This window comes from Ensifer sp. Root278 (genome assembly GCF_001429285.1).
Taxonomy (GTDB): domain Bacteria; phylum Pseudomonadota; class Alphaproteobacteria; order Rhizobiales; family Rhizobiaceae; genus Ensifer.
Window position 1 is genome coordinate 342,749 of record NZ_LMJJ01000043.1, and the last position, 57,489, is coordinate 400,237.

Sequence of the window (57,489 nt, forward strand, 5' to 3'; positions counted from 1 at the left end):
GAATACGCCTTAGGGCTAGGTTTGGAGGACGAGAGCCCGGCTCAGGGGCGGCGTCAGCCCTTGCGGAGCCTGGCTTTCGCTGCCGATGTCGTTGTTTTGGTTGCTCAAATGATAGTTTTGGATTTCCCGTAGTGAAAATCCGTTACTTGCGACGCACTAAACCTTCGCCTAATCTGCGCCTGGAGGAGAACAACATGAACAACGATACGATCGTCAAAGTCTGCGCGGCGACGCAGCGGGTGCCCGGTGTGGGTGATCTGGCGCTATCTCTGATGGAGGGGGTCGGCCGTTCGGATTTCCAGGATCGTCTGGCGCAGTCGCTCAAGCGACACATCGCAATCGATGCCGGTCTGATGCTCCTGTATCGGCGAAACGCAGCGCCGAAGATCCTGTTCAACGACTGGCGTACGGACAGGGGCCTGTCCGATATTCGAGCCTACCTGCAGGGCCCGTATCGGCTCGACCCGTTCTACCGGCTGGCGCTCGACAACGGCGACGATGGTCTTTATCGCCTGAGGCAGATCGATCCGTCCTTCGACCGGTCGCAATATTACCGCGACTACTACCGCCACTCGGGCCTGCACGACGAATTCAACGTCTTCATCGGAATCGATGCCGACACGAAGATCGCGATCTCGCTGGCGCGACGCCACTCCCACGCGGCCTTCAGCGGAGAAGACCAGGATTTCCTGCAGAGCGCGGCGCCGCTGCTCAGCATGGCCGTGCTCCGGCATTATCGCGACCTCAGGCCCGAGAGCCTCGGCGATGACGGCTCGCCGCTCCAGAGCGCATTGGCGCAGGCAATCCGGAACTTTGGCCGCAGCCTGCTCACCGATCGCGAATGCCAGGTCGCGCAGATGATCCTGCGCGGATATTCGGTCAAGGGGGCCGCTGAAAAGCTCGGCATCTCACCGGCGACCGTCAAGCTGCACCGCCGCAACCTCTATGCCAAGCTCGACATCAGCTCGCAAACCGCGCTGTTCTCGCTATTCATCGATGCGGTATCGTCGGCGAGCAATGCCTTCGAAGATCCGCTGGCGACCTATCTCGCGCCGGGTGGCGCGCTTCTGCCACACTGATCCAAGGCGTTGAAACGGCGCAATTCCAGGAGAGACGTTTCCTGGAATTGCCCTTTCTGGTCAGGCTGTGGTGGCTCGCTGTTCCGAGCGTCGCGAGACCAGTTGTGCGGCCACCAGTCCCAAAACCACGATGCCGAGAATGATCGTCGAGATCGCATTGATTTCCGGCGTCACGCCGAACTTGATTTGCGAATAGATCTTCATCGGCAGGGTCGATGCGCCCGGGCCGGTCGTGAAGCTTGAGATGACCAGATCATCCAGCGACAGGGTGAAGGACAGTAGCCAGGCGGAGACGATTGCCGGGACCATGTTCGGTAAGGCAACGCTGACGAATGCTTTGGCCGGCGGGCAGCCGAGATCGCGGGCCGCTTCTTCCAGCGACGGGTCGAGCTCGACCAGCCGCGATTGCAGCACGACGGTCGCAAAGCAGAGCGTGAAGGTCGTGTGCGCCAGCGTGATGGTGAGCGGCCCGCGATCAATCCCGAGCGTTACGAACATCAAGAGCATCGAGACGGCCATCACCACTTCCGGCATGACCATGGGCGCAAGCAGCATGCCGTTGAACAGTGCCCGGCCGCGGAAACGACGCAGCCGCACCATCACAACGGCCGCGAGCGTCCCGAGAATGGTTGCTGCCGTTGCCGAGACCGCAGCGACCAGGAAGCTGACTTTCGCACCTTCAATGATCGAGGGGTTGTTGAGAACGGTTGCATACCATTGAGTCGAGAAGCCGCCCCAGACCGTCACGAGCTTCGAGCCGTTGAAGCTGTAGATGACGAGAACGACGATCGGCAGATAGAGGAAGGCGAGGCCGAACAGGATCGAGAGCCGATTGAACCAGCTTGGTTTTGTCATGGCCAGCTCCTCAGGTTCGTTCGCGCGACTGGCGCGATTGGAAATAGACGATCGGCACGACCAGCAACGCGAGGAGCACGATCGTCACGGCGGCGGCCATCGGCCAGTCGCGATTGTTGAAGAATTCGAGCCAGATGGCGCGGCCGATCATCTGGGTATCGGCGCCACCTAAGAGATCCGGGATGACGAACTCGCCGACGACGGGGATGAAGACCAGCGCGCAGCCGGCCAAGACACCGGGCAGGCTCAAGGGGAAGGTGACCCGCCAGAAGGCCGAGATGCGGGAGCAGCCGAGATCGCGCGCCGCCTCGATCAGGGTGCGGTCCGCGCTGCTCAAAGTTGAGTAGATCGGAAGCACCATGAAGGGCAGGTAGGTGTAGATGATGCCGATATAGATCGCCGTCTCGGTGTTGAGGATGCGCAGCGGTTCGCTGATCAGGCCGACCTTCAAAAGCAACGCGTTCAGGAGACCGTCGTTCCTGAGGATGCTCATCCAGGAATAGACTCGGATCAGCATCGAGCTCCAGAACGGAACGATCACCAGGAAGACCAGGAGAGAGCGGGAGGATGGCGAACAGGACGCAATGCCATAGGCGAGCGGATAGGCGATGAAGAGCATGGCGGCGGTCGAAATCGCCGCAACCTTGAGGCTCGTCAGATAGGCCAGAAGATAGGTGTCGTCGGTGAGAACATAGAGGAAGTTCTCGAAGTTGAGGCGGAGGTTCAGGATCGAGCCGTCCCATGCCGTCAGCGGCTCGAAGGGCGGCATGCCGAGCCGCACGGTCGAGAGGCTGATGCCCGCAACCAGCGCGAAGGGTGCCAGGAAGAGCACCAGAAGCCAGGCATAGGGGATGGCGATCAGAAGACGCTTGCCCCAGTTCGTCTTTGTGGAAGGTGTCGCTGCCGTGAGCATGGGAACCTCCTATTCGGCCAAGAGCCGGCTTGCCTGCGGCGACCAGCTCGCAAACACCCGATCGCCGACGCCGAGATCGCTCTCGGCTCCGAGATTGACCCGGCGTGCGTCGAGCGTCGCACCAGACTTCAGCCGGACGCGGTAGTGCCGCTCGACACCGGTATAGGTGAGCTGTTCAACCGTGCCTTCGAGACCACTGCCCGAAGTCGCGAGTTCCACCCGCTCGGGGCGGACCGAGACCCAGAACGGCGCATCGAGCGCGACGCGGTCGGTAAAGGCCGCATGCAGTCGGCCGCCGGCTTCGTCGCTGTCGATCTGCAGCTCGCTGCCACTGCGATCCGCTCGGCTACCGGCAAACACGTTCGTTTCGCCAAGGAACTTGGCGACATAGCGGGACTGCGGCGTTTCGTAGACTTCCGAAGGCGAGCCGACCTGCAGCACCTGCCCCTGCTTCATGATGGCGATGCGGGTGGAGACCGTCATCGCCTCGTGCTGATCGTGGGTGACGATGATGAAGGTGAGGCCGAGCTCCCGTTGCAGGCGAACGAGTTCGAGTTGCGTTTCGGTGCGCAGGTTTTTGTCGAGCGCCCCGAGCGGCTCGTCGAGCAGCAGAACCTTCGGCCGTTTGACCAGCGCACGGGCGAGCGCCACGCGCTGACGCTGGCCGCCGGAAAGCTGCGCCGGCTTGCGGTCGAGCAGCGCCGTCAGCTGCAGCTTCTCCGCCACCTCGTCGATACGCTTCCTGATCTCGCTCTTGGCAAGACCATCCTGCTGCAATCCGAAGGCGATGTTTTTGCCGACCGTCAGATGCGGGAACAGCGCATAGGACTGGAACATCATGTTGGTCGGGCGTTTATGCGCCGGCACGTCGGTGACATCGGCCCCTTCCAGTTTGATGGCGCCGGATGTCGGCGTCTCGAAGCCGGCGATCATCCGGAGCAGCGTCGACTTTCCGCAGCCCGAGGGGCCAAGAAGCGAGAAGAACTCGCCCTTCTCGATGCCCAGGCTGATGTTGTTGACGGCCGTGACGACGCCATAGGACTTCGCCAGGTTCTCGATCGAAATATAGGATTGCACGGGGTCTGGTCCTGCTGTTGACGGTGCGCGCTATTGGCCGGCCCTGAAAGCCGACCAGACGCGGGTGCGCTCGCGCGTCTGGCGCGGTGGCAGCGACTTGTCGACGAAGAGCTTGGAGCGGACTTCGGCAGGAGGATAGATGTTCGGGTTGTCGCGGATCCCGGCATCGACCTCGGCGGTCGCCGCGGCATTGGCGTTAGCGTAGAAGACGTGGTTGCTGATCGCAGCAACCGTCTTCGGCTCGAGGATATAGTCGATGAAGGAGAGCGCCTGCTCCGGATCCGGCGCATCGGCCGGGATCGCCATCGTGTCGAAAGAGATGATCGTTCCTTCCTTCGGGATCGAATAGTCGACCTTGACGCCGGTCTCGGCTTCCTCGGCGCGGGCCGCGGCAATGCCGGCGTCGCCGCTCCACATCAGCGCCAGGCAGAGCTGGCCCGACGCCATGTCGGCCACAAGCTGGCCGCTCTGCATATGGCGAATGAATGGACGCAGCTTCAGCAGCAGCTCCTTCGCCTTGTCGAGGTCGTCCTGTTTGGTGGAGTATGGGTCGAGGCCGAGATAGTTGAGCGCGATCGGGATCACTTCGTTCGGCGCATCGACGATGCCGATGCCGCAATCCTGGAATTTCTGGGCGACCTCGGGTTTGAAGAACATGTCGAGGCTGTTCGTCGGCGCATCGGGAAGGCGCTCGCCGACGAGCTTGGCGTTGTAGGCGACGCCCGTCGTCAGCCACATGTAAGGAACCAGATACTTGTTCTCCGGGTCATGCTCGGCGACGAGCTTCAGCAGGTCCTTGTCGAGATTGCCGTAGTTCTTGAGCGCCGTGACGTCGATCGGCTTCAGCGCGCCGGATTGAATGAGGCGTTCACCGACCGTGGCGCTTGGAAAGGCGACGTCGAAGCCGCTGCCGCCGGCGAGCAGCCGGGTTTCGAGCACTTCGAGCGAATCGTAGAAGTCGACCCGCGTTTCGACACCGGTGCGGGCCTGGAAGTTCGAGACCGTGTCTTCGGCGAAGTAGTCGGAGAAGTTGTAGATGAACAGCTTGTCCTGCGCCTGGGCGGTCGTTGAGACCGCGATAGCGGCGAGCGATGCCGCAAACATGGAGCGCAGTGCGGTGCGGGTCAAGTTTTGCATGGTTCCTCCCAAGGACATCGTATTTTTGTTTTCACCAAAGTGATTGGCGGGTCCTAAGAGGGCAACACTCCCTTTGGCTAGGTGCGGGAGGCGGGGCACCGTCGTACATGGCAGTCGACGCCTGGATTTGCTCTGTCAGACATGTTGGTTTGATCGCGATCGAAGTAACATTCGATCAATCCCGCATTTCTCGGCCAGCAGCGCCTGATAGGTTCCGGCGACATCAAAAGGGAGAGCTTCCATGGAAGAGAAATTCAACCAGCCGCTCGGCGGCAACGACATGCCCCGCTTCGGCGGTCCGGGTACGATGATGCGCCTGCCGGCGGCAGCGTCGGCCGCGGGCCTCGACGCCTGTTTCGTCGGCATTCCCATGGATATCGGCGCATCCAACCGTTCCGGAACGCGCTACGGGCCGCGGCAGATCCGCGCTGAATCCGTGATGATCCGCCCCTACAACATGGCGACCGGTGCAGCGCCGTTTGAAAGCCTGCAGGTGGCGGACATCGGCGACATCGCCATCAACACCTTCAACCTGCCGGCCAACATGGAGATCATCACCCGCAACATCGGCGAGATCCTCAAGCACGACTGCATTCCGCTGACGCTCGGCGGCGATCACACGATCAGCTATCCGATCCTGAAGGCGATTGCCGAGAAGCACGGTCCGGTCGCTCTCATCCATGTCGACGCGCACGCGGATATCAACGACACGATGTTCGGCGAAAAGATCGCGCATGGCACGCCGTTCCGGCGCGCTTTCGAGGATGGCTGCCTCAATCCCAATCTCGTGTTCCAGATCGGTCTGCGCGGCACCGGCTATGCGTCCGATGACTTCGACTGGTCGCGCGACAAGGGCTTCACCGTCGTGCCGGCCGAGGAATGCTGGCACAAGTCGCTCGTGCCGCTGATCGAAGGCATTCGCGCCAAGATCGGCAACCACAAGACCTACCTGACCTTCGATATCGACAGCCTCGACCCGGCCTATGCGCCGGGCACCGGCACGCCCGAGATCGGCGGCCTGACGGTCATTCAGGCGATCGAAATCATCCGCGGCTGTCGCGGTCTCAATCTCGTCGGCGCCGATCTCGTCGAGGTCAGCCCGCCTTTCGATACGACCGGCACCACGGCGATCACCGCGGCGAATCTGCTTTACGAAATGCTCTGCGTGCTGCCGGGCGTGAAGTACAAGCGGTAGGCCGCCGAAGAGATCGGAAATCAATTATCAGGAGGCCGCGGGCGGCCTCCTTCCCGATCCATGTTTGCGAAAGTATCTAGCTCTTTGCCGGCCGCAGGCGGCTCCAGATCGGCGCGACGACGTTGCCCATGACGACGATGGTTGCGGCGCCGACGGCGATGGCAAGCAGGGCCTGGAGCGCCGAGGTCGTGAACCAGCCGACGACCGCCGGGGCGACCGTCAGCGTGTGGGCAACGCTTTCGGAGACATCGTGGATGAAGTGTTCCGGCCCGGCCTGGCCCAGTTGCGCCATGCCATGCACGAGGATGCTGCCGCCGACCCAGAGCATGGCCGCAGTGCCGATCGCAGCAAGAACTTTCAGGAATGCGGGCATGCCGAGAACGAGGCCGCGGCCGAAAACGCGTACGGCGGACAGCGGGTTCTTCGCCAGCGCGACGCCGGCATCGTCGGCTTTGACGATGAGCGCGACGACCCCATAGACGGCGAGCGTAATCAGGATGCCGACGCCGGCGAGTACAGCGCCCTGCATGTAGATGTCGGCATCGGCGACGGTCGACAGGGTCAGCGCCATGATCTCGGCCGAGAGAATGAAGTCGGTACGGATGGCGCCGGCAACCCTCTCGTTTTCAAGCGCCAGCGGATCGCTCTTTTCCCCGAGAACCGCTTCCTCGTGCGCGTGGGCCGCATGCGGAAAGATTGCGCCGTAAAGCTTCTCGGCCCCCTCGTAGCAGAGATAGATGCCGCCGAGCATCAGCAGCGGCGTGATCGCCCAGGGCGCGAAATAGCCGAGCAGCAGTGCGCCGGGCAAAAGGAAGAGCAACTTGTTCTTCAGTGAACCAAGGGCGATCCGCGCAATGATCGGCAGTTCCCGTTCAGGCGTCAGCCCCACCACGTAGCGCGGCGTCACCGCAGCGTCGTCGATCACGACGCCGGCTGCCTTGGCGCTGGCCTTCGCGGTCTGGGCCGCGACGTCGTCCAGCGAAGCGGCCGCCATCTTGGCAATGGCCGCGATGTCGTCGAGGAGGGCGATGAGACCTGTGGCCATAAGTTGCTAACCCCTTGAGAAGAATCCGAGAAACGCGGCTCCAGAAGCGCCAGTAACCACCATAGCGTGTCGAGTCAACGACAGCCGGGTGACATTGGGAGGCGTTCGGCCGCGCGCGGCGAGCTCAATGTTGGTTATCAAATCGTGAACGTGCGAGCGTATTCTTTCATTGACGAGTGTCTCATTTCGATTTACGACTGACGAAATACAAAATTCGTCAGTCGTAAATCGAAAGGCAAGCGATGCAGGTGAGCAGCGATAACGTCGTGGATCAGACGCGTCAGGACAACATCACGCGGATCCTCGACGCAGCGGAGCGGTTGTTCCGGCATTTCGGCTACAGCAAGACCAATGTCGCCGACATTGCCAAGGAACTCGGCATGTCGCCGGCGAACATCTACCGCTTCTTCGCCTCGAAGACGGAGATCCATCAGGCGATCTGCGGCCGCATGCTGGCGGCCAGCTACCAGATGGCCCAGGAGATCTGCGCCTTGCCATTGAGTGCGAGCGAGCGGCTGCGGCGTTACGTCCACGCGCAGCATCAGATGACCGTTGAGCTCATGCTCGACGATACGAAGGTGCATGAAATGGTGGTCGTTGCCATCGAACGCGAGTGGCACGTCATCGACAAGCATATCGACAGGCTCGACGCGCTTCTCGCCGACGTAATTCGCGAAGGCATCGCCGCCGGCGAGTTCCCGGAACAGGACGCCGATGCGGCGTCGCGCTGTTTCGGTGCGGCGACCGTCACGCTCTGTCATCCGCAAATGGTTGCGCAGTGTCTCAGCAAGACAAACCGCGCGGCACCGGAAGAGCTGGTCGAATTCGCGATCAAGGGACTGAAGGTTTAGCCGGACTGCTTCCGGCGCCAATGCGGCGTCGGCCTATTTTTCAGGAGTGCGACTATGTTTATGCCGATTGAATTTCGCCGCCGTATTTCATTCATTGCCACCGTTGCGCTGATTTCGACCCTCTCGGCGGCGCTTGCCGGCTGCTCGGAAGAAAAGTCCGAAACCGCTGAAGTCGTGCGCCCGGTCAAGGTCGTCGAGATCGCCCAGGCCGACAATGTACGCCAGCTCAGCTATTCCGGCGCCGTGCGGGCACGGACCGAGATGAATCTCGGCTTCCGCGTCAGTGGCAAGATCGTCGAGCGCGTCGTCAATGTCGGTGACCGCGTCAAGGTTGGCGATCTTCTCGCCCGCATCGACCCGACCGACTACGAGCTCGCGGTGCGCAGCGCGTCCGCCAATCTGGATGCGGCCGAGCGTCAGGTCGAAACAGTCGAGCTGGTGCGCGACCGCGCCAAGCAGCTGCTTGCCAGGAAATTCGCCTCGCAGGCCCAGTTCGACCAGGCGGTGCTGAGTTACAACCAGGCTGTCGCCACGCGCGATGCAGCGAAGTCGGCACTGTCACAGGCGAAAAACCAGGTGGTCTATACCAGCCTCGTCGCCGATCGGCCGGGCATCGTGACCTCGATCAACGCCGATGTCGGCCAGGTCGTCGGTTCTGGCACGCCGGTCGCCACCGTTGCCGTCGAAGGCGAAAAGGAAGTCCAGGTCGCAGTACCCGAAACGGAAATCAGCAATTTCAAGGCTGGCTTGCCGGTGAAGGTCGGGATCTGGTCCGATGCGGGCCTGTCGCTCGATGGCACGGTGCGCGAGGTTGCCGGCAGCGCCGACCAGCAATCGCGCACCTTCTCGGTGCGTGTCAGTCTGCCAAACGACCAACGCGTCCTGCTCGGCATGACCGCGACCATCGAAGCTTCTGCCGGCAATGGCGTGTCGTTCGTCTCGGTACCCTTGAGCGCGCTGGCTGAGAAGGATGGCTATCCGATCGTCTGGGTCGTCGACCGCGGTACGGAAACCGTCCGCAGCCGCCCGGTCACGCTTGCAGACTTCACCACCAATGGTGTGCGGGTCACCGAAGGCCTCAAAGTCGGCGATCTCGTTGTTGCCGCCGGAACGCAGTTCATGACGGACGATCTCAAGGTGACGATCTCCAACGATACGACGCACCAGGCTGCTGCCGCAGCCGAAACCGTCGTGCGCTGACGTCACCAAGATAGCGGAACCGAGCCGATGATGACCTCCTCTTCCGAAGAAAAGCGGCCTTTCAACCTTTCGCGCTGGGCGATCGCGCATCCGAGCATGGCGCGGTTCCTGTTCGGCCTCATCATTCTCGCCGGTGCCTTCGGCCTGATGCGCATGGGGCAGAAGGAGGATCCGGACTTCACCTTCCGCGTCATGGTGGTGCAAGCCTTCTGGCCAGGCGCCTCGATCGAGGAAATGCAGGACCAGGTCGTCAACAAGATCGAGCGCAAGTTGCAGGAAACGCCGCACCTCGATTTCGTGCGCTCCTATACCCGCGCCGGCAGTGCGATCATCACGCTGCAGGTTGAAGGCGATACCAATGCCGAGCAAGTGGCGGACGCATTCTACCAGGTGCGCAAGAAGGTCGGCGACATCTCCAACGAACTGCCCGAAAGCTTGCTCGGCCCCTATTTCAACGATGAGTTCGGCGACACCTTCATCACGCTCAATTCACTAAGCGGCGAGGGCTACAGCTATCCGGAGCTGAAGAAATTCGCGATCCAGGCGCGCGATATGCTGCTGACGACGCCGGGCGTCGAGAAGGCTGTGATCATCGGCGACCAGCCGGAGAAGATCTATATCGACGTTTCCTCCAAGGTGCTCGCCGAACGCGGCCTGACGCTCAACGACCTACGCAGCACGATTGCCGGTCAGAACAATATCGACCCGGCCGGTTCCGTCGATACCGGTTCCCTCTCGGTGCGCATCTCGGTCGAAGGCAGCCTCGACAAGGTCGAGGACCTGAAGAACCTCAGGCTTCGCGCCGGCGGCCAGGTCACGCGCCTTGGCGAAATCGCCACGGTAAGCTCCGGGCTCGAGGATCCCTATTCGCGCAAATTCCGCTTCAACGGCCAGGACAGCGTCCAGATCGGCGTCGTCATGGCCAAGGGCTTCAAGGTGACGGATGTCGGCAAGGCGGTCGAAGAGACCTATCAGCGCTTCGAGACGTCGCTGCCCTATGGGGTCAGTGTCGACCAGGTCTCCAACCAGCCTGAGGTCGTCAAGGAAGCAGTCGGCGAGTTCATGAAGGCGCTCGGCGAAGCGCTGGCGATCGTGCTCATCGTATCGTTCCTGTCGATCGGCTGGCGCTCGGGCCTGGTGATCGCGATCACCATCCCGCTGGTGCTCGCCGCGACCTTCGCCATCATGTACGAGCTTGGCATCGATCTGCAGCGCATCTCGCTCGGCGCCCTCATCATTGCGCTCGGCCTCCTGGTCGACGACGCCATGATCGTCGTCGAGATGATGGAAAGAAAACTGGAGGAGGGACTGGTCAAGGTCGAAGCCGCGAGCTTCGCCTATACCTCCACCGCCTTCCCGATGCTGACCGGCACGCTGATCACCACCGCCGGCTTCATTCCTGTTGGCTTTGCCGCCTCGACCGCCGGCGAATATGTACGTTCGCTGTTTTATGTGGTCGGCATCGCGCTGGTCGTCTCCTGGTTCGTTGCGGTCTATTTCACGCCCTGGCTCGGCAACATGCTCTTGAAGCAGCGCAGCCACGCCGGAAACCATCACGACGTCTTCGACACGCGCTTCTATCGTCATCTGCGTTCGACGGTTGCCTGGGCGGTGCGCCATCGCATCATCGTGCTTTCGACCACGCTCGCCATCTTCTTCGTCAGCCTCTGGGCCTTCCAGTTCATTCCGAAGAACTTCTTCCCGCAGTCGTCGCGGCCGGAAATCCTGGTCGATCTGTGGCTGCCCGAGGGCACGAGCATTAAGGAGGTCGAAAAGCAGGCCAAGGCGCTTGAAGCCCGGATGATGGATGATGAGGACAAGCGCTTCATCGCCACCTATATCGGCGAGGGAGCCCCGCGCTTCTTCCTGCCGCTCGACCAGCAACTGCGTAATCCGAACTTCGCCCAGCTTCTTGTCATGGCCAAGGACGAACCGGCGCGCGAGCGGCTGATTGCCAAGATGCGTGCGATCCTTGCCGCCGACTTCCCGTCGATCCGTTCCAAGGTCGACCGCCTGTTCCTGGGGCCGCCGACCGGCTGGCCGGTACAGATGCGCGTCATGGGTCCGGACCGCGAAGAGGTCAGGCGCATTGCCGACCGGGTAACGGCGAAGTTCCACGAGAACCCACTTCTGGGCGCCGTTCACGACGATTGGCTGGAGCCGGTAGCGGGCATGAAGCTGGTCATCGACCAGGATCGCGCCCGCGCGCTTGGCGTCACATCCCAGCGCATCCGCCAGATGCTGCAGGCGAGCGTCACCGGTGCGCCGCTCGACAACTTCCGCGACGGCGAGGAGACGGTGGCGATCGTCGCCCGCGAGCCGGCCGAAAGCCGCAAACTGCTGAGCTCTGTCGACTCGATCTACATCCCGACCGACTTTGGCGGCTTCGTTCCGCTCTCGCAAGTCGCCAAGGTCGTGCCGGTGCTCGAGCAGGGCATCGAATGGCGCCGCGACCGCCTGCCGACGATCACCGTGCGAGGAACCTTGCCGGACGGCGTGCAGCCGAACGACGTGGCGATGAAGATGTTCGGTGAGATGCAGCCGCTGCGCGACAGCCTGCCCGCTGGCTATTCGATCGCCATTCAGGGCGGGGCCGAAGATTCAGCCGAAAGCCAGGCCTCGATCGCCGCCAAGGCGCCGATCATGCTCGGGGTCATCGTCGTGCTGTTGATGATCCAGCTCCAGCATTTCGGCAAGGCGATGCTGGTTCTCGCCACCGGGCCGCTCGGCATCATCGGTGCGGCGGCGGCACTGCTCATCAGCGGTGCCCCTTTCGGCTTCGTCGCGATCCTCGGCGTCATCGCGCTGCTCGGCATCATCATGCGCAACTCGATCATCCTGGTCGACCAGATCGACCAGGATATCGCCGCCGGCATGGACCGCGCCGAGGCGATCATCGGATCGGCCGTGCGACGCTTCCGCCCGATCACGCTGACGGCGCTGACGGCGGTGCTGGCGCTGATCCCGATCTCCCGCGGGGTCTTCTGGGGACCGCTCGCCTACGCCATGATGGGCGGTATCCTCGTCGCGACGGTGCTGACCATTCTGGTATTGCCCGCTGGCTACGCGCTCTTCTTCGGCCGGGAGCCAAAGAAGAGCACCGCGGAACCGGAGAAGGCGGACGAGGTCAATGCGGATGCCGAACTTGATGAGCCGCTCGCTTATCCGCCGGCCGTGGCGGCGGAATAACGCCACGGCCCTTTCAAAGCCAATTCGGGCTAGAACTGTCTGGGGTCAGGCCGTGACATACATGGCCTGGCCCTGAGCCAGATATTGGAACAGCTCATAGCTCATCCAGATGTAGCCGCGACGTCCGTTCCACTCGCAGCCCCAGTTCTGTCCGAAGCTGTTTTGGATGAGGATCGCCTGCTGCTCGTCGTCGTAGCCGATAATCAGCATGCAATGGCCGACATTCGGGACCTTGTTGAGGGGGCCGGTCATCGGGCCGGGGCCTTCGTATTTCATGAAGCCTTCGTTGAGCGACGTGCCGTAACAAAGCGCACCGCCGGCGGCGATGACCGCCTTGATCGCGTCGAGATCGCTGGTTTCGACGATGGCCCAGTCGGGAATCTGGAAGCTGCCATCGGTGGCGGCGTTGGGATCGTAGCTCGACCAGAGCTCGGGGCAGTTCGCATAATAGGGGGCGGTCTGCCAGTTCGGCGTTCCGCTCTGCTTGAGCAGATTGAGGTAGGATGCAAGCCGCGATCCCGCACAGCCCTTTTGCCCGTAGCTCTTCATGACTTCGATATAAATATGGGCTGGGCTTGCCTGCAGCGCCGTGCTCGATGGGGACTGGCTCGCCGCTGCGGCCGCCGTGTAGGTGGCGAGCCCATAGGTCGAAGCCCATGCGGCGCAGCTCCCGGGACTGCCGACATGGCGTGGCGTCCCCTGCGCCTTCGGGGGCGGGAGGTATTGCGGGTCGACGGTCGCCGCGGTCGGCAGCGCCGCGGGCACCTGAGGCCGGATGAGTGGGCCATCCTCTCGGATGGTGGGATCATAGCCGAGATCGAGAATTGCTTCATGCACCGACATGTAGGCCTCCTGTCAGCAGCTCCAGCTGCGTAGGTTGAAGGAATGATGTCACTGGGCAGGTTCCGGCAGTCCGCCGGTATTTCGAGGCGTGCTCAGGCTAAACCACGCTCCGGCCAAGGATCGCAGTTTGCCATGTTTCGAATTGATACACGCAGGGGTAGAGTATATCATGATCGTGCACGTTAGGTATCCTGAGTTTTAACGGGGTAACTCCGGAAGTTCTCCAGTTTCGCGGGCAGCAGATGATCTCGGCGGCGAGGGCGTCGGTCATCATGTGCTGCGAACCGGTCTGGGTGCTGCTTTTCACGCTGGCATTTCTCGGGACGCCGTTGAGCCTTTCGCAGATCCTGGGCTACGCCGTGATTCTCTTTGCGATGCTGAGCCAGGTTGTTCTGCGATCAAAATCGGGCGGCTGAACCGATCCCCGAGGCTCGATTTCCGCAATTGGTATTGCAATGAGAAATACCACTCACCCTCTTTTCCCGAAACTTTAGGCGGGGCGAATTAGCCCGATTGACAGCGCCTCTTTGGCAGACTTATCGTTAAGTCAAATTACTTGACTTAATAGATCGATCAACGAAACCTGAGGGGGAATTCGTCATGACGGCAGTCGAGGAAATGCGGCTTTTGGGTAACGCTCCGGAGGCCGGGAGGAAGAGGGTGACAGCGGCGCGATGGCGTCTTGGACCGGTCGCCGCAGCGCTGATGATGGTCGCGGCCGCCGAGGCCCGGGCCGAAGCGGTGCTCACCATGCACATCGAGGAACAAACGAGCTGGGTGCAGAACTTCAACCCGTTCGACCTCGGCGGCCGGCGGCAGAGCACCATGGATTTCGTCTACGAACCGCTGGTGATCTTCAACGACTATGACAGCGGCAAGCCGGTCTGGCGGCTGGCAACAGGTTACAAGTTCGCCGACGATCTGAAGTCGATCACCTATACCCTGCGTGACGGTGTGAAATGGTCGGACGGCAAGCCGCTGACCTCGGCCGACATGAAGTTTACCCTCGAGATGATGTTGAAGAACCCGGCCGTCGATACCGTTGGCGTCGGCGAGACCGTCGCCTCGGTGGAGGCGCCATCACCGACCGAAGTGAAGATCAATCTCAAGGGCGTCGACACGCATTTCCCGGAATCGCTCGCCGACTTTCCCGTGGTGCCCGAGCACATCTGGAAAGACGTGAAGGATCCGCTGGCCTTCAAGAACGAAACGCCTGTCGGCTCCGGCCCGATGACCGAGATCCGCCGCTTCACGCCGCAGGTCTACGAACAATGCCGCAACCCCAACTACTGGGACGCCGCGTCGCTCAAGGTCGATTGCCTGAAGTTGCCGCAGATCTCCGGCAACGACCAGATGCTGGCGCTTTTGCCGGAAGGCTCGATCGACTGGTTTGGATCGTTCCTGCCGCAGATCGACAAGACCTATGTCGGCCTTGACGCCGAACACAACGGCTACTGGCAGCCGCCGGCGGAAACCGTTGCCTTCCAGATGAACTTCAAGTCGTCGAACCCCGGCAATGCCGAGGCCTTCAACGACATGACCTTCCGGCGCGCCTTCAGCCTGGCGATGGACCGCACCGCGATGGTCGATATTGCCGGCTTTGGCTATCCCGTCGTCAACACCCTTGCGAGCGGCCTGCCGCCGCGCTTCGACAGTTGGCGCAACAAGGCAGCCGAGGGCGCGCAGGACGAGTGGCTGGCCTATGACATCGACAAGGCCAACAAGCTGCTCGACGATGCCGGTTACAAGAAGGACGGCGAAGGCTTCCGCACCACGCCGAGCGGCAAGCCGATCGCTTTCCCAATCATCGTTCCGAACGGTTGGACCGACTGGATCGACGCGGTGCAGATCGCGACCGAAGGCCTGCGCAAGATCGGCGTCAATGCGTCGGTTGCCACGCCCGAATACGAGCAGTGGCAGAAGCAGATCCTCGACGGCAGCTTCGAAGCGGTGATGAATTCGCGCGCCGACGGACCGACGCCCTTCCGCGGCTACTTCCAGTCGCTGTCGACCGGCTTCGGCGGGCGCATCACCAGCGCGCCGTCGCGTTACTCCAACCCTGAACTCGACAAGGTCTTCGACGAGTACCGCCGCGCCGCGACGGACGAAGAGCGCAAGAAGCTGTTTGACCAGGTGCAGGTGATCGTTGCCGACAACCTGCCTGTCGTTCCCGTCTTCAACGGCCCGACCTGGTACCAATTCTCGACCAAGCGCTTTACCGGCTGGGTCACCAAGGACGAACCTGTCATGAACCCCGAGGATCACGATAACAACCGGATGCGGCTGGTGCACCTGCTCCGCCTCAAGCCCGTGCAATAAGCGACAACAGGCCCCAACGATGCGACTTTCCCGTCGACGGCTTGCCGTCTATTGCGTGGCGTTCCTATTCGCGATCGTCATGAATTTCGCGGTTCCCCGGCTGATGCCGGGGAGCCCCGTCGACAGCATGATCGCCCAGCTCGGACCGCGGGCGACGCCCGCGGCCATCGAGGCGATCAAGGCGCGCTTCGGCGCGATCGAGCACCCGATCTGGCGGCAGTTCGTCGACTACGTCGTCGGGTTGGCCCATTTCGATCTCGGTGTTTCGGTCAAGTATTACCCGCAGACCGTCGTCGAGGTTCTCGGCCGCTCGGCCGGCTGGACCGCGTTCCTGGTCGTCACGGCGATTGCCTTTTCGCTCTCAATCGGCGTGCTCTTAGGCGCCATTGCCGCCTGGCGTCGTGGTGGCCGTTTCGACAGCTTCGTCTCGCCGTTCTCGGTCGTGCTAATCGCCGTGCCGCCTGTCATCATCGCGCTCGCGACGTTGTTCACCTTTGGCGTCACGCTCCGGCTGCTGCCGGTTGGCTACGCCTATGACCCGAGCCTTGATCCGGGGCTGGATTTCACCTTTTTCGGCAGCGTCTTCCTGCATGCGATCATGCCGGTGCTGACGCTCTCGCCCTATCTCATCGGCGAGTTCCAGACGACGATGCGCTCCAGCATGATCTCGGTGCTTGGCGAAGACTACGTCACCATGGGACGCGCCAAGGGCCTGTCCGAAGCGGCCGTGATGTTCGGCTATGCGGCGCGCAATGCCATGCTGCCGGTTTTGACCAACCTGGCGCTGATGCTGGGGGCGGTCTTCGGCGGTTCGATCGTCACCGAGATCGTCTTCAACTATCCCGGCCTCGGCCTGACGCTTTATACCGCGAGCGTCGCCCGCGATTATCCGGTCATCCAGGGACAGTTGCTCTTGATGACGATCGCCACGCTCGGGGCCAATCTCCTGGTCGATATCATCTATGGCGTGGTCGATCCGCGCATAAGGGAGGGCAGGGCATGAATGCGGGCGTCTCCTTGTTCTGGCGGCAGAAGAAAGCCGTTGCCGGACTTGTCATCATTCTCACGCTTTGCCTGATGGCGCTGTTTGCGCCGGTGCTGGCGCCCGGCGACCCGAGCGAACGCGTCGGCCGCTCGCACCAGCCGCCGACGGTCGAGCACTATTTCGGCACGACGAAGATGGGGCGCGACGTCTTTTCGCAATTTGTCTGGGGCGCTCGGCCGTCGCTTGCCGTCGGCTTTGCCACCGGCCTTGCCATTACCGCGCTCGGCACCATCGTCGGCCTCGTTGCTGGCTATTTCGGCGGGCGCACCGACGCGACGCTCGACCTCGCGACCAATGCCGTGCTGGTCATCCCCAACATCCCGTTGCTGATCCTGCTGGCGTCCTTTGCCGGCACGGTCGGGCCGCTTGCGATCATGGCGATCATCGCGCTCACCTCCTGGCCCTGGGGCGCGCGCATGACCCGGTCGCAGACCATGGCGCTTCGGCAGCGCGAATTCGTAGTGGCGGCGCGTATGGTCGGCGAGCCGCATTGGCGAGTGATCTTCGTGGAAATCCTGCCCAATCTGGTGCCGCTGATCGGCATCAACGTTGTCGGCAGCATCATCTACGCGATCGTCGCCCAGACGACGCTCGAATATCTCGGCTTCGGCGATCCGCTGCGGGTGACCTGGGGCACCATGCTCTACAACGCCCAGAATTCCTCGGCGATCATCGTCGGCGCCTGGTGGGACATCGCCGTACCGGCCGCAGGCATTGCCCTTGTCGGTCTCGGTCTTGCGCTCATCAACTTCACCTTCGACGAGATCGCCAATCCGCAACTTCGCTCCGGTCCGGCCTTGAGCCGCTGGCTGCGTCTCACGCGGATGCGCCGCCGCGAACTGGAGGCTGCCCGATGAGCGACGCACTGCTTGAAATCCGTAACCTCAATGTCGATTACCTGCTCGATGACGGTGCTTTCCGCGCCGTCAATGAGGTCTCTTTCGAGGTCAGGCGCGGCGAGCTCTTCGGCCTTGCCGGCGAGTCCGGCTGCGGCAAGAGCACGATCGCCTACGCGATCACCCGGTTGTCGAAAGCCCCGGCCTGGGTCGCCGGCGGCGAAATCCTGCTCGATGGGCAAGACCTTCTCAAGATGCCGGAATCCGCCTTGCAGAATGTCCGCTGGCGGCGGATCGGCATGGTGTTCCAAAGCGCGATGAATTCGCTGAACCCGCTGATGCGGGTCGAGGCGCAATTCTTCGACGTGCTGCGCAAGCACACCGGCGCGACGCGGCCACAGGCGCGGACGCGGGCGGAAGAAATGTTCCGGCTCGTCGGCATTCCGGCGGGTCGTCTCGACGACTATCCGCACCAGTTCAGCGGCGGCATGCGCCAGCGCATCGTCATCGCGATCTGCCTGGCGCTGAAGCCGGAGCTCATCATCATGGACGAGCCGACGACGGCGCTCGATGTGGTGGTGCAGCGGGAAATCCTGGAGCAACTCGTCGATCTGCAGCGCAGCCTTGGCTTCTCCGTGTTGTTCATCACCCACGACCTGCATCTGATGGCGCAACTCTGCCACCGGATCGGTGTTATGCTGAAGGGGCAATTGGTCGAGGTCGGCGACACCCAACAGATCAGCAGTGCACCGCAACACGATTACACGCGCAAACTCTGGGGCGCGATCCCGCAACTGCCACCCACCGTCCGCAGCCTGGGGGTCGTCGAATGAATGTGATGCCGGTAGCGACGACAATACCGCAGCAGCAGGACGCGATCGTCCGGCTGAAGGACATCAGACGCAGCTTCGGCGCCGTCGAGGCGCTGCGAGGAATATCCCTGTCTTTGAAGCCTGGCCGGGCTCTGGCCCTCGTCGGCGAATCCGGTTGCGGCAAGACGACCTGCGCACGCATCGTCGCGCGGCTCGATACGCCGAGTGCCGGAACGATGCAGTTTCGCGGCGCCGATGTTACCGAGGCGGGTGACCGCGCCGCCGAGAAGCTGCGCCGCCGCGCGATCCAGATGGTTTTTCAGGACCCCTTCGCGTCACTCAACCCGGTGTTCTCCGTCTACCATCACCTCGCGCGGCCGCTGCTTTTGCATGGCCATGCAAAGAACGTCGGCGAAGCGAAGGCCGCGGTCGCGCGGCTGCTAGCCGATGTCGGCCTTGATCCAAACATCACGGCGCGGAAGTTTCCGCATGAGCTCTCCGGTGGCCAGCGCCAGCGCGTCAACATCGCCCGGGCGCTTGCTGTTGCGCCGGACGTGCTCGTCGCCGACGAGCCGACGTCGATGCTCGACGTTTCGATCAGGCTCGATATCCTGGAGCTTCTCGCGCGCATCAAACGCGAACGGAATCTCGCAATGCTCTACATCACCCATGATATCGCCACGGCCGCCCACATCGCCGAGGAGGTTGTGGTGATGTTTGCCGGCCAGATGGTCGAATGGGGAGAGACGGCCGACGTCATCGGCAACCCTCGCCATCCCTATACCCAGCTTCTTCTTTCGGCCGTGCCCGATCCGGATCGCCCGTTCGTGCCGGGGCAGAGTGCCCGCTTCCTTGCCCATGCCGAAGAGGTGCGGCGCCTCAGCCGGCCGGCATCGGACGTGATGGAGGAGGTCGCCGAAAACCATTTCGTCCGCGCCCTTGGCCAAGCCCCGACGTGAGCTATGTGAACCCAGGTCAAGCCCCCGAGTACTCCGCCGGCCTTCGGCCGGCTGCAGAAACTAACATTCATGGAGCCGTTTGATGACGTTTGCCGCTAAATCTGAATTCCTGCTGGAAACCCTCTGGGTGCCGGTCGGCACAGCTGACAGGTCGGTCTATGCACTGACCTTGACCAACAACTCGGATCGAGTGCTCAAGGGTTTTCGCCTCGGCGTTTCCGGCCCGGCTCGTATCGACCCAGCTGCCGAGATTGAAGGTGGCCGGCTCCTGATCCGCCTCTCCAACTATGCGGAGTTCGCACCGCCGGAAGGCCTCGAAGTGCCGCCGGGCGCCACCTGGACGCTGAAGGCACACGGGATGAGCTATGAGCCGCGCCATTGGACCGATGGCGCCAACGCTGCCTTCCTGGTGCTTTCCGATGGCGCAATGGCGCCGGTCGCGGTGCTTGCTTCGCGGGCGCACGGTGACAATTCCGAACTGAAGCGTGGTGCTGCCGTCTATCCGGTGCCGAAGGTGGCGCCGGTCCCGGTCTCGATTGTGCCGTGGCCGCAGGCCGTTTCCGTTTCCGGGCAACTGGTGGCGCCTCCGGGGCTCGACCTCAAACCCGAGGGCGAGGAAGCTCAGAGCGCTGCAAAGGCGTTTGCCGATCTCACCGCAAGTCTGTTCCCGGTCGAGGGTATCGTCCGCCCGGCATCGGAAGGCGGCTTTCCGGTTTCGCTGTCGCAGGCCGGCGACCTCGGCCCGGAAGCCTATGTCATCCGCTTCTCTCCCGCTGGCGTCGCCGTTTCCGGCAGCACGCAGACCGGCCTCCTCTATGGCCTGATCACGCTCGGGCAGATCCTGCGCGGCGCGCGGCTGCATCCGGGCACCTTCGTGTTTCCGACCGGCGGCGAGATCGGGGACGAGCCGGCGCTCGGATGGCGCGGCACCCATCTCGACGTCGCGCGACAGTTCTACAGCACCGCCGAAGTCGAGCGTTTCCTGCGGCTGATGGCCTGGAACAAGCTCAATCGCTTCCACTGGCACCTGACCGACGACGAGGCCTGGCGCGTCGAGATCGATGCCTATCCGGCCTTGACGGAAATCGGCGCCTGGCGTGGCCATGGCCGCAAGATCCCGCCGCTGCTCGGCTCCGGTCCGCAGCCGACCGGCGGCTACTACACGAAGGCCGCGATCCGGCAGATCGTGACACTTGCCGCAAGCCTTGGTGTCGAGGTGATGCCGGAAATCGACATTCCCGGGCATTCCTTCGCGATGCTGCAGGCAATCCCCGAACTGCGCGATCCCGAGGAACAAGGCAGCTACTTTTCGGTTCAGGGCTTCCCCAACAATTGCCTCAACCCGGCGCGCGAAGAGACCTACCGCGTCTTGGAGATCATCTTCGACGAACTGATCGAACTCTTCCCGATGCGGGCCATCCACGTCGGCGCCGATGAAGTGCCACTCGGCGCCTGGTCGGGCTCGCCTGAGGCGCTCGCACGGCTTCGGGCGCTTGCCGGAGACGAGGTTGCCGGAACCCATGCCAAGCGCCTGAACGTCGTCACCAACACCCACGGCGCCGACGAAATCGATGGATCGGGTGCTGCGGTACTGCAGGGTGAATTCCTGGCGCGCGTGCAGGCGTTCCTCGCCAGCCGCAACTGCGTGACCGGCGGCTGGCAGGAGGCCGCGCATGGCAACGTCATCGACAAGGCGAAGTCGCTACTTTTTGGCTGGCGCACGGTCGAGGCGTCGGCAGCCCTTGCCGAGGAGGGCTACGACATCGTCGTCTGCCCCGGTCAGGTCTACTATCTCGACATGGCCAACAGCCCGGCCTGGTCGGAGCCTGGCGCCAGCTGGGCCGGTTGGTCGGATCCGGAAAGGCTCTACACATTCGATCCGGTTGAGGGCTGGACCGACGCGCAGAAGAAACACCTGCTCGGCGTGCAATGCTGCATATGGTCGGAGCCGATGACCGACCGGGCTGTCTTCGATCGGCTGGTGTTCCCGCGGCTTTCCGCGCTCGCCGAAACCGGCTGGACGCGGCCGGAGCGCAAGTCCTTCAAGCGTTTTGAAGCGCTGGTCGGGCTGATGCCGGTGCTCTACGGCTTTTATGCTGCGGAGTAGGAGCGAGTGAGTTTCCAGTTTTCGTCTGGGCTTGGCCAGGCGATTGATTGGATAGGCAAGCGGCGGCGTAAGCCGCCGTTTGTCGTTCGGAGATAGCCGGGCGCGTGCTTGCGGTCAGCCTGGAGCGATTTGGATTTTCGTGCTTGTACGCTGGAGCGTGGCACGCAAAAGTGCGCATCGATCCCGCGACGACAGTCGCGGAGATGTGTGTGCAAAGCTTTCTGAGGCCAAAATCTCGATGCGAAGACTTCCTGGATTGTCGGCGATGAAAGTCTTCGAGGTGGTCGGGCAGACCCGCAGTTTCACGCGGGCGGCCGAGCGGCTCAACCTGACGCAGAGTGCCGTCAGCCGGCAGGTCCGCAACCTCGAGGACGCGCTCGGCGAAGACCTTCTCATCCGCCGCCACCATCACCTTGAACTGACGCCCGCCGGCGCCGAACTGCTGGCGACGATCCAGGAGGCGTTTCACAGCATCGAGGTTTCGCTGCGCAGCATCACCGAGAAGAGCAACCAGAACCGGCTCAGGATCAACGTGCCGCCGACCTTTGCCAAGCGCTGGCTACTGCCGCGTCTTGCCCGGTTGCGCGAGGCTCTGCCCGACGTCGATATCAGCCTCAGCACGGAAGCCACGGATACGCTTGCCGAGCGCGGGCTTCTGGACTGCGCGATCCGCTTCGGCGACGGCGAGTGGCCGATGCTCGATGCCAGCATTCTCATGACGGAGCGACATGTCGTCGTCTGCGCGCCGTCCTTGCTTGAGGGGGCGAAAGTCGAAGGTCCGTCCGACCTGCAGCGCTTCACTTTCCTGCATGTGCTTGCCTCGCCCGACCGGCGTTATCTGACCTGGCGGCACTGGCTGGATGCGGCGGGTTTTCAGGACGTCGATACCCGCGGCGGACTGGAATTCGACCTGCTCGATCTGGCGATCGAGGCAGCCTGCGCCGGGCTCGGTGTCACCGTTGCCGACCGCTCGATGGTCCGCAACCAATTGCAGTCGGGTCAGTTGGTGCAGCTCTTCGACGTTGCAGTCGAGGGCCATGAATCCTACTGGTTCGTGACACGGCCGCAATCGGCAGGCAACCGCAAGGTCGATGCCTTCCGCGCCTGGTTGCTGGCGGAGGCCGCCGCCGACCGGGCCGAGTGAGCAAGCATTCCTTTTTGGAATGCTCTCACCGAAAATTACTCGCTTGTGCCCTTTTCCGCATCGTCGCATCAATTTTCCTGACGGTTGCGGTCAGGGAGAGAGGCCGGATCATCGCTCGTGAAGCTCTCTCCCGGCTAGTCCGCCTCCCGCACCGCCATCGGCGTGCGGATCGCGGCGAACAATTCCGAGATGCCATGAGCCCCTATCGCAACTTCTCCGGCGGCCGCTTCATCGAAAGCTCCTCTACGACTGTGATCGACGTGCGCAATCCGGCGACCGGCCAGGTGTTCACCTCCGTGCCGGCGGCAACGGATGACGAGGCGAAGGCAGCGGTCGATGCCGCGGTGAAGGCGCAGCGCGTCTGGGGTGCCTTGCCGGCAATCCAGCGCGGTGACGCGCTGCGCCGGCTGGCGGCGGTGTTGGAGAGCCGGGCCGAACGCATCGGTGCCGCGCTGGCGAAGGAGTCGGGCAAGAGCCTTGCCGATGCGACCGCCGAAGTGATCTACGGCGCCGAGCTGATGCGCTACCACGCTGAATGGGCCCGCCGCATCGAGGGCGAGGTGATCGAGAGCGACAATCCGGGCGAAACGCTGATCCTGAAGCGCGTGCCGATCGGCGTCGCCGCCTGCCTGATCCCGTTCAACTATCCGATCTACACGCTAGTGCGGAAGATCGCCCCGGCGTTGATTGCTGGCAACGCCGTCGTCGTCCGGCCGAGCAACAACACGCCGACCTCCGCGTTTGCCGTCGCCGAGGCAATCGTCGAAGCGGGTCTGCCCGACGGCCTCGTCAACATCCTCACCATGTCGCACAATGTCGCGAAGACGCTCTGCACCCATCCGGGCATCGGTATGATCACGCTGACAGGCAGCGTTTCGGCCGGCCGCGTCGTGCTCGAATATTGCAAGGAAAACATCGCCAAGCCGTCGCTCGAACTCGGTGGCAAGACGCCCGTCATCGTCGAACCGGGCGCGGATCTCGATGCCGTGGCGCAGATGATCATCGCCGCCAAGACCACCCATTGCGGCCAGGTCTGTACCAGCGCCGAGCGGCTCTACGTTCATGAAAGCGTCCATGATCGGCTGCTTGCCAAGCTGCGCGAAGGCTTTACCGCCCGCGCATTCGGCGACCGCGCCGAGGATGCTGGTCGTATGGGGCCGCTCACCAATGTCGCCGCCCAAAAGCGCGTGCACGAGATGGTCGAGCGGGCGAAGGCCGAAGGCGCCGTCGTTGAGACCGGCGGCTATCTGCCTGAGGGAGACGGCTATTTCTACCCGCCGACGCTGATTTCCGGCTGCCGGCAGGACATGGAGATCGTTCGCGAGGAAGTGTTCGGCCCGGTGCTCGCCGTTCTCCGCTACTCCACCTTCGAGGAAGCGTTGGCAAAGGCGAGCGACCATCAGTTCGGCCTGAGCTCGGTGCTCTTCACCGAGAATTACCGCACGGTGATGCGTGCCAGCGATGCGATCGAGGCCGGCGAACTCTACGTCAACCGCTTCCCGGCCGATCCCTATCAAGGCTTCCATGCCGGCTGGAAACGTTCGGGCCTCGGCGGCGACGACGGCAAGCACGGCATGCTGGAATTCACCCAGACGCGCCTCGTCGTCCTGAAACACTAGACCCTTTGAGATTCAGCAATTCCGGACCGAAGCCGGAATTGCTCTGACACCAACATCAATACCGGGCCGGTGGCAATGCTCTCGCTGTCGGCCAGGGAGGAGACTGCCCGTGAGCTCAATTGCCGAAACCGAAGTCGCGGCACCATCCGTGTCGGCCCGCAGCCGCTACCTTCAGCTGGCGCTGATCGTGATCGCCGCCGGTGCGATCTATCCGATCCTCTATCTTCGTCAGTCCTACCAGACGACGATGCTGGAGGTGCTGAAGCTGAGCAACACCGAGCTTGGCGTCCTCTATTCCATCCTCGGCACCAGCTTCCTCGTCGGCTACCTGCCGAGCGGGTGGCTTGCCGACCGCGTCCAACCGCGCATCCTGATCCTGCTGTCGATGGTGGGCACTGGCCTCCTTGGTCTCTGGTACGCGACGCTGCCCGGTTATTCGTCGCTCCTCGTCATCTATTGCGGCTTCGGCGTCACCACGGGTCTCACCTTCTGGGCAGCGACGCTCAAGCAGGTAAACCTGATCGCCGGTGCCAATGAGCAGGGACGCTTCTTCGGGATCCTCGACGGCGGACGTGGCCTGGTGGAAGCACTGCTCGCAAGCGTCGCCATCGCGCTCTTCGTCTTCACGACGGAAACGCGCGGCGCCGGACTTGCCACCGGCTTCCGCGACGTCGTGCTGCTCTACGCCATTTTCTGCATCGTCGTCGGCATCGCCTATTTCGCGGTGTCGCAACCGGTTGCCGCGGACAGGACGGCGCGCAAGCGCGAGGGCAGCTTTCTCGCCGACATCAAGACGCTGCTTCGCATTCCCGAGGTCTGGCTGGTCGCGGCCATCATCTTTTGCGGCTACCACGTCTTTCTCGCCACCTACAGCTTCTCGGCCTATCTGCAGGAGGGCGGCTTCGGCATTTCCGCCGCCATGGCCGGCCTGATCGTCACGGTCAAGCTGTGGCTGCGCCCGGTCGGCGGTATCGGCGGTGGCTTGCTCGGCGACCGCTACGGCAAGACCGGCATCCTGCTCCTGAGCTTCATAGTCACGGCCGCCAGTCTCGTGGTAATGATCGCCCTGCCTGGCATCGGCTCGACCGTCCTCTTCGTCGGGCTGGTGCTGCTCGTTGGCCTCATCACCTATACGATCCGCGGGCTCTACTGGGCGATCCTCGACGATTGCCATGTGCCGGCGAACATCACCGGTCTCGCCATCGGCATCATTTCGCTGGTCGGCTACGCGCCCGACACCTACCTGCCGCTGGTCAACGGATACCTCTCGGACCGCTATCCGGGCATCACCGGCTACCAGCTCTATTTCGGCTATATCGCCGCCGTCTGCGTCCTCGGCGCCATCGCCACCCTGGTTCTGATGGCCCGCCTCAAGAAAAAGGGATGACACCCATGAAGATCGCGTCTCTCAAGACCTATGCCGTCGCCGTCCCGCCACCGCATGTTGGCGGCATGTACTGGATCTTCGTGCGTCTCACGACCGCCTGCGGCATCGAAGGCATCGGCGAGATCTATGCGACCTCGTTCCATCCGAGCGCCATGACGCCGCTGATCGAGGACGTGTTCGAGGGGCACCTGCTCGGCCATGATCCGCACCAGATCGAGCGCTTCTGGCGCTCGGCCTATTCGAGCGGCTTCACCCAGCGCCCCGATCCGACGATGATGGGCATCGTCTCGGGTCTCGAGATCGCCTGCTGGGACATCATCGGCAAGGCCGCCGGCCGGCCGGTCTCGGATCTCCTCGGCGGAACGGTGCACGAGAAGCTCCGCGCCTATACCTACCTCTACCCGAAGAACGCCGCCGGCGAGTTCGATTTCAACGATCCGGATCTCGCCGCCGAATGCGCAGTCGAGATGGTCGAGATGGGTTTCACCGCCGTCAAGTTCGACCCGGCCGGTCCCTATACCAACTATTCCGGCCATCAGCTTTCGCTCGGCGTCATGGACCGCTGCGAGGAATTCTGCCGCAAGATCCGCGACGCGGTCGGAAGCAGTGCGGATCTGCTCTTCGGCACCCACGGCCAGATGGTTCCGTCCTCGGCCATCCGCCTTGCCAAGCGCCTGGAAAAATACGATCCGCTCTGGTTCGAAGAGCCGGTGCCGCCGGGACAGGAAGCGGCGATGGCCGAGGTGGCGCGCGCAACCTCCATTCCGGTTTCGACCGGAGAGCGCCTGACGACCAAATACGAGTTCCAGCGCGTGCTCGAACTCAAGGCCGCGTCGATCCTGCAAATGAACGTGGCGCGCGTCGGCGGCTTGCTCGAGGCGAAGAAGATCGCCGGCATGGCCGAGGCCTATTACGCCCAGATCGCGCCGCATCTCTACAACGGTCCGGTGGGGGCTGCGGCCAGTATCCAGCTTTCGGCTGCCACGCCGAACTTCCTCATCCACGAGGCGATCCTCGATTTCTCCGGGTTCCACGCCGACGTACTGAAGACCAAGCTTACCGTGGAGGACGGCTACCTCATCCCCTCGCGCGAGCCCGGCCTCGGCATCGAGCTCAACATGGACGTCGTCGAAAAGCACACGCCCTACACCGGCGAGCGTCTGCACCTCCAGATGGACAGCCGGCCGGCGGACGTGAAGGCCTTTGCCCCCGCGCGCGGGTGAATTCGGATATCAGGGACACGAGATGATCTACGATTACATCATCGTCGGCGCCGGGTCGGCGGGTTGCATCCTTGCGAGCCGGCTCAGCGAGAACGGTCACCACAAGGTGCTCTTGATCGAGGCCGGCGGCAACGACAATTCCTTCTGGTTCAAGATCCCGGTCGGTTACGCCCGCAGCTACTATAACCCTCAGGTGAACTGGATGTATTCGAGCGAGCCGGAAGCCGAGCTTCAGGATCGCAGCATCTACGTGCCGCGCGGCAAGGTCCAGGGCGGCTCCGGATCGATCAACGCGATGATCTACGTGCGCGGCGCGCGCGACGATTTCGACGACTGGAAAGCCGCCGGCAATGCGGGCTGGGGCTATGACGACGTGCTTCCCTATTTCCGCCGGCTCGAAACCCATGCGCGCGGATCGTCGCAATGGCATGGCGGCGAAGGCCCGATCCACATCACCCCGATGCGCGGCATGACGCATCCGATCACCGACGCCTTTCTCGAGAGCTGCGGATCGTTGCAACTGCCACTGAACGATGATTTCAACGGAGCCTCGCTCGAAGGCGCCGGCGTCTACGACGTCAACACCAACAACGGCCGCCGCTCGCATTCGAGCGCCGAGTATTTGCGCCCTGCGCTCAAACGGCCCAACCTGACGATCGAGCGCTACGCCCAGGCCGAGCGGCTGGTCTTTGCGGATGACGGGCGCGTGACCGGCGTCGATGTCGTCCAGAACGGTGCCCGCCGGCGCTTTACCGCCGGCCGCGAAGTCATCCTTGCCGCCGGGGCCGTCGGCAGCCCGCAGCTGCTGCAGGTCTCGGGCATCGGCGACGGCAAGACGCTGTCTTCGCTCGGGGTTAAGACACAGCGGCATTTGCCGGCGGTTGGCCAGAACCTGCAGGATCACCTCTGCGCCAGCTTCTACTATCGTGCCACCATCCCGACGCTCAACGACGAGTTCGGCAGCCTGTTCGGCCAGATGCGGCTCGGCCTGCAATATCTGCTCACCGGCAAGGGTCCGTTCTCGATGAGCGTCAATCAGGCCGGTGGCTTCTTCCGCGGCAAACCTGACGAAGAGCGGCCGAACATCCAGCTTTACTTCAATCCCCTGTCTTATCGGATCCCGAATGATCCGAAGGCCGGGCTGAAACCGGAGCCCTATCCGGGCTACCTGATCTGCTTCAACTCCTGCCGGCCGACCAGCCGCGGCAGCATCCAGATCGCATCCGGCGACCCCGCGCAAAAGCCCCTGATCCGGCCGAACTACCTGACGACCGACCGCGACATCGACGAAGTGCTGCAGGGAAGCCGGCTGGTGCGGCGGATCGCGTCGGCCACGGCGCTCTCCTCACTGACCGCGGAAGAAATCTCGCCCGCGCCGCGCGTTCAGAGCGACGACGCGCTGATGGATTATTTTCGCGAAAACTCAGGCTCGATCTACCATCTCTGCGGCACCTGCGCGATGGGGCCGGACCAGGCGAGCTCCGTCGTCGACAGCAGCCTGCGGGTTCATGGCGTTCCGGGTCTGCGCGTCGTCGACGCCTCCATCTTCCCGAACATTACGGCTGGCAACATCAACGCTCCGACGATGATGGTTGCGGAAAAGGGCGCGGCTCTCATCCTGGCGGATGCCGCCTGAAGAGAGCCGTATGGTTCCCCACGTTGCCTGCGGGGGGAGCCCGCCCCAAGACAGCCCCTCGCGTTCAAACGCTGCCATCGGTCAGGTGTGAATTGCCATCGCCGACCGGGCGTGGCTATACTCCGCTGACTTCATAGCTGCCCACAATCAGTGCTTGCCTGCCAAAAGATTGTTGCCGCCGCGTTGAACGCGGTGGCGGGCGTCCGCGTCGCGGCCGCCGGCAAGGCACTGCGAGCAACGCCTGCGAGGGAGAGACGCATGCTGAGTTTTCGCTTGAAGAGCCTGCCCGTCACCTTGTTTCTTGCGCTGAGCCTGGCTCCGCCGGAGGGCCGAGCCGCCTCGCCGGAACCGGTTAAGGCCGAGCATGGCATGGTGGTGACTGCCCAGCACCTGGCCTCGGATGTAGGTGTCGCGGTCCTGAAGAGCGGTGGCAACGCCGTCGACGCAGCCGTTGCCGTCGGCTACGCACTCGCCGTCACCTATCCGACCGCCGGCAATATCGGCGGTGGCGGGTTCATGACCATCCGCTTCAAGGACGGCAGGACGACCTTCCTCGATTTCCGCGAGCGGGCGCCGCAGGCGGCAACCAAGACCATGTATCTCGACGGGAAGGGAGATGTCATCAAAGGGTTGAGCACCGATGGTTATCTCGCCGTCGGTGTGCCGGGGCCCGTCATGGGTTTCGAGGTCGCGCGGAGCCGCTATGGCACGAAGCCGCTTGCCGAACTGATCGCGCCGGCGATCGCGCTAGCCAAGGATGGCTTCGTGCTGGAGGAGGGCGATGTCAGTACCTTCGAGGGCAGGGCCGAAAGGCTGGCGAAAGATCCGGCGGCGGCCGCAATCTTCCTGAAGCCCGACGGCAAGGCCTTTGCGGCCGGCGAAAAACTCGTCCAGACGGACCTTGCCGCATCGCTTTCGAGCATTGCCGAAAAAGGCCCGGACGCCTTCTACAAGGGCGCGATCGCCGATCAGATCGTCAAGGCGAGCTCGGAGAAGGGCGGCGTGCTCGCCAAGGCGGACTTCGAGCGCTATGCGGTGCGCGAACTGGAGCCGGTCAAGTGCAATTATCGCGGCTATGACATCGTCTCCTCGCCGCCGCCGTCTTCCGGTGGCGTGATCATCTGTGAAATCCTCAACGTGCTCGAAGGCTATCCGCTTTCCTACATGGGCTATGGCGCCGCGGACACGGTTCACGCGATGATCGAGGCGATGCGCCATGCCTATGTCGACCGTAACACGTCGCTCGGCGATCCCGATTTCGTCGAAAACCCAGTCGCCAAGCTCACCGACAAGGCCTATGCGAAGGAAGTCCGTGCCAAGATCGATCCCTTCCGCGCCGGTGTCTCCGCGACGCTGATCCCGAAGGGCTTCGGCGAAAGCAAGGAGACGACCCACTATTCGATCATCGACGACGAGGGCAACGCGGTCGCCGTCACCTATACGCTGAACGGCTCCTTCGGCGCCGGCGTGGTGGCGCCGGGAACCGGTATCCTGCTCAACAACGAGATGGACGATTTCACCTCGAAGCCGGGCGTTCCCAATCTCTATGGGCTGATCCAGGGCGAGGCCAATGCGATCGCGCCCGGCAAGACGCCGCTGTCGTCGATGAGCCCGACGATCATCTCCAAGGACGGCAAGCCGTTCATGGTGATCGGCAGCCCCGGTGGCGCCCGCATCATTACGATCACGCTCGAGGCGATCCTCAACGTCATCGATCACGGCATGAACATCCAGGAAGCCGTCGATGCGCCGCGCATCCATCACCAGTGGCTGCCGGACAAGGTGTTCATGGAGCCCTATGCGCTCTCGCCCGACACCCGCAAGCTGCTGTCGGCGATGGGCCATAACGTTCAGATCGACGAAAGCTGGACGATCTGGGGGCAGGCGACCGGCATCCTCGTCGGCGGCGAGAGCCTCTCCGACATCGAAGCCGGCGGCGGCGCCCGCTACAATGGCGCCGTCGACAGCCGCATCGGCGCAGGTGCTGCGCGCGGTTACTAGAGCAATTCCAGGAAAAGTGCGAAACGGTTTTCCGTCCGGAATTGCGTAATTTCAAAGACTTAGATCACTTCAGTGTTTCGATGAGTGAAATGATCTAGGGCCCGAGATAGCGGGTGGCCAGTCGGTGCTTTGACACCCTTTGAAAGCAGCGGATAGCCGGTTCGCTGCGCGCTTTCGCATGTGCGATCACCGGGTGCTCGCGCGAAAAAGATTTGAAAGCGTTTTCGGTTGAATTTATTATGGTTTCCAGAGCGTGCCCCGCACGCGGTCGTACGCTTTGGTCAAACTTCATTCGTGGAGGTTGTCATGGCACTGATGGAAGGAAAGAAAGCGCAGGACTGGATCAATCTGGTTCTCGCCGTCTGCCTGTTCATCTCCCCGTGGATCATGGGCTTCGTTGTCGAGAGCGTTCCGGCTTGGAACGCTTGGGCCGCCGGCGTCGTGCTCGGCGTTCTGGCGATCGCAACACTTGCCATGTTTGCGGAATGGGAGGAATGGGCAAGCCTCGTCGTCGGGCTCTGGCTGATCGCTTCCCCCTGGCTGCTCGGCTTCTCGACCAGCGCCAATCCCATGTGGACGCATGTCGTCCTCGGGGCACTGGTGACTGCGCTCGCGATCTGGTCGGTCTGGGACGAACGGCAGCACCCGCATGCGCATGCATGATGACGAGCAGTGAAGGTCGCGGCCCGGCGCCGCAGCTCCGGGCCGCGAACAGCTGGCGTAATGTCGATGCAATCTCGAGTTTGCAGCTTCACCCGGATTGAGAGCAAATCCTGAAACCGTATAGAACGATCCTCTTTCAGATTTGCGTGATTTCAAAAGCTAGATCCCTACGAACGTGTCCGAGCGAGCCTCGACGATGCACCGCGCATTCAAGCCAGCCCTATGGTGCCGCCGGTGAAAAAACTGTGGCCCCGATCTCTCAAACAGCGGCTGATCGCCCAGCTTCTCGTTCTCCAGTTGGCGATACTGCTGGCTTTCGGACTTTCGTTCGTAAGCCTCCTGGTCCTTGCCGACGAAGGTGGCGTGTTGGTCAGCCCAGCGCCGGTCGAGGCGGCATTCGACGCGATCCGGAGAGGTCCGGATGGCAAACTCGTGCTGGCAAAAACCGAGGAAATGGGGGACGTCCATGCCAGGCATCCGGATTTTTGGTTCATCGCGCGCAACGACCATGGAGAGACCGTTCAGGTGGGTGACATCCCCGCGATCTACCGGGGCATGAGCGAGAATCTCGGCAAGATGACCTATTCGGACATTCGCGATGCCGGTGATCCATCACCCTATCTTGCCGTTCTCCGGCGCCGGTCGAATGCGGACGGGGACTTCACGGTGTTTGGGCAAGGCGAGTTGATGAGCCAGTCAGCCCTTATCCTGCAGTTTTCGCGCTTTTGGCCCTGGTGACGCTCGCCGGCGTGCCATGGATCGTCAATCGGGCGAGCCGGGACATTTCACCGCTGGCGATCGATGAAGGCTACGAGTTTTCATATGAGCCGGCGGTGCAGCGCTCGCTCGTTCAGGCGGGCTCGCCTTCTCTCAAGCGTGCCATCATCAACCTGGTAAAAAATGCGATCGAGCATGCCGGAAACCGGGGAGCGATTGTCGTTCGGGTCGAGTGTAACGGCGTGATCGAGATCTGCGACGATGGTCCCGGCGTTCCCGAGGCAGAGCGCGAGCGAATATTCGAGCCATTTTACCGGCTGAAGCCGCGGCATCGAGGCGCGGGCCACGGTCTCAATCTCGTGCTGCAGATTACGCGAAGGCATGGTGCGCAAATGACCGTTCTGAATTCGTCAGGCTGCGGCGCATGCTTCCGCATGGACTTCGGTAGCGAGGCCGCCGAATAGGCTTTGCCTTCCCATAAGCCGTAGAACTCCCCGAAGGCAAAGGCTGATTGCCCATGACATTGGCGTTCACGGAACGACCGCGCACCGCCCGGTGCGCGCGTGCCGGCGCACAATTGGATAATACCAATATCATACCAACTAGCAACTGTCTCTGAATGCTGACGCAACTTGTGTACGCTATCTGTAAGAAATGTAATATGAATTATTCCGAATCTGGTCGCAGTCGCGGTCCGTTTTGACATCGCGCACTAGACAGGTGGTCATGTTTTGGTATTGCTAATGCTGGCCGCATAGAGATTGGGCCAGATCGGAAGTGATTACGGAACGCTTATCGGCCCGAGGGCGAGCAAGCCTGTGGGCACCGGAAAACTGGGAGATATCAAATGAAGCCGAGTTCCATTCTTGCCCTTTTGACGGGCTCGATCGTGTTTGCGTCGAATGTTCCACATCGGACGAAGGCGGGCGGCGCGAGACGCCGACTCCTGGCAGTGTTGACAGCAACAGCGTGTCTTATCTCGGTCGCTCCAGCCGTGGCCTTCGATCAGACCAACGCTGGCCGTATCAAGCAGCTGGTGGACACTGGCATGCAGTATTACTGGTCGGGAGGCGACGTCAAAAAAGCGGAAGCCGAAGTCTTCAAGGGCATTACCTTGCGCGGCAAGTACGATGTCGTGGAAGCGGCCTTCAAGGAAGCGTCGACGTTAGCACCAGAGCGGCTGGATTTTCAGTATGCCGTCGCCTCAACGCAGATCATCCAGAAGAAGCTCGACGAGGCGCAGACGACGTTTCAGGGTATCCTTGACAAGGAGCCGACCGCATTTGACGCTCAAACCTGGTTGGAAGCGATTGCCCACATCCGTGGCGATGAGACCGGCGCGGCACTCGCCCATCAAGCGCTCGCAGGGCTCGATCGCGAACGCGCGGAGGAGTATCGCAAGCGCTTTGTTCGCGCAGAACAGATCATGGCCGAAAAGCCCAACTTCGATGTCCCAACGGTGCCCGGCAAGGTCGTGGTCGTCGCCTTGGGCTACGCGCTGGCGGATGACGGCACGGCGCAGCAGACTTTGCTCGACCGCCTCGACGTGACGTTGAAGGCTGCAGAGGCGAACCCGACAGCACTGGTGATGGTGAGTGGCGGCGTGCCGAAGAATGGCGTTACTGAAGGCGACGTGATGTCCAAGTGGCTGGTCGACAAGGGTGTCAGCCGCGATCGCATCATCATTGAAGACAAGTCGAAAGACACGATCGGCAATGTGATCAATGCTGCCAATCTGTTGGTGCGGCATCAGGCCGACACTGTGATCCTGGTGACCAGCTCAAGCCACATGCGCCGAGCTCGCACAGTAATGGAAGACGCATTGAAACAGCGCGACCTGCTGACGGCAGTGGTGCCGCTGAATGCGCTGGACGCACCATCCCAGGATGAGGCGGCAAAGGTCGGGTCTGACGAGAGGTTGGTAATTTACCGCGATCTGATGCGTGTTTCGGGCGTATGGGCGTATCCGGGGCTTCAGCAGTAGCCACTGACGCATCTCAAGAATCATCGAAACCCGCGCGCCCAGTTCCGCCATTATGGGCGCGCGAGCTATTGACCAATGCATCGGCGACCTTCACGCCGCAACGCTTGCAGATGCTTCCCGTTCCCCTTGGTGATCGAAAATTTCTCTATGGCCTTATGCCACAGCGCCGATGTTCGGTCGTCGAAACAGTATTTGTTCGCCACAATCTCCGACATTAAGCTTCCCATCGCCCCTGCTTTGTCCTAGAAGGCACCCCGTAATCCGGTCGCAGCCTACCCGGTCAAAACAAGGACACCTATCATGAAGACGATTGTCATCTGCTCCGGCGGATTAGACTCGGTATCGCTTGCCCACAAGGTCGCGGCCGAGCAGGAGCTTATAGGCCTGCTCTCCTTCGACTATGGACAACGACACCGCAAGGAACTGGACTTTGCCGCCGCCTGTGCGAGGCGGCTTGGCGTTCCACATCAGATCATCGACATTCGCGCCATCGGCGCCCACCTCACCGGATCGGCGCTGACGGACGATGTCGACGTGCCCGACGGCCACTATGCCGAGGAAACCATGAAGGCGACGGTGGTTCCGAACCGCAACGCCATCATGCTCGCGATTGCCTTCGGGCTTGCGGCGGCGCAGAAGGCGGACGCGGTTGCGGTCGCCGTGCATGGCGGCGATCATTTCATCTATCCCGATTGCCGTCCCGGTTTCATCGATGCGTTTCAGGCGATGCAGAACCAGGCGCTCGACGGCTATGCCAACGTTGCACTCTACGCGCCCTATGTGACCGTATCGAAGGCGGATATCGTCACCGACGGCGCAAGCCATGCGACACCCTTCGAAGAGACCTGGTCCTGCTACAAGGGTGGCGCACGCCATTGCGGCCGCTGCGGCACCTGCGTCGAGCGGCGCGAGGCCTTTCATCTTGCCGGTGTTGCGGACCCGACCGATTATGAGGATCCGGATTTCTGGGTGGCGGCGACGTCGGCTTTTTCAGCCGAGGAGGTGAAGTGATGTTCCGGATCACCAAGGAGTTCCATTTCTCCGCCTCGCACCAGTTGAAGAGCCTGCCGGCAGAGCATCAATGCGCCCGGCTGCATGGCCACAACTACATCGTTGAAGTCGAGCTTGCCGGTGCGGAACTCAACGAACACGGCTTCGTGCGCGATTATCACGAACTGGCGCCGCTGAAGCGCTATATCGATGAAAACTTCGATCATCGCCATCTGAACGAGGTACTCGGCCACGACCGGGTGACTGCCGAATGTCTGGCGAAGCATTTCTACGACTGGTGCAAGACGCGGCTCCCTGAAACCTCGGCTGTGCGCGTTAGCGAGACGCCGAAGACCTGGGCGGAATACCGGCCATGACCGGGCCTGGCGAAACGCGCATCCGGGTCAGCGAAATCTTTGGGCCGACAATCCAGGGTGAGGGCATCCTGATCGGGCTGCCGACCGTGTTCGTCCGCACCGGCGGCTGCGATTATCGCTGCAGCTGGTGTGACACGCTGCATGCGGTCGACAGCGAATATCGCGACCAATGGCTGCCGATGACGGTGGAGGAGGTCTGGAGCGAAGTCAGCCGGCTATCCGGCAGCAAGCCGCTCACGGTCTCGCTATCCGGTGGCAATCCGGCGATCCAGCCGCTTGGACCTCTGATCGCGCGTGGGCGAGAGGAAGGCTACCGGTTTGCCCTGGAGACGCAGGGCAGCATCGCCAAGGACTGGTTTGCCGATCTCGACGTGCTGGTCTTGAGCCCGAAGCCGCCGTCGAGCGGCATGAAGACCGACTGGAACGCCTTCGACGACTGTCTTCGCATGGCGGCAGGCCGGCCCGAGGTGGCGCTGAAGATCGTCGTCTTCGACGAGCGCGATTATGCCTATGCCCGCGATGCGGCGGGCCGTTATCCGCATCTGCCGCTCTACCTGCAGCCCGGCAACCACACGCCGCCGCCCCCTGATGACGACGATGCCACCGTCGATATCGACGGCATTATCGACCGCATGCTCTGGCTTGTCGGCAAGGTGACGGAAGATCGCTGGTTCGAGGCTCGGGTGCTGCCGCAACTGCATGTTCTGCTCTGGGGCAACAGACGCGGGGTATAGCGGTCGCGCCCTTGGTGTCCGCCTGCAAATCCTCCGGACTTGGTTGGACAGCGGCGGGCGGCTATGTTCCAAGCAATGTGGTCAGGTGAGGGGCGTTCATGCAGCTGAAGACGAAACGTGTCTATGAGCCGAAGGCCGACGGCGACGGGATACGCATCCTGGTCGATCGCCTGTGGCCGCGCGGCCTGACCAAGGCGGAAGCCGCGGTCGACCTGTGGCTCAAGGAGATCGCACCGACGACGGAACTGCGCCGGTGGTTCCATGCGGATGAAGGCACCTGGGAAGAGTTTCGCGAGCGCTACCTTGCCGAGCTCGACAACAATCCGGCGGCAGTTGACGTATTGCGGCAGCACATTGGTGAGGCCCCGGTGACCTTGCTCTATAGCGTGAAGGATGAGGCTCGCAACCATGCAGAGATCCTCAAGGACTACATCCTGACACACCGATAGACGGGGGCGTCGGGCTCACGTCATGTCGTTGCGGTGGATGCCTCGAACGTGTTGCCGATGCGCGCAGTGATCCGGCACCAATCGTCCTGGAAGGGCAAACCGAAAACGTCGGTGAGGACAGCTTCGATTGCAGGCGCATCGAGTTCGTGGCGCGCGACGGTGCCGTTCCTGTCACGGATCGTCAACCGGTTTGCGAACAGGATCTTGCGGGCCTCCTCGGTGGTCAACGTCACCAACAGGGTCTGTCGGAAAAGCGACTGCGGATGGGTGGACGCCGCGATGTTCGCGATCCGATACGCGTCCTCTCCGCAAATCTTCGGCGACACTTCGTAGACAGGGACCCAATCGCGGCCAAGTTGGGCTTCAAGCAAGTAGCCATCGAGGGTCCGGCTGAGGCGGAACGGCTCATGCGGCGTCGGCTGTGGCGTGGTCCTGTCGAAGCGCAGCGGCGCGGTCGGCACGCAACTGCCAAAACCGACATCGACGAGATAGCCGACATCGTTCACGAAGACGCGAAGCGCCATATGCGACCATGCCGCCGGCGGCGCCTCGGGTTCGCGCATCCACAGGACGCGGGCCGTCAAGGGCTCCACCCGATAGCCGAGCGCACTGAGTACACGCTGCAAAAGGCTGTTCTGTTCGAAGCAGTAGCCGCCGCGTTTGCGGTCGATGAGCTTGCTGTCGATTGCCGCCGGCGACAACTCGACCGGATGGGCAAGCAGCACATCGATGGCCTCGAAGGGGATCGACGCCGCATGGCGAGCAATGATGCCGCCGAGCGTTGCCAGATCGGGCGATTGCGGCCCGGAGTAACCGATGCGGGCGAAGTAACGGCCGAGGTCGACGGGAAACGAGGCGTTCCGCATGGTTAGAGGCTCCGATAGATGGCGTCGCGGAGATCGACCGGGAAGCGTCCGTTCATGCCTTCAAAGGCGGTGTTGGTGAGCGCAACGACGGTCAAGCCGCGGACCGGGTCGATGAACCACTTGTGCCCGTAGGCGCCGTCCCATTGCAGCGTGCCGGGCGACTGCGGCGTTCCGGCCGTCTCGGGTTCGACGAGGACCGCACCGCCGAAACCGAACTCCCATCCGGCGCCCGCGGCCAATCCGCCGGTCCTTGCCTGAATGTCGAACATCGAGCGGCTGGTAGGGACGTCGACCGCCGGCGAATGCCCGGTTCTGAGGTTTTCGAGAAGGCGGATCACGTCGCCGGCCGTGCCTGCCATGCCGGCGCCGCCGGAGGGAAAGGCCCGCGGATTGAAGATTCGGCCGGGCGAGAGGCGCACGGGATTGCCGAAGAAGGGAACCGCATCGTCGCCAACAAGCCGCCGCGGCCGTGGCGACGCGTCGCCGTAATGGGCCACGAGCCTGCGTGGATCGGCCACGGAGAAGGCGGTGTCGTTCATCGCCATCGGGCCTGTGACGAGCGCAGCGATCGCCTGCGGCAGCTTCGATCCTGTCGCCTCTTCGATAACGGCGCCGAGCACGTCGAGGCTCATCGAATAGCCCCAGCCATGTCCGGGCGCATAGGACAGCAGGATGTCTTTGAGCTTGCCGATGAGGGCAGGGAGATCGTCGTCGGTGTCATCGAAGCCGCTGCTGATGGCGTGCCGGTGGTAGGGGCCGTCGCCTTGCTCCATGAACACGTAGCTCAAGCCGGCGCTGTGTGTCAGGAGATGGCGGACGGTGATCGCAGGTACGCTGCCGTCCGGTAGCCACGGCCTGAACGCGGGCAGCCATTCCGACACGGTATCGTCGAGACCGATGGTGCCGCTTTGCACCAGGCTAAGAGCGGCGACCGTGACGATCGGCTTTGCGACCGAGGAGAGCAGGAAGATGCTGTCCTCGGTCATTGGCCGGTCCGCTTCGCGGTCCGCGAGGCCGGCGGCCCGTTTGTAGGCGGGCTCGCCGTCGACGAGGACCTCCACGACCGTGCCGACGATACGCTGTTCATCCAGGGCCTCCGCAATCACCCGGTCGAGTTCGGCCTTCAGCCGGCTCCGGCGCTCCGATCTCCATTGCCTTGTCGCGATTGCATCCATGATCGCCTCCTGTGCTTCTCGAACGACGGCCCGCTCGACGCTTCAGGGCGACGATGGGCTGCGGGACAAAGGCAATCCGGTTCGCGTCGAAAGTCGATCGTCGATCCACGTATGGGAGGCATACGCGCCTGCACGAAGCAGCCGTCGCTGTCCGACGCTAGAAACGGTGCGACAGCGTCAGATGGAGTCGGGTTGATGAACACAAACAATCTTGGATTCGCAGGAAAGGTCGCCTTGGTCGCAGGCGCCAGCAAGGGTATCGGCGCGGCCACTGCCCGCGCCTTTGCGCAGGCCGGTGCATCCGTTGTCCTTCTTTCCCGTTCGCAGACGGCGCTCGAGGCGCTGGCGGTCTCCATCCGTGAGGCGGGCGGCAATGCACTGGCGATCGCCGCGGATGTCGGCGACGAGATTGCCATGAAGCAGGCGCTTGCGCGCGTGATGCAGCACTATGGCCGGCTCGACGCCGCCTTCAACAATGCGACGGATGGAACCGTACCGGCGCCGCTTGCCGATCTCGACATCGAAGGTTTCGATCGCGGTATCCGCACCAATATTCGCGGCACCTTTCTCGGCATGCGCTATCAGATCGAGGCGATGGCGAGGGGTGACGGTGGTGCGATCGTCAACATGGCCTCCGTCGCCGGGGTCAACGGCACTTCCGGGCTGGCTGCCTATGTCAGTGCAAAGGCCGGGATCATCGGGCTGACCAAGGCCGCGGCGCTCGATTACGCCGACCAGGGAATCCGGATCAATGTCGTCGCGCCCGGGCCGATCCTCACCCACCATCTCGAAGCTGCAGGCGCGGAAATCCAGCGGCACGCAGCACTTTCGACGCCGATGCGCCGGCTTGGCCGAGTGGAGGAGGTGGCCGCAAGCGTCCTCTGGCTCTGTTCCGATGAGGCGAGTTACATCACCGGTGTGGTGCTGCCGATCGACGGGGGCATGACGGCGGGCACGAAAGTGCCTATGAATTACCGTCGAGGCGAGCCGCCTCGGCCGGCTGAACCCTGAGGTGGCATGGACTGGGACGAACTCCATCTTGTTCAGCTGTTGGCACGCCACGGCTCGCTGAGCGCGGCGGCGCGGGCTCTGGGAACGACCCAGCCGACACTCAGCCGCCGCCTCGACGCGTTCGAGCAGAAGACGCAGCAGAAGCTGTTCGAACGGCAAACAAACGGCCTTGTGCCGACTGCGGCGTGCCTGTCCATCCTGTCGGCGCTCGAGCAGATGGAGGAGGCAGCACTTACGGTCGAGCGTCGCCTGGCCGCGCAGGACGATGCGCTGGCGGGCAACATCACCGTGACCAGCCTCGACTGGCCCGGAGACTACCTGCTCGCGCCGATCCTGACGAAATTTGCCACGGCCCATCCCGGCGCCATTCATCTGTTGAATGACGGCCGACGCTTCAACCTGTCCCGTCGGGATGCCGATATTGCCTTCCGCTTTGGCAGCTTCGACCAAAGCGATACCGTCGAGCGCAAGGTTGCCGATATCCGCTACGGCCTGTTTGCGATGCAGGCCTACCTCGATCGCTTCGGCCATCCAAGCGCGAAGGGTGGCAGCAGCAATCATGCCATTGTCGAACTGGCTGAGGTACCGGTGCGGGTGTCGCTCTCTACCTGGCTGAAGGACCTCTTGCCGGATGCGAGGGTGATGTTGCGCGCGAACTCGATCCGCTCGCAACTGAGTGCTGTCGAAACCGGCGCGGCGCTCGCGACGCTTCCGCACTTCCTTGCGGCCGGCCGGGACGGCCTTGTGTCGGTGGACCTCGGCGTTGCCGCACCAGTGCTGTCGTTGAAGCTCGGCGTGCACCAGGAGACGCGCAATCTCCCGCGGGTGCGAAAGCTCATAGACTTCGTCGTCTCGGAGTTCGCCGGCCTGCGGCCGAAACTCAATCCGCCGAGCTGAACGCCTGTAGCGGCGACTGACGCGCGAGACCCTTTCGGCGCGCCGCAGTGCAGGCCGAAATTTTCTTGATTGTCGACGTCGGGATGGGAAGGCGCCGCGCGTCTTAATCCCGAAGGCGGTTTTGGACCGCGCTGACAACAAGGAGATTATGCATGTTCCGTACCGCTTTGATCGCAGGCGCCCTGTTGATTTCCGGCACCGCATTTGCTGGGGCCGAGCCGGTGGGCAATCGCGTCGATGTCAACGGCATGAAGATGTATTACGAGGTCTCGGGCGAGGGCGAACCGCTGGTCGTGCTGCACGGCGCCTATATGAACATTCCGTCGATGGGCGCGATCATTCCGAAGCTGGCCGAGACCCACAAGGTCTATGCGATCGAGCTCCAGGGTCATGGTCGCACCAATGATATCGATCGCCCGATCACCTATCCGAACCTCGCGGACGACGTCGCCGCCTTCATGGATGCCGTCGATCTCAAGAAGGCCGATGTCTTCGGCTACTCGATGGGTGCGGCTGCCGGCCTGCAGCTGGCGATCCGTCATCCGGAGAAGGTGAACAAGCTTGCGGCCGCGTCCGTCGGCTACGATGCCGAGGGCTGGCAGCCGGAATTCAAAGCATTCATCCCGCAGATGACCGTCGAGATGTTCGTCGGCATGCCCTTTGCCGAAGACTACCGCAAGCTCGCCGCCAATCCGGATGGCTTTCCAGATTTGGTCAAGAAGCTGATCCAGCTCGAAAAAGAACCGATGGCCTGGGAGGCGGACGTCAAGGCGCTGAAGGCGCCGGTTCTTGTCATCGCCGGCGATGCCGATGTGGCGACGTTGGAGCACACGCTGGCATTGTTCCGCCTGCTCGGCGGCGGCGCGATGGGCGACATGGGCAAGCCTCTGGCTGCCTCGTGCCTCGCCATCCTGCCGGCAACGTCGCACACCGCAGTCATCAACCAGACGGACCTGCTCTACGCTTTCATCGAACCCTTCCTGAAGGGTGAGACGCCGAAGGGCATGTTCCAGTAGGATTCGACCGGCGCCATCTCCAGAGGGATGGCGCCGGCACAACAACACGCGCGGGCTGTCCAGATCATTTCATTGTTTCATCGAAACACTGAAGTGATCTATTTCTTTGAAATTACGCAATTCCGGACGGAAAACCGTTTCGCACTTTTCCTGGAATTGCTCTACCGCAGACGCCTTCCGTCTGCGTCGAACACCAAAACGGCGGCCGGATCGAAGCGGGCGGCGATGCTATCGCCGGACTTCAGGCCGCGACCATTCTTGGTCTCGATGATGATCAATTCGCCGTCGCCATGGCGGGCATAGGCGAAGGTCTCGCCGCCGAGGTGTTCCAGCATGTCGATCGTCAGATCGAGGCTTGCCGAGCCGCTGTCGCCGAAATGTTCGGGCCGGATGCCGATGGTCACGGAGCTCCCAGGCGTAGCTCCCTTGATGGCCACTGGAATAGTCGCGTTGCCGAAGTCGGGCAGACGTACCTGCGTTCCGCCAGCGTCGACGATCCCCTTCAAGAAGTTCATTTTCGGTGAGCCGATGAAGCCGGCGACGAACAGATTGGCGGGATCATCGTAGAGGTCGAGCGGCGAGCCGACCTGTTCGACCACGCCGTTGCGCATGACGACGATCTTGTCGGCAAGCGTCATCGCCTCGACCTGGTCATGGGTGACATAGACGATCGTGGTCGCGAGCTTCTTGTGCAGCCGCGCGATCTCGATGCGCATGTGCACGCGCAGTTCCGCATCGAGGTTGGACAGCGGCTCGTCGAAGAGGAAAATCTTCGGATGCCGCACGATCGCCCGGCCGATCGCCACGCGCTGGCGCTGGCCGCCGGAAAGCTGTTTCGGCTTGCGGTCGAGCAGCGGGCCGAGCTCGAGAATGATCGCAGCCTCACCGACCCGTTGTTCGATCTCAGCCTTCGGCACGCCGGCAAAGCGCAGCGCGAAGCCCATGTTTTCTCGAACCGTCATATGCGGATAGAGCGCGTAGGACTGGAAGACCATAGCGATGCCGCGCTTTGACGGATCGACATCGTTCATCCGCTCGTCGTCGATCGTGAGATCACCGGATGTGATCTCTTCGAGACCGGCGATCATCCGAAGCAGGGTCGACTTGCCGCAGCCGGACGGACCGACGAAGACGACGAACTCGCCGGTCTTGATGTCGAGGTCGACCCCCTTGATGACCTCGAAGTTGCCGTAGGACTTTCTGACGTCGCTGAGTTGGAGTTCGCTCATGCAGCCGCTGCCTCGCTTGCCACTGCCGAAAGTTCCAGTCTTACGGATCCAAGCCGTGTCGAGGTTACCGCGACGGCGATGCCGCCAGCAGCACCCGTCGTCTCCAGCCAGAAGCCGGTCGAACCACCCTGGAAGACGAGGCGCTCCGGCCCAAGCAATCGGGCAGGGCCGGTGACGGTGACGTCGACCGCATCGTTGAGGAACGGCAGGACGTTGCCGGCCTGGTCGAGCGCGCGCACGATCACGCGAACACTGTCACGCCCTTCGGCCCGCAGCGTCGCGTTGTCTGCCACGACCTCGAGCGTCGTCGGCACCGGGTCAGCGACCATGCGCAGGCTGGCTGCGGCCTTGCCGTCGATGAAGCCGGTGAACGCGGCGTCTTCCCACTTCATGCCCCAGACGCCGAGTTCGTCCTTGGTGAAGTGGCGATGGTCGATGACCACAGGCGGATGCGGCAGATGCGGGAAATTTTCGCGGTCCGGACCGACGCGCTTCACCAGCAAGCCGTATTTCAGCTCGACCTCGTCGCAATTGGTGAGCACGATCAAAGGCAGCACGCCGCCGATATTGCGCTCACCGCGCGCCCAGAAAGTGACCGGCTTCATCACCACTTCCTCCGACGGCTCGCATTGGCTGGCGTAGACATAGGCTGCAAACTTGGGCTGGCGGAACATGTCCATGACGCCGTGATAGCAGATCCGATCGCCGGAGCCGAAATCCTTGTGGGTGTTGTAGTCGAACATGCACCAGCCAATGGCGCCGGAGATGCCGGGGTCCCCATGCGCGGCGTTCAGCACCTCCAGGTGCCGGCGCACATGCTCGGCCTGGCGCTGCTCCTGATCGTAGATCTTCGTCGGGTACATGTGGCCGCCGAATTCGGTGATGAGGTAGGGCACCTTGCGATTGAGCCCGGTGCATTCCTGCTGTGGGCGCAGCGCCGTGCGCGGGCGGTTTGCCCCCGGCAGTTCCTCGTTGCCGAGGATGAAGTCGTTCATCGTGTAGACGTCTTCGAGGAACTCGCTGTCGGTGATGTAGCGCACGCCGCCGGTTTGCCGCGTCGGGTCGAGTTCGCGCGCCAGCCGGTTGGTCTCGACGTAGAAATCGTGGGAATCCTGCGACTCGTTGATGCGCACGCCCCAGATGATGATCGACGGATGGTTCCAGTCGCGCTCGATCATACGGCGGACGTTTTGGATCGCCTCCTGCTTCCAGGCCTCACCGCCGATATGCTGCCAGCCGGGGATTTCCTCGAAGACGAGCAGGCCGATGCGGTCGCAATGGTCGAGAAACCATTTGGATTGCGGATAGTGCGAGGTGCGGACAAGGTTGCAATGTAGCGTGTTCTTCAGGATCTCGGCATCGCGCTCCTGGGCCGTCCGGCCCATGGCATAGCCGACATAGGGGAAGGCCTGGTGGCGGTTGAGACCACGGATCTTCAGCGGCCGGCCGTTGAGCTTGAAACCTTCCGTGGTGAACTCTGCTGTACGGAAGCCAAAGCGCGACGAGAGCCGGTCGCTGCCGCGATCGCTGCGCAGTTGCACCTCCGCCTCGTAGAGGACGGGACTGTCGATATCCCAGAGCGAAAGCCCCTTGAGACCGGTAATCTCCAATGTGACGCTCTCACCGCGGGTCTCGCCGATGGCTTCCGCCAGCACCTTGCCGTTCGTGTCCTTGAGCAGTGCCGTGACAGTTCCGGCGAACGTCAAGCTTTGCGGATTGGCGAGATCGCAACGGACCGTGACGGACTTGGCGTCGCTGAGGACATCGCGGGTCTCGATCTTGATGTTGGCGATCGAAACCGCGTCGGTGACCTTCAGCCAGACGTCGCGATAGATGCCGGCATAGGTCAGATAATCGATGCGGCCGCCGAAGGGTGGGATCTCCGGGTTTTCGCTGCCGTCGATCTTGACAGTGATCAGGTTGTCGCCCTCCCGCAGCCTGTCGGTCAGGCGCGCTTCGAAGGGCGTATAGCCGTCCTTGTGGGCAACGATCTCTTCGCCGTTGAGATAGACGACGGCATCGGCCATCGCAGCGTCGAAGACGAGCGAGACCTCGCGGCCATGGAACTCCCGACGCCAGGCGAGCGGCTTTTGATAGGTGAAAGCGCGCTGATAGGAGGCCTCGTCGAAGTAATTGAACGGCAGTTCCACCGCATTGTGCGGCAGGCTCACGGGCCTGCCCGCCTGCAGGCGGCCGGCTTCAGTGGCGGCGGAGCCTTCGGAGAAGACCCAGGAATCGTTGAAAGAGGTAACAGAACGCATCATCATTCCTATTTGACTGAGCCCAGCATTCCCTGGACGAATTGGCGTTGCATGAAGAAAAAGACCGCGAGGGTGGGAAGCGTTGCGAGAATGGTGCCGACCATGACGACGCCGTAATCGGGGTAGTAGGCGGAGGCGAGCGAGGAGACGACGAGTGTGATTGTCTTCGTCTCGTTCGACTGCAGCACGATCAGCGGCCAGAGATAGTTGTTCCACGCCGTCATGAAGACGATGATGAAGGCCGCCGCGTAGGTCGAACGCATCACCGGCACGTAGATGTAGAGAAAAATCTGCCATTCCTTCAGGCCGTCGACCTTGGCGGCATCGCGCAGCTCCGAAGGGAACGCCTTGGTGCACTGGCGGAAGTAAAAGACGATAAAGGCCGAGCCGATCGTCGGCAAGACGACCGCGAGGTGGGTGTTGATCAGCCCCGCCTTGCCCATCATGATGAAGAGCGGGATCATCAGCGCCGCAAACGGGATCATCATCGTCAACAGCAAGGCGCTGTAGATCCGGTCACGATGGCGCGAGCGGAACATCTCGAAGCCATAGCCGGCAAGCGACGAGACGGCGAGCGTCAGCGCCGTTGCCAGTATGGCGATCTTGGCCGAGTTCCAGAAGACCAGCGGCGCATTCACCTGGGTGAAGAAGGTGGCGATGTTGGTGGCGAGCGCGCTGCCCGGCAGCATCTTGCCCTTGATGATGTCGATCGACGAATTGGTGGCGCCGAGCAGCATCCAGACGAAGGGGAAGATCGAGAGAAAGGCCATCAGCCCGACGAAGCCGTAGGTGACGATGGCGGTTGCGATGCGTGCGGATCCGTTGTTCATCGGTCGCGCTCCCGTGCCGCGAAGAACTGAAGGCAAGCGAGCAGGGCGACGAGCACGACGATCACGTAGGAGACCGTCGCCGCGTAGCCGAAGTTCGGCATGAAACGGAAGGTCAGGTTGTAGATGTAGAGCGACAGCGTCAGCGTCGCGTTGGACGGTCCGCCCTTGCCCTCGGTCAGGTTGTAGACCTCGTCGAAGAGCTGGATCGTGCCGATGGTCGAGATGATCGTGGTGAACAGGATGACGGGCTTCAGGAGCGGGATGGTGATGTGGGTGAAGCGCGCCCAGGCAGGCACCCCGTCTATCCGCGCGACCTCATAGATCGACTTGTCGATGTTCTGCATCGCCGCGAGGTAGAAGATCATGTTGTAGCCGGTCCAGCGCCAGGTGATGGCGATGATGACGAGCACCTTCGCCCAGAAGGGATGCGTCAGCCACGGGATCGGCGAGGCGATGATGCCGATCGCCTCAAGCGTCGAGTTGACGATGCCGTCGAGCGCGAACATGCCTTTGAACAGCACCGAATAGGCGACGAGCGAGGTGACGCAGGGCAGGAAGATGGCGGTGCGGAAGAAGCCGCGGCCGACGAGCCTCGGATTGTTGAGCAATGACGCCAGGATTAGCGCCAGCAAGATCATGATCGGCACCTGCACGACGAAATAGGTCAGCGTGTTGGTGAGCGCCTTGATGAAGACCGGGTCGTTCCAGAGACGGACGATGTTGGCGAAGCCGGCGAATTTCAGCATCATGCCGCGGCCGGACTGGAACGACATCCAGAGCGACCACACGATCGGATAGATCATGAAAAGGGCGATCAGCCCGAGCGCCGGCGCAACGAAGAGCCAGCCATTGACGTTGTAGTATCGGCCGATGCCGCCGCGGCGCGCGAGAGCCATCATCATCCCCATGGATAGCAGGAGCCGTTGACCGCGGCGCAATCGCCACGGCCAGGAGTGGTGCAGACAATCGCCGTAGCGATTACTGGACCTGTGCGCTGACCTCGGCGTCGATCGCCTTCAGCACGTCGTCGACAGGTGTTCCCTGCTGCAGCGCCGGCAATTGCGCGGTGACCGCGGTGTCCGCCTCGTTGGTGAAGACGCCGTAGTTGACCGAGGGAACCTTCGCGAGCCAGTCGGAGAAGTTCTGCCAGACCTTTTCACCGCCGAAGAAGGCATCGGCCTCGCCATAGGCGGCCCCGCCACGGGCAGCGAGCAGCGAGCCGACGGCGCCGCGGTCCTGCAGGATCGTCTGGTAGAAATCGACGTCCTTGGCGTAGACCGCGTTCAGGAAGTCGATCGCCTCGGCTTTCTCCGCCGAGCTTTCGAGCACGTACCAGCTCGATCCGCCGAGGTTCGAGGCGTGCGTCGCGCCGTCGATCGAAAGGGCCGGGATCGGCGCCACGCCCCACTTGCCCGACTGGTCCGGCTGCGCCTTGACGGTGCCGGTGATCCAGACGCCGGTGATGACGGTGGCGACGTCACCGGAAGTGAAGGTTCCGACCCAGTCGGCCCAGCCGGCGGCCGGCTTGTAGATGTTGGAAGACATGATCTTGCCGACCGTCTCCAGCGCTCCCTTCAGCGCGGCGTTGCCGGTGATGTTCGCCTTGCCTTCCTTGTCGAAGTACCATTGCCCGGCCGATTGCATGATGATGCGCACGAGGCCGGCGTCGGTCGGGTCGAGACCCATCATCTTCTTGCCGGTCTTGGCTTCGACCTGCTGGCCGATCTCGATGAAGCGGTCCCAGGTGATGCCCTGCATGTCCTCCGGCTTGAAGCCTGCCGCTTCGAGATAGTCCTTGCGGTAGTACATGCCTGTAACGCCGGAATCGAACGGCATGCCATAGACCTGGCCATCCAGCGTCATCAGCTCGACCTTGTAGGGAGCAAAGCCGGAGTAATCGACCGTGCCGGAGAGCGGCGCGAAGGCGCCGGGGAAGGATTGCAGATATTTCTGCGCGCCATAATCCTCGATCAGCACGATGTCGGGTAGCGCGTCTGCAGTGCCGGACGAAAGGCCGGTCTGCAGCTTCTGCTCAACGTCGGCCTTGGCGAAATCGACGATGTTGAAGGTGACGTCCGGATGCGTCTTGGTATAACGCGCGCCAGCCTCCTTCATGATCGCAACGTTGAAGTTGGGATCCCAGCACCAGACGGTGATTTCCTTGGCTTGCGCCGCAGTCACCGCCAAGAGGCTGGCGCCGGCAAGCACGATGGCGCTAAAGCGCGGCAGATAGATACGCATGTCCATTGTTTTCCTCCCTCGAATTTCGTTCCCCGAGACGTTCCTCCTAGTCTCGGCGCGGAGTATTTCGCAAAATTCTGAAGAAGGCAATATTTCAGTAAATTTTTACCACCGTGTTTTTTGCCGGCTGTATTACGGGCCAGCGACGGAGCCCGTCGTGGCCGTGCTGCCGCGCCAGACCATCTCTGTTCCGAGGATCACCTTCTTGGCGACGTCGCGTCCGGTCAGGCGCTCGATCAATAGGTCGACGGCCGTCTCGCCGATTACTTCGGCCGGGATCTTGACCGTCGAAAGCGGCGGCCCGAGAAACTGCGCGACGGGTATGTCGTTGAAGCTTGCCACGGCGACATCGTCAGGGATTCGAAGGCCCATCTCGTGAATGGCACGGTAGGCGCCGATCGCCATATTGTCGTTGCAGGTGACCAGGATTTTGGGCGGGTTGGGTTTCGACAGCATCGCCTTGGCGAGCGTATAGCCGCTGTCCGGCGTCAGCTTCTCGACCATGCAGAGTTCCGGATCGTAGAGGCCGGCTTTCGTCATCCAGTGGATGAAGGCGCGGCAGCGGCGCTCCGAATGGATGTCGTCCTTGTCGCGGAAGGCGTCGATCCAGCCGAGAAAGCCGATTCGGCGGTAACCCATGCCGTATATGCCTTGAAGCAGGCGGTTCATGGCCACGGACACGTCGCTCATCACGCTGTCGTCGACATCGTCGTCGGGGGCGAAATCCGCAAAGACCAGGTGGCGGCTGTGCCGCCGCAGCCAGTGGACCTCTTCGCCGTAATGGTGGCCGACGGCAACGACGCCGTTGGCGCCCTGCAGTATCGCCGCCTCCGGCAGGTTGCCGTTGTGGAAGACCTTGACCACCTCGATCTTCAGCGCCTGACAACGGTTTTCGATGCCGAGCCGGACGCCGACATAATAGGGATCGATCAGTTCCTGGGCGGGCTGGAGGAAATGCACCAGCGCGAATTTCAGGCCCTGCATCGGTCCCGCGCCGCGCCCGCGGTTGCGGGGCGTCGCATAGTTCAGCGCCTCGGCCGTTTCGATGATTGCCTGCCGCTTCTTGGTGGAGATCGAAAGCGTTGGATCGTAATTCAGCACCCGTGAGACGGTCGCCGAAGAGACCCCGACAGCCGAAGCGATTTCCTTGATTGTTACCATGTCCAACGTCCTGCCCGCCGCCACAACCCAGGCTTCGGGCGCGGCGCAATCTTTATTTAGTAAAATTTTGCTCGGGTTTTTTCAATCTCTGGGCGTTGTATTTTCGTTCGTCGAGCGTGACGCAACCGCGGTCGAGATCACGCAGCGCGGCCGGTTGCCAATGCCTGCGCCTGAAGCTCTTCGGAAAGGAACGCCCACAGTGCTGAGACCGGGCGTGATGAAAGTCCCTGGTGATCGGCCGCGAAAAGCCCGAGTTCGATCACCGGGGCGGGCGGCAGGCCCTCTTCGGTCCCGAGGACCCGCATCGTGTTGGCGCGGATATTGAGATCCAGCAAAACGGCGATGCCGAGCCCCGCCTCGATCATCGACTGGATCGAGGAGAGGCTGGCGCTCGTCAGTACCGTGCGCCAAGGCCGATCCCCGCCCTTCAGCGCTTCAATCATCTTGTGGCGCCAGGTGCAGACCCCGTCGAAGGTGACGAGCGGCAAAGGCCCTTCCTGCGGGAGCACGAAACCGCGCGCCGCGACCCAGCGCAGCGGCAGCCGCCAGGTGAGGATCGGCTCACCACGGATCAGGGCCGGATCGCCGATCGCGACATCGAGTTGACCCTGCGACAGCTTCTCCGACAACACGGTGCTTTCGGTGACCGTCAGTTCGAGCCCCACGTTCGGATGACATTCGGCGAAGCGCTGCAGTGCCCTTGGCAGCGAGCCGACGGCGATGTCCTCGATCATGCCGAAGCGGATCGGGCCCCGGAGCGCCTGCCCGGCGAGCGCTCGCCGGGCTCCTTCGCTCAGTCCCAGCATCTTCTGGGCATAGGGAAACAGCACATGCCCGGCTTCGGTCAGGTCCATGCCCCTGGTGCTGCGGTTCAAAAGCCTGGCGCCGACATCGTCCTCCAGCCGGCGCAACTGCATGCTGACGGCGGCTTGAGTCCGTGCCAGCCGCTGGGCAGCGCCGCTGACGCTGCCGCACTCGGCGGTCACGACGAAAGCGCGCAGCAGGCCGATGTCGAGGTCATGCATATAACGATCCTTTATGGCGACATCACAACTATCAGCGTTCCTTATTGTGCCGGAATTGCTATGTCGGTTCAAGCCCAACGGGAGAATGGACATGGCGGAAACGGAGACGACTGCGGATAGCGGATGGAGCGTGCAGGGTACGACGGACGATTCCACAGGGCGTGTCTCTGTCGCGATCGTTTTTTGTTTGCTCTCCATGTCGAGTGTGCAGTTCGGCGCTGCACTCTCCAAGCCGGCGATGGAAAGCGTCGGGGCTTTTGGCGCGACCTGGCTGCGGCTCTCCTGGGCGGCGGCATTTCTGCTGCTCCTCGTCCGCCCACCCTTCCTCAGCTACACCCGGTCGCAGTGGCTTTCGGCGCTTTCGCTCGGCGCCACGATGGCCGTGATGACGCTCTGCTTCTTCGCGGCGATCGCGCGCATCCCGCTCGGCCTTGCGGTTGCGATCGAGTTTCTCGGTCCGTTGACGGTCGCTGCGATTTTCGGCGGCCGTGGCTGGCGCCTGCTTTGCCCCGTTATCGCCGCCGCCGGCGTACTCTGCCTCTCCTGGGACGGTACCGCCTGGGTGGCGGATACGCGCGGGCTGCTTTTCGCCTTCGGCGCGGCGATCGGCTGGGGCGGTTACATCGTGTTGATGAAAAATGCCGGCCAACGCTTCAGGGGATTGGAGGGACTTGCTGTTTCGCTGCTGTTTGCAGCAGTCTTCGCGATGCCGTTCGGGCTGCATCAGGTTCAATCCGGTTTCTCCTTCGACATGGTGCTGATGACGGCTGGGCTCGCCATTCTGGTGCCGTTGCTCCCCTACGCGCTCGAGTTCATGGCGCTCCGTCGCATGCAGCCGTCGGCCTTCGGCATCCTGATGAGCCTTGAGCCGGCCATCGGCGCCGGCGCCGGCTTCCTCGTTCTCGGGCAGGCGCTCTCCCTCAACCAGATCTTCGGCGTGGTTCTCGTGATGACCGCCAGCGCCGCCGGCACATTGCTGGCGAGGGCCTAGCGCGTAGCGGAAGGCGCCTGTTTTCGCCCGCTAGTCCTCTGAACGTTCCGACGCTCCCGCGTCGGGGTCGGCCGGCCCGCGTTCAGCCTTCTGCGACCTCCGATGAATTTCATCGACGTCTTGCGCGTTAGATGAAAAGTGCCCGTTTACAAAAGTAATATTATATGATTTTTTCTCGATGGCTGCTTGGAGGCAGCTTTCTTTGGGAGGAAATCATGAAAATCGCCAAGGCACTTGCGAGTGCAACGATCCTTGCTGCCTGCACGCTCGGCAGTGCTTCCGCGGCCGATCTGGTCGTCGGCTTTTCGCAGATCGGCTCGGAGTCCGGCTGGCGCGCCGCCGAGACGACGCTGACCAAGCAGCAGGCAGAGCAGCGCGGCATCGACCTCAAATTCGCTGATGCGCAGCAGAAACAGGAAAACCAGATCAAGGCGATCCGCTCCTTCATCGCGCAGGGCGTGAACGCCATCCTCGTCGCCCCGGTCGTCGCTACCGGCTGGGACGAGGTGCTGCAGGAAGCAAAGGACGCGGAAATTCCGGTCATCCTGCTCGACCGCACCGTCGATGCCTCGAAGGATCTCTATCTGACCGCGGTAACTTCCGACCTCGTGCACGAAGGCAATGTTGCCGGCAAGTGGCTCGTCGACGCCACGGCAGGCAAGCCCTGCAACGTCGTCGAGCTTCAGGGCACGACCGGCTCCTCGCCGGCAATCGACCGCAAGAAGGGCTTTGAGCAGGCGCTTTCCGGCCACGACAACCTGAAAATCGTCCGCAGCCAGACCGGCGACTTCACCCGCACCAAGGGCAAGGAAGTCATGGAAAGCTTCCTCAAGGCGGAGGACGGCGGCAAGAACATCTGCGCGCTCTATGCCCACAACGACGACATGGCGGTCGGCGCCATCCAGGCGATCAAGGAAGCCGGCCTGAAGCCGGGCAAGGATATCCTTGTCGTCTCGATCGATGCGGTTCCGGACATCTTCCAGGCTATGGCCGCCGGTGAAGCCAATGCCACGGTCGAGCTGACGCCGAACATGGCCGGCCCCGCCTTCGATGCGCTTGCCGCGTACCAGAAGGATGGCACGGCACCGCCGAAGTGGATCCAGACGGAATCGAAACTTTACACTCAGGCCGACGAGCCGCTGAAGGTCTACGAGGAAAAGAAAGGCCTCGGCTACTGATGTCGGCCGTGGCCCGCGCTGCTTCTCGCGCGGGCCACGCTCTTTTCCAAGTTTCCGGCTGAAGAGCGCTGCTTGTCGCAGACAGGCCGTGCTTCTCGTCCGACAGATACCAGCATCGCGGAGACGGTACCGATGCAGACCAATGACCACATTCTCCAGGCGATCCGGATCGAAAAGACCTTCCCGGGCACAAGGGCCCTCGACAAGGTCGATTTTCACCTGCGGCGCGGAGAAGTTCATGCGCTGCTTGGCGAAAACGGCGCCGGCAAGTCTACTCTTATCAAATGCCTGACCGGCGCCTACCGCCGCGACGGCGGCGCCATCCTGCTCGATGACGCGGAGGTCGATCCGCGCGACACGTTCGAGGCCCAGACGCTCGGTATCGGCACGGTCTACCAGGAGGTCAACCTGCTGGCGAACCTGACCGTTGCCGAGAATCTCTTCCTCGGGCGCCAGCCCCGGCGCTTCGGCATGGTCGACGTTAGCGCCATGAACCGGCGTGCGCAGGAGCTGCTCGCCGACTATGAACTCGACATCGACGTCACCCGCGATCTTGCAAGCTATTCGGTCGCGATCCAGCAGGTCGTCGCCATCGCCCGCGCGGTCGATCTCTCAGGCAAGGTGTTGATTCTCGACGAGCCGACGGCAAGCCTCGACGCGCACGAGGTGGCGATGCTGTTTCGCATTGTCCGGCGCCTCAAGGCGCGTGGGCTCGGCATCATCTTCGTCACCCACTTCCTTGAACAGGTCTACGAGGTTTCAGACCGGATAACGGTGCTCAGGAACGGGCAACTCGTCGGAACCCGTGAAACTGCCAATCTTGATCGGCGCGAACTGATCGCGATGATGATCGGCCGTGAACTGGCGGCGGAAATCCACGCACCGCGCGCGCAGGCCCAGGAAGGACCGTTGCGCTACCGGTTTCGCAATTACGGTCGCAAGGGTCGCGTCCGTCCCTTCGACCTCGATGTCCGCGCTGGTGAAGTCGTCGGCATGGCGGGCCTGCTCGGCTCCGGTCGCACGGAAACGGCGGAGCTTCTCTTCGGGGCCCATCGTGCCGACAGCGGCGAGGCCGAGATCGACGGCCGCGCGGTCGACCTCTCATCACCGCGTGCCGCCATCCGCCATCGCTTCGGCTTCTGCCCGGAGGACCGCAAGACATCAGGCATCATCGGCGACCTCTCGGTACGCGAGAACATCGTGCTCGCCCTGCAGGCGCGCCGTGGCTGGACACGGCCGATCGCCCGGGCGGACCAGAACCGGCTGGCGGACCACTACATCCGCGCGCTCGATATCCGCACGGCCGATCGCGAAAAGCCAATCAAGCTCTTGTCCGGCGGCAACCAGCAGAAGGCGATCCTGGCGCGCTGGCTCGCGACCGAGCCCGAATTCCTGATTCTCGACGAGCCGACGCGCGGTATCGACGTCGGCGCCCATGCGGAGATCGTCAAGCTGATTGAGGCGCTGCGCGAGAAGGGGCTGTCGCTGATCGTCGTCTCGTCAGAGATCGAGGAACTGGTCGCCTACAGCACGCGGATCATCGTGCTTCGGGATCGCGCCCATGTCGCCGAACTCGACGGCAACCGGATTACCGCCCACCAGATCGTCGAAGCGATCGCCGCAACCAATGAAAGAAGGACGTCGTGATCGCGACCATCAGGCTCTACTTCAACCGGTTGCTACCGCAACTGATCGCGCTTGGCGTCATCATCGTGGCGGTTTCGCTCGTGTTTCCCGGCTTCCTCAACCTGGAAATCCAGAACGACCGGCTTTATGGCAGCCTCATCGACATCCTTAATCGCGGCGCCCCTGTGGTGCTGCTGGCAATCGGCATGACCGTCGTCATTGCCACCAAGGGCATCGACCTCTCGGTCGGCGCGGTCATGGCGATCTGCGGCGCTACCGCGGCTGCTTGTATCACGTCGGGACATTCGGTCGCCGCAACCCTGCTGATCACGCTTGCCGTCGGAATCCTTTGCGGTCTGTGGAACGGGGTGCTGGTGGCGGTGCTCGACATCCAGCCGATCATTGCGACACTGGTCCTGATGGTCGCCGGGCGCGGTATTGCCCAGCTCATCACCGAGGGCGCGATCCTGACCTTCAATGATCCCGGCCTCGCCTTCATCGGCAGCGGTTCCTTCGCGGGCCTGCCGATGCCGGTCGTGATCTGGCTGGTCTTCGGCGTGCTGATCGCCATGCTCGTCCGACGGACGGCGCTCGGCATGCTGATCGAAGCGATCGGCGTCAATCGTCAGGCGAGTACGCTGTCCGGCGTGCTAACGCCCGTGCTGCTGATCGCCGCCTATGTTCTTTCCGGCCTTTGTGCGGCCATCGCCGGCATCATTGCCGCCGCCGATATTCGTGGCGCTGATGCCAACAATGCCGGGCTCTGGCTGGAGCTCGACGCCATCCTCTCGGTCGTGGTCGGCGGCACATCCCTGCTCGGCGGCCGCTTCAGCATTGCCGCATCGGTGCTCGGTGCGATCATCATCCAGGCGATCAACACCGGCATTCTTCTTTCCGGCTTCCCGCCGGAGTTCAACCTGATCATCAAGGCCGCGATCATTGTCTTCATCCTGGTGCTTCAGTCGCCGCGGTTCCGCACCGCCTTTTCCTTCTTGGTGCCGGCGCGTGGCGCGAGCAAACCGAGCGAGCGAGCTGCAAAATGAAGCCGAAATATCTTCCGCTGATCGCGACGCTCGTGATCTTTCTTCTCGGCTATGCGCTTTGCGTCGCGCAGTATCCGAACATCCTCTCCACGCGGGTGATTGGAAACCTTTTGACCGACAATGCCTTCCTCGGCATCGCGGCCGTCGGGATGACCTTCGTCATCCTCTCGGGCGGCATTGATCTCTCCATCGGTTCGGTCATCGCGTTCACCGGCGTTTTCCTGGCCGTCGTGCTGGAACACACGAGCATCCACCCACTCGTCGCCTTCGCGATGGTTCTAACGATCGCGACGCTGTTCGGCGCGGCGATGGGGGCGATCATCCACTATCTGGAGATGCCCGCCTTCATCGTCACGCTTGCGGGCATGTTTCTCGCGCGCGGCGTTGCCTTCGTGCTGTCGATCGATTCCATTCCGATCAAGCATCCATTCTACGCGACGCTGAAAAGCCTCTACTTCAAGCTGCCTGGCGGCGGGCGCATCACGCTGATCGGCGGGTTGATGCTGTTCGTCTTCGCCATCGGCATCGTGCTGGCGCATCGCACCCGCTTCGGCACCAACGTCTACGCGCTCGGCGGTGGCACGGCGACCGCGCGGCTGATGGGCGTTCCGGTCGCGGCGACGACGATCCGCATCTACGCCTTTTCGGGCCTGCTGGCGGGGCTGTCCGGCATCGTCTTTTCGCTCTACACGTCGGCCGGCTACTCGCTGGCCGCCGTCGGCGTCGAACTGGACGCGATCACTGCGGTCGTCATCGGCGGGACGCTCCTGACCGGCGGTTCGGGGTTCGTCGCCGGCACGCTGGTGGGCATCCTCATCCAGGGTCTGATCCAGACCTACATCACTTTCGACGGATCGCTGTCGAGCTGGTGGACGAAGATCCTGATCGGCCTTCTGCTGTTTGCTTTCATCCTCTTGCAGAAGGGCATCATCTACGTCTCGCGTCATCGCCGACAGCCGGCGTGATCTGGCAAGGACCGTGCGATGTGGTCATTCTTCCAGCCGCCGCGCAAAAGGACGAGCCACCGGCTCGTCGTCGAAGAGCTCGGCCAGGCGGTTGTCGCAGGGGAATTCGCCGTCGGCGCCATCCTGCCCGGAGACGTGGAGCTTGCGGCACGATTCAACGTCTCCCGCACGGTTCTGCGGGAAGCAATGAAGACGCTCGCCGCCAAGGGGCTCGTCGTCGCGCGGGCCCGCATCGGCACACGCGTGATGCCGCGGGCGAGCTGGAACCTCTTCGACGGCGACGTGCTTACCTGGCATTTCCGGGCCGGTGTCGATGAGGAGTTCCTGCGCCATGTCACCGAGGTCCGTCTCGCTCTGGAACCCTATGCGGCTGGGCTGGCTGCGCGCCGCGCCACGGACGCCGATATCTCCCATATGATGCGGCTGGCGGTCGCCATGGGCGATGCCGGGCACAGCGCGCAAACGCTGGCGCGCGCCGATCTCGAATTCCACCTCCGCCTGCTCGAGGCTTCGCTCAATCCGTTCATGCAGACCGTCGGCAGCCTGATCGAGGCGGCGCTGATGGGCGTTTTCCGGTTGAGCAACGCGGCCGCCGATGGCGCCGAGATCGATCGTGTCGCCGTCGCGCATATCCGCATCGTCGAGGAAATCCGGCTTCGCAACGAGGAAGGTGCACGAAGCGCGATGGAGCATGTGATAGGCGTGGGGCAGCAACAGTTGATCGCACATTTGAGGGCGCGCGGCTGATCCGGAGGTGAGCGCCGGACGCTCCGCAGACGAGTTGTCACAAAGCATTTTCTGCGCAGCTTGGCTTTGTCCGTCGCGTGGGCGTAGGGTCGGCGAAGATGCTGGCGCAACTTTTGCCGCCGGCGAAGGCGAGCGGAGAGCAGGGTGACGGAACAGGACGTTCTGATCGTCGATGCGGGACCGACGGGGCTGGTGCTTGCTCTCTGGCTGACCGCCCAGGGGGTGAAGGTCCGCATCGTCGACAAGAATATCGGTCCTGGCCCGACGTCGCGGGCGATGGTGGTGCATGCGCGCACGCTTGAACTCTATCGCCAGCTCGATCTCGCGACAGCGGTGATCGCGGCCGGACACCGCAACCCGTCCGTCAACCTTTGGGCGAAAGGCAGGATCAGGGCGCATATCCCGTTTGGCCCCACCGGTGCGGAGCTGACGCCCTACCCCTTTGTCCTGGTCTATCCGCAGGATCATCATGAGCGCTTGCTGACCGAGCGATTGGAAACCATGGGCGTCACCGTCGAGCGGCAGACCGAGCTGGTCGACTTCGAAGACGCGGGCGGCGCGGTCCGCGCGTGCCTTCGGCTGCCTGACGGCAGCGAGGAGGTCTGTGCCGCGCGATACCTCGCCGGCTGCGACGGAGCCCGTTCAGCGGTGCGGCACAAGCTCGCGGTCGGGTTCGAGGGCGGCACCTATCATCAGACTTTCTACGTCGCCGACGTCGAGGTGAGCGGCCCGACGGCCAATGGTGAGGCGCATATTTCGCTCGAAAGCAGCGACTTCGTAGCGCTCCTTGCCTATGCCGAGGGGCGGGGACGCCTAATTGGCCTGGTCCGTGACGAGCGCG

At 62.7% G+C, this 57,489-nt stretch carries 50 protein-coding genes (1 of these 50 running past the window's edge); 35 read left to right on the top strand and 15 right to left on the bottom strand.

Features of this window, described 5'->3' with window-relative positions; genetic code table 11:
* Nucleotides 1–194: 194 nt before the first annotated feature.
* Nucleotides 195–1,079: a helix-turn-helix transcriptional regulator gene (locus ASE60_RS30790; protein WP_057255391.1), complete on the top strand. Its 885-nt coding sequence runs from the start codon at nt 195–197 to the stop codon at nt 1,077–1,079.
* 60 nt (nt 1,080–1,139) lie between these two features.
* Here ASE60_RS30790 and ASE60_RS30795 read toward each other — a convergent pair whose 3' ends face one another.
* The 4 genes from ASE60_RS30795 to ASE60_RS30810 are packed head-to-tail and all read right to left on the bottom strand — an operon-like array spanning nt 1,140 to nt 5,061.
* The gene (locus ASE60_RS30795; protein WP_057255392.1) at nt 1,140–1,934 is read right to left on the bottom strand and encodes an ABC transporter permease; all 795 of its coding nucleotides are present in this window, start codon (nt 1,932–1,934) and stop codon (nt 1,140–1,142) included.
* A 10-nt stretch (nt 1,935–1,944) separates the two neighbouring features.
* Nucleotides 1,945–2,847: an ABC transporter permease subunit gene (locus ASE60_RS30800; RefSeq protein WP_057255393.1), complete on the bottom strand. Its 903-nt coding sequence runs from the start codon at nt 2,845–2,847 to the stop codon at nt 1,945–1,947.
* A 9-nt stretch (nt 2,848–2,856) separates the two neighbouring features.
* Entirely contained in the window at nt 2,857–3,924 is a 1,068-nt protein-coding gene (locus ASE60_RS30805; protein ID WP_057255394.1) for an ABC transporter ATP-binding protein, read from the bottom strand.
* A 30-nt stretch (nt 3,925–3,954) separates the two neighbouring features.
* Complete coding sequence (locus tag ASE60_RS30810) at nt 3,955–5,061, bottom strand: extracellular solute-binding protein (protein WP_082616246.1); 1,107 nt, start codon at nt 5,059–5,061, stop codon at nt 3,955–3,957.
* A 241-nt stretch (nt 5,062–5,302) separates the two neighbouring features.
* On the opposite strand from ASE60_RS30810, the gene speB reads away from it, so the two are divergent.
* The gene (gene speB, locus ASE60_RS30815) at nt 5,303–6,256 is read left to right on the top strand and encodes an agmatinase (protein WP_057255395.1); all 954 of its coding nucleotides are present in this window, start codon (nt 5,303–5,305) and stop codon (nt 6,254–6,256) included.
* Nucleotides 6,257–6,332: 76 nt separating this feature from the next.
* Here speB and ASE60_RS30820 read toward each other — a convergent pair whose 3' ends face one another.
* Nucleotides 6,333–7,301, bottom strand: coding sequence for a DUF808 domain-containing protein (locus ASE60_RS30820; RefSeq protein WP_057255396.1), 969 nt, complete (start codon nt 7,299–7,301; stop codon nt 6,333–6,335).
* A gap of 242 nt (nt 7,302–7,543) precedes the next feature.
* Between ASE60_RS30820 and ASE60_RS30825 the strand changes: the two genes are divergently transcribed.
* From ASE60_RS30825 to ASE60_RS30835, 3 genes are read left to right on the top strand one after another with little or no spacing between them, the layout of a single operon-like run.
* Nucleotides 7,544–8,152, top strand: a complete 609-nt coding sequence (locus ASE60_RS30825) for a TetR family transcriptional regulator (RefSeq protein WP_057255397.1) — start codon at nt 7,544–7,546, stop codon at nt 8,150–8,152.
* 60 nt (nt 8,153–8,212) lie between these two features.
* Entirely contained in the window at nt 8,213–9,352 is a 1,140-nt protein-coding gene (locus ASE60_RS30830) for an efflux RND transporter periplasmic adaptor subunit (protein ID WP_156414759.1), read from the top strand.
* 30 nt (nt 9,353–9,382) lie between these two features.
* Complete coding sequence (locus ASE60_RS30835; protein WP_057255552.1) at nt 9,383–12,541, top strand: efflux RND transporter permease subunit; 3,159 nt, start codon at nt 9,383–9,385, stop codon at nt 12,539–12,541.
* Nucleotides 12,542–12,586: 45 nt separating this feature from the next.
* Here ASE60_RS30835 and ASE60_RS30840 read toward each other — a convergent pair whose 3' ends face one another.
* Nucleotides 12,587–13,384 (bottom strand): C1 family peptidase, encoded by a 798-nt coding sequence (locus tag ASE60_RS30840; protein ID WP_057255399.1) that lies wholly within the window; start codon nt 13,382–13,384, stop codon nt 12,587–12,589.
* Between the two features lie 705 nt (nt 13,385–14,089).
* Here ASE60_RS30840 and ASE60_RS30845 point away from each other — a divergent pair.
* The 20 genes from ASE60_RS30845 (at nt 14,090) to ASE60_RS30940 (ending at nt 36,386) form a co-directional block, all read left to right on the top strand.
* On the top strand, nt 14,090–15,703 hold the full coding sequence (locus ASE60_RS30845; RefSeq protein ID WP_156414760.1) for an ABC transporter substrate-binding protein: 1,614 nt from the start codon (nt 14,090–14,092) through the stop codon (nt 15,701–15,703).
* 19 nt (nt 15,704–15,722) lie between these two features.
* On the top strand, nt 15,723–16,706 hold the full coding sequence (locus ASE60_RS30850; protein WP_057255401.1) for an ABC transporter permease: 984 nt from the start codon (nt 15,723–15,725) through the stop codon (nt 16,704–16,706).
* The gene (locus ASE60_RS30855) at nt 16,703–17,605 is read left to right on the top strand and encodes an ABC transporter permease (protein WP_057255402.1); all 903 of its coding nucleotides are present in this window, start codon (nt 16,703–16,705) and stop codon (nt 17,603–17,605) included. Before ASE60_RS30850 ends, ASE60_RS30855 begins: the two co-directional genes overlap by 4 nt.
* Complete coding sequence (locus ASE60_RS30860; RefSeq protein ID WP_057255403.1) at nt 17,602–18,417, top strand: ABC transporter ATP-binding protein; 816 nt, start codon at nt 17,602–17,604, stop codon at nt 18,415–18,417. Before ASE60_RS30855 ends, ASE60_RS30860 begins: the two co-directional genes overlap by 4 nt.
* Nucleotides 18,414–19,355 (top strand): ABC transporter ATP-binding protein, encoded by a 942-nt coding sequence (locus ASE60_RS30865; RefSeq protein WP_057255404.1) that lies wholly within the window; start codon nt 18,414–18,416, stop codon nt 19,353–19,355. The genes ASE60_RS30860 and ASE60_RS30865 overlap by 4 nt, the downstream gene beginning before the upstream one ends.
* A gap of 82 nt (nt 19,356–19,437) precedes the next feature.
* Nucleotides 19,438–21,462 carry a beta-N-acetylhexosaminidase gene (locus tag ASE60_RS30870; RefSeq protein ID WP_057255405.1) on the top strand — a complete coding sequence of 675 codons (2,025 nt, stop codon included), beginning with the start codon at nt 19,438–19,440 and terminating at the stop codon, nt 21,460–21,462.
* Between the two features lie 265 nt (nt 21,463–21,727).
* Complete coding sequence (locus tag ASE60_RS30875) at nt 21,728–22,606, top strand: LysR substrate-binding domain-containing protein (RefSeq protein ID WP_112996426.1); 879 nt, start codon at nt 21,728–21,730, stop codon at nt 22,604–22,606.
* Between the two features lie 194 nt (nt 22,607–22,800).
* A complete protein-coding gene (gene aldA, locus ASE60_RS30880; RefSeq protein ID WP_057255407.1) occupies nt 22,801–24,225 on the top strand; it encodes an aldehyde dehydrogenase in 1,425 nt (474 codons plus the stop codon).
* 109 nt (nt 24,226–24,334) lie between these two features.
* Nucleotides 24,335–25,612, top strand: coding sequence for an MFS transporter (locus tag ASE60_RS30885; protein WP_200964218.1), 1,278 nt, complete (start codon nt 24,335–24,337; stop codon nt 25,610–25,612).
* 5 nt (nt 25,613–25,617) lie between these two features.
* Nucleotides 25,618–26,835, top strand: coding sequence for a mandelate racemase/muconate lactonizing enzyme family protein (locus ASE60_RS30890; RefSeq protein WP_057255409.1), 1,218 nt, complete (start codon nt 25,618–25,620; stop codon nt 26,833–26,835).
* Nucleotides 26,836–26,857: 22 nt separating this feature from the next.
* Nucleotides 26,858–28,471 carry a GMC family oxidoreductase N-terminal domain-containing protein gene (locus ASE60_RS30895; RefSeq protein WP_057255553.1) on the top strand — a complete coding sequence of 538 codons (1,614 nt, stop codon included), beginning with the start codon at nt 26,858–26,860 and terminating at the stop codon, nt 28,469–28,471.
* 258 nt (nt 28,472–28,729) lie between these two features.
* Nucleotides 28,730–30,472 (top strand): gamma-glutamyltransferase, encoded by a 1,743-nt coding sequence (gene ggt / locus ASE60_RS30900; RefSeq protein WP_057255410.1) that lies wholly within the window; start codon nt 28,730–28,732, stop codon nt 30,470–30,472.
* 306 nt (nt 30,473–30,778) lie between these two features.
* On the top strand, nt 30,779–31,135 hold the full coding sequence (locus ASE60_RS30905) for an SPW repeat protein (RefSeq protein ID WP_057255411.1): 357 nt from the start codon (nt 30,779–30,781) through the stop codon (nt 31,133–31,135).
* Nucleotides 31,136–31,357: 222 nt separating this feature from the next.
* Nucleotides 31,358–31,873 (top strand): hypothetical protein, encoded by a 516-nt coding sequence (locus tag ASE60_RS35090; protein WP_057255412.1) that lies wholly within the window; start codon nt 31,358–31,360, stop codon nt 31,871–31,873.
* Entirely contained in the window at nt 31,870–32,316 is a 447-nt protein-coding gene (locus tag ASE60_RS30915) for a HAMP domain-containing sensor histidine kinase (RefSeq protein WP_162261331.1), read from the top strand. The genes ASE60_RS35090 and ASE60_RS30915 overlap by 4 nt, the downstream gene beginning before the upstream one ends.
* 383 nt (nt 32,317–32,699) lie before the next feature.
* Complete coding sequence (locus tag ASE60_RS30920; protein ID WP_082616252.1) at nt 32,700–33,836, top strand: YdcF family protein; 1,137 nt, start codon at nt 32,700–32,702, stop codon at nt 33,834–33,836.
* A 300-nt stretch (nt 33,837–34,136) separates the two neighbouring features.
* A complete protein-coding gene (gene queC, locus ASE60_RS30925; protein WP_057255414.1) occupies nt 34,137–34,847 on the top strand; it encodes a 7-cyano-7-deazaguanine synthase QueC in 711 nt (236 codons plus the stop codon).
* A complete protein-coding gene (queD, locus tag ASE60_RS30930; protein ID WP_057255415.1) occupies nt 34,847–35,203 on the top strand; it encodes a 6-carboxytetrahydropterin synthase QueD in 357 nt (118 codons plus the stop codon). The genes queC and queD overlap by 1 nt, the downstream gene beginning before the upstream one ends.
* Nucleotides 35,200–35,937, top strand: coding sequence for a 7-carboxy-7-deazaguanine synthase QueE (queE, locus tag ASE60_RS30935; RefSeq protein WP_057255416.1), 738 nt, complete (start codon nt 35,200–35,202; stop codon nt 35,935–35,937). The genes queD and queE overlap by 4 nt, the downstream gene beginning before the upstream one ends.
* 98 nt (nt 35,938–36,035) lie before the next feature.
* Entirely contained in the window at nt 36,036–36,386 is a 351-nt protein-coding gene (locus ASE60_RS30940) for a DUF488 family protein (RefSeq protein WP_057255417.1), read from the top strand.
* Between the two features lie 20 nt (nt 36,387–36,406).
* On the opposite strand, the gene ASE60_RS30945 is transcribed toward ASE60_RS30940, so the two are convergent.
* Together ASE60_RS30945 and ASE60_RS30950 are read right to left on the bottom strand one after the other, a co-directional pair.
* Nucleotides 36,407–37,252 carry an arylamine N-acetyltransferase gene (locus ASE60_RS30945; protein ID WP_057255418.1) on the bottom strand — a complete coding sequence of 282 codons (846 nt, stop codon included), beginning with the start codon at nt 37,250–37,252 and terminating at the stop codon, nt 36,407–36,409.
* Nucleotides 37,253–37,254: 2 nt separating this feature from the next.
* Nucleotides 37,255–38,427, bottom strand: coding sequence for a serine hydrolase domain-containing protein (locus tag ASE60_RS30950; protein ID WP_057255419.1), 1,173 nt, complete (start codon nt 38,425–38,427; stop codon nt 37,255–37,257).
* 195 nt (nt 38,428–38,622) lie between these two features.
* Between ASE60_RS30950 and ASE60_RS30955 the strand changes: the two genes are divergently transcribed.
* The 3 genes from ASE60_RS30955 (at nt 38,623) to ASE60_RS30965 (ending at nt 41,351) form a co-directional block, all read left to right on the top strand.
* The gene (locus tag ASE60_RS30955; RefSeq protein ID WP_057255420.1) at nt 38,623–39,438 is read left to right on the top strand and encodes an SDR family NAD(P)-dependent oxidoreductase; all 816 of its coding nucleotides are present in this window, start codon (nt 38,623–38,625) and stop codon (nt 39,436–39,438) included.
* Nucleotides 39,439–39,444: 6 nt separating this feature from the next.
* Nucleotides 39,445–40,335, top strand: coding sequence for a LysR family transcriptional regulator (locus ASE60_RS30960; protein ID WP_057255421.1), 891 nt, complete (start codon nt 39,445–39,447; stop codon nt 40,333–40,335).
* A 152-nt stretch (nt 40,336–40,487) separates the two neighbouring features.
* Complete coding sequence (locus ASE60_RS30965; RefSeq protein WP_057255422.1) at nt 40,488–41,351, top strand: alpha/beta hydrolase; 864 nt, start codon at nt 40,488–40,490, stop codon at nt 41,349–41,351.
* Between the two features lie 161 nt (nt 41,352–41,512).
* On the opposite strand, the gene ugpC is transcribed toward ASE60_RS30965, so the two are convergent.
* The 7 genes from ugpC to ASE60_RS31000 form a co-directional block, all read right to left on the bottom strand.
* Nucleotides 41,513–42,580, bottom strand: coding sequence for a sn-glycerol-3-phosphate ABC transporter ATP-binding protein UgpC (gene ugpC / locus ASE60_RS30970; protein WP_057255423.1), 1,068 nt, complete (start codon nt 42,578–42,580; stop codon nt 41,513–41,515).
* A complete protein-coding gene (locus ASE60_RS30975) occupies nt 42,577–44,841 on the bottom strand; it encodes a glycoside hydrolase family 2 TIM barrel-domain containing protein (RefSeq protein ID WP_057255555.1) in 2,265 nt (754 codons plus the stop codon). The genes ugpC and ASE60_RS30975 overlap by 4 nt, the downstream gene beginning before the upstream one ends.
* A gap of 8 nt (nt 44,842–44,849) precedes the next feature.
* Nucleotides 44,850–45,671 carry a carbohydrate ABC transporter permease gene (locus ASE60_RS30980; protein WP_057255424.1) on the bottom strand — a complete coding sequence of 274 codons (822 nt, stop codon included), beginning with the start codon at nt 45,669–45,671 and terminating at the stop codon, nt 44,850–44,852.
* Complete coding sequence (locus ASE60_RS30985; RefSeq protein ID WP_057255556.1) at nt 45,668–46,567, bottom strand: sugar ABC transporter permease; 900 nt, start codon at nt 46,565–46,567, stop codon at nt 45,668–45,670. Before ASE60_RS30985 ends, ASE60_RS30980 begins: the two co-directional genes overlap by 4 nt.
* An 82-nt stretch (nt 46,568–46,649) precedes the next feature.
* On the bottom strand, nt 46,650–47,918 hold the full coding sequence (locus tag ASE60_RS30990; protein WP_057255425.1) for an extracellular solute-binding protein: 1,269 nt from the start codon (nt 47,916–47,918) through the stop codon (nt 46,650–46,652).
* A gap of 126 nt (nt 47,919–48,044) precedes the next feature.
* On the bottom strand, nt 48,045–49,073 hold the full coding sequence (locus ASE60_RS30995; RefSeq protein WP_057255426.1) for a LacI family DNA-binding transcriptional regulator: 1,029 nt from the start codon (nt 49,071–49,073) through the stop codon (nt 48,045–48,047).
* Between the two features lie 137 nt (nt 49,074–49,210).
* Nucleotides 49,211–50,098 carry a LysR family transcriptional regulator gene (locus tag ASE60_RS31000; protein WP_057255427.1) on the bottom strand — a complete coding sequence of 296 codons (888 nt, stop codon included), beginning with the start codon at nt 50,096–50,098 and terminating at the stop codon, nt 49,211–49,213.
* A gap of 91 nt (nt 50,099–50,189) precedes the next feature.
* Here ASE60_RS31000 and ASE60_RS31005 point away from each other — a divergent pair, with 91 nt between their 5' ends.
* The 7 genes from ASE60_RS31005 to ASE60_RS31035 all read left to right on the top strand — a co-directional run.
* Nucleotides 50,190–51,089 (top strand): EamA family transporter, encoded by a 900-nt coding sequence (locus tag ASE60_RS31005; RefSeq protein WP_156414754.1) that lies wholly within the window; start codon nt 50,190–50,192, stop codon nt 51,087–51,089.
* Nucleotides 51,090–51,304: 215 nt separating this feature from the next.
* On the top strand, nt 51,305–52,267 hold the full coding sequence (gene ytfQ / locus ASE60_RS31010) for a galactofuranose ABC transporter, galactofuranose-binding protein YtfQ (RefSeq protein WP_057255557.1): 963 nt from the start codon (nt 51,305–51,307) through the stop codon (nt 52,265–52,267).
* Nucleotides 52,268–52,399: 132 nt separating this feature from the next.
* A complete protein-coding gene (gene ytfR / locus ASE60_RS31015; RefSeq protein ID WP_057255429.1) occupies nt 52,400–53,914 on the top strand; it encodes a galactofuranose ABC transporter, ATP-binding protein YtfR in 1,515 nt (504 codons plus the stop codon).
* Nucleotides 53,911–54,936 (top strand): ABC transporter permease, encoded by a 1,026-nt coding sequence (locus tag ASE60_RS31020; RefSeq protein WP_057255430.1) that lies wholly within the window; start codon nt 53,911–53,913, stop codon nt 54,934–54,936. The genes ytfR and ASE60_RS31020 overlap by 4 nt, the downstream gene beginning before the upstream one ends.
* Nucleotides 54,933–55,901: a galactofuranose ABC transporter, permease protein YjfF gene (yjfF, locus tag ASE60_RS31025; RefSeq protein ID WP_057255431.1), complete on the top strand. Its 969-nt coding sequence runs from the start codon at nt 54,933–54,935 to the stop codon at nt 55,899–55,901. The genes ASE60_RS31020 and yjfF overlap by 4 nt, the downstream gene beginning before the upstream one ends.
* Before the next feature lie 18 nt (nt 55,902–55,919).
* A complete protein-coding gene (locus ASE60_RS31030) occupies nt 55,920–56,648 on the top strand; it encodes a FadR/GntR family transcriptional regulator (RefSeq protein WP_057255432.1) in 729 nt (242 codons plus the stop codon).
* A gap of 144 nt (nt 56,649–56,792) precedes the next feature.
* On the top strand, nt 56,793–57,489 hold the beginning of the coding sequence (locus ASE60_RS31035; protein WP_057255433.1) for an FAD-dependent monooxygenase. The gene runs 821 nt beyond the window's last position; only the first 697 of its 1,518 coding nucleotides appear in the window; the start codon lies at nt 56,793–56,795; its stop codon lies beyond the right edge, outside the window.

Excerpts from the sequence above, each read along its gene's own strand:
- ASE60_RS30790 (WP_057255391.1), top strand. The coding sequence starts at position 195 with ATGAACAACGATACGATCGTCAAAGTCTGCGCGGCGACGCAGCGGGTG.
- ASE60_RS30795 (WP_057255392.1), bottom strand. The coding sequence starts at position 1,934 with ATGACAAAACCAAGCTGGTTCAATCGGCTCTCGATCCTGTTCGGCCTC.
- ASE60_RS30800 (WP_057255393.1), bottom strand. The coding sequence starts at position 2,847 with ATGCTCACGGCAGCGACACCTTCCACAAAGACGAACTGGGGCAAGCGT.
- ASE60_RS30810 (WP_082616246.1), bottom strand. The coding sequence starts at position 5,061 with ATGCAAAACTTGACCCGCACCGCACTGCGCTCCATGTTTGCGGCATCG.
- speB (WP_057255395.1), top strand. The coding sequence starts at position 5,303 with ATGGAAGAGAAATTCAACCAGCCGCTCGGCGGCAACGACATGCCCCGC.
- ASE60_RS30820 (WP_057255396.1), bottom strand. The coding sequence starts at position 7,301 with ATGGCCACAGGTCTCATCGCCCTCCTCGACGACATCGCGGCCATTGCC.
- ASE60_RS30825 (WP_057255397.1), top strand. The coding sequence starts at position 7,544 with ATGCAGGTGAGCAGCGATAACGTCGTGGATCAGACGCGTCAGGACAAC.
- ASE60_RS30830 (WP_156414759.1), top strand. The coding sequence starts at position 8,213 with ATGCCGATTGAATTTCGCCGCCGTATTTCATTCATTGCCACCGTTGCG.
- ASE60_RS30835 (WP_057255552.1), top strand. The coding sequence starts at position 9,383 with ATGACCTCCTCTTCCGAAGAAAAGCGGCCTTTCAACCTTTCGCGCTGG.
- ASE60_RS30840 (WP_057255399.1), bottom strand. The coding sequence starts at position 13,384 with ATGTCGGTGCATGAAGCAATTCTCGATCTCGGCTATGATCCCACCATC.
- ASE60_RS30845 (WP_156414760.1), top strand. The coding sequence starts at position 14,090 with ATGATGGTCGCGGCCGCCGAGGCCCGGGCCGAAGCGGTGCTCACCATG.
- ASE60_RS30850 (WP_057255401.1), top strand. The coding sequence starts at position 15,723 with ATGCGACTTTCCCGTCGACGGCTTGCCGTCTATTGCGTGGCGTTCCTA.
- ASE60_RS30855 (WP_057255402.1), top strand. The coding sequence starts at position 16,703 with ATGAATGCGGGCGTCTCCTTGTTCTGGCGGCAGAAGAAAGCCGTTGCC.
- ASE60_RS30860 (WP_057255403.1), top strand. The coding sequence starts at position 17,602 with ATGAGCGACGCACTGCTTGAAATCCGTAACCTCAATGTCGATTACCTG.
- ASE60_RS30865 (WP_057255404.1), top strand. The coding sequence starts at position 18,414 with ATGAATGTGATGCCGGTAGCGACGACAATACCGCAGCAGCAGGACGCG.
- ASE60_RS30870 (WP_057255405.1), top strand. The coding sequence starts at position 19,438 with ATGACGTTTGCCGCTAAATCTGAATTCCTGCTGGAAACCCTCTGGGTG.
- ASE60_RS30875 (WP_112996426.1), top strand. The coding sequence starts at position 21,728 with ATGAAAGTCTTCGAGGTGGTCGGGCAGACCCGCAGTTTCACGCGGGCG.
- aldA (WP_057255407.1), top strand. The coding sequence starts at position 22,801 with ATGAGCCCCTATCGCAACTTCTCCGGCGGCCGCTTCATCGAAAGCTCC.
- ASE60_RS30890 (WP_057255409.1), top strand. The coding sequence starts at position 25,618 with ATGAAGATCGCGTCTCTCAAGACCTATGCCGTCGCCGTCCCGCCACCG.
- ASE60_RS30895 (WP_057255553.1), top strand. The coding sequence starts at position 26,858 with ATGATCTACGATTACATCATCGTCGGCGCCGGGTCGGCGGGTTGCATC.
- ggt (WP_057255410.1), top strand. The coding sequence starts at position 28,730 with ATGCTGAGTTTTCGCTTGAAGAGCCTGCCCGTCACCTTGTTTCTTGCG.
- ASE60_RS30905 (WP_057255411.1), top strand. The coding sequence starts at position 30,779 with ATGGCACTGATGGAAGGAAAGAAAGCGCAGGACTGGATCAATCTGGTT.
- ASE60_RS35090 (WP_057255412.1), top strand. The coding sequence starts at position 31,358 with ATGGTGCCGCCGGTGAAAAAACTGTGGCCCCGATCTCTCAAACAGCGG.
- ASE60_RS30920 (WP_082616252.1), top strand. The coding sequence starts at position 32,700 with ATGAAGCCGAGTTCCATTCTTGCCCTTTTGACGGGCTCGATCGTGTTT.
- queC (WP_057255414.1), top strand. The coding sequence starts at position 34,137 with ATGAAGACGATTGTCATCTGCTCCGGCGGATTAGACTCGGTATCGCTT.
- queD (WP_057255415.1), top strand. The coding sequence starts at position 34,847 with ATGTTCCGGATCACCAAGGAGTTCCATTTCTCCGCCTCGCACCAGTTG.
- queE (WP_057255416.1), top strand. The coding sequence starts at position 35,200 with ATGACCGGGCCTGGCGAAACGCGCATCCGGGTCAGCGAAATCTTTGGG.
- ASE60_RS30940 (WP_057255417.1), top strand. The coding sequence starts at position 36,036 with ATGCAGCTGAAGACGAAACGTGTCTATGAGCCGAAGGCCGACGGCGAC.
- ASE60_RS30945 (WP_057255418.1), bottom strand. The coding sequence starts at position 37,252 with ATGCGGAACGCCTCGTTTCCCGTCGACCTCGGCCGTTACTTCGCCCGC.
- ASE60_RS30950 (WP_057255419.1), bottom strand. The coding sequence starts at position 38,427 with ATGGATGCAATCGCGACAAGGCAATGGAGATCGGAGCGCCGGAGCCGG.
- ASE60_RS30955 (WP_057255420.1), top strand. The coding sequence starts at position 38,623 with ATGAACACAAACAATCTTGGATTCGCAGGAAAGGTCGCCTTGGTCGCA.
- ASE60_RS30960 (WP_057255421.1), top strand. The coding sequence starts at position 39,445 with ATGGACTGGGACGAACTCCATCTTGTTCAGCTGTTGGCACGCCACGGC.
- ASE60_RS30965 (WP_057255422.1), top strand. The coding sequence starts at position 40,488 with ATGTTCCGTACCGCTTTGATCGCAGGCGCCCTGTTGATTTCCGGCACC.
- ugpC (WP_057255423.1), bottom strand. The coding sequence starts at position 42,580 with ATGAGCGAACTCCAACTCAGCGACGTCAGAAAGTCCTACGGCAACTTC.
- ASE60_RS30975 (WP_057255555.1), bottom strand. The coding sequence starts at position 44,841 with ATGCGTTCTGTTACCTCTTTCAACGATTCCTGGGTCTTCTCCGAAGGC.
- ASE60_RS30980 (WP_057255424.1), bottom strand. The coding sequence starts at position 45,671 with ATGAACAACGGATCCGCACGCATCGCAACCGCCATCGTCACCTACGGC.
- ASE60_RS30985 (WP_057255556.1), bottom strand. The coding sequence starts at position 46,567 with ATGGCTCTCGCGCGCCGCGGCGGCATCGGCCGATACTACAACGTCAAT.
- ASE60_RS30990 (WP_057255425.1), bottom strand. The coding sequence starts at position 47,918 with ATGGACATGCGTATCTATCTGCCGCGCTTTAGCGCCATCGTGCTTGCC.
- ASE60_RS30995 (WP_057255426.1), bottom strand. The coding sequence starts at position 49,073 with ATGGTAACAATCAAGGAAATCGCTTCGGCTGTCGGGGTCTCTTCGGCG.
- ASE60_RS31000 (WP_057255427.1), bottom strand. The coding sequence starts at position 50,098 with ATGCATGACCTCGACATCGGCCTGCTGCGCGCTTTCGTCGTGACCGCC.
- ASE60_RS31005 (WP_156414754.1), top strand. The coding sequence starts at position 50,190 with ATGGCGGAAACGGAGACGACTGCGGATAGCGGATGGAGCGTGCAGGGT.
- ytfQ (WP_057255557.1), top strand. The coding sequence starts at position 51,305 with ATGAAAATCGCCAAGGCACTTGCGAGTGCAACGATCCTTGCTGCCTGC.
- ytfR (WP_057255429.1), top strand. The coding sequence starts at position 52,400 with ATGCAGACCAATGACCACATTCTCCAGGCGATCCGGATCGAAAAGACC.
- yjfF (WP_057255431.1), top strand. The coding sequence starts at position 54,933 with ATGAAGCCGAAATATCTTCCGCTGATCGCGACGCTCGTGATCTTTCTT.
- ASE60_RS31030 (WP_057255432.1), top strand. The coding sequence starts at position 55,920 with ATGTGGTCATTCTTCCAGCCGCCGCGCAAAAGGACGAGCCACCGGCTC.